The 57,308-nt window shown below is 71.4% G+C and carries 51 protein-coding genes and 1 tRNA gene (1 of these 52 running past the window's edge); 22 read left to right on the top strand and 30 right to left on the bottom strand.

Annotated features, from left to right (window positions below; all coding sequences use genetic code 11):
- Positions 1–2,274, top strand: the 3' portion of a protein-coding gene (locus tag A6A27_RS00265) for an AfsR/SARP family transcriptional regulator (protein WP_143193804.1). The gene continues 504 nt to the left of window position 1, outside the view; the window shows 2,274 of its 2,778 coding nt (coding positions 505–2,778); its start codon lies off the left edge, out of view; it ends in the stop codon at positions 2,272–2,274.
- A gap of 59 nt (positions 2,275–2,333) precedes the next feature.
- On the opposite strand, the gene A6A27_RS47050 is transcribed toward A6A27_RS00265, so the two are convergent.
- Positions 2,334–2,582 (bottom strand): hypothetical protein, encoded by a 249-nt coding sequence (locus tag A6A27_RS47050; RefSeq protein ID WP_073832292.1) that lies wholly within the window; start codon positions 2,580–2,582, stop codon positions 2,334–2,336.
- A gap of 158 nt (positions 2,583–2,740) precedes the next feature.
- The gene (locus A6A27_RS00255) at positions 2,741–3,418 is read right to left on the bottom strand and encodes a DUF998 domain-containing protein (RefSeq protein WP_158073923.1); all 678 of its coding nucleotides are present in this window, start codon (positions 3,416–3,418) and stop codon (positions 2,741–2,743) included.
- Between the two features lie 53 nt (positions 3,419–3,471).
- Between A6A27_RS00255 and A6A27_RS00250 the strand changes: the two genes are divergently transcribed.
- Positions 3,472–4,065, top strand: coding sequence for a PadR family transcriptional regulator (locus A6A27_RS00250; RefSeq protein WP_241825012.1), 594 nt, complete (start codon positions 3,472–3,474; stop codon positions 4,063–4,065).
- Between the two features lie 51 nt (positions 4,066–4,116).
- Here the strand turns inward: A6A27_RS00250 and A6A27_RS00245 are convergent, their stop codons facing one another.
- The 5 genes from A6A27_RS00245 to A6A27_RS00225 all read right to left on the bottom strand — a co-directional run bounded on the left by A6A27_RS00245 (position 4,117) and on the right by A6A27_RS00225 (position 7,557).
- A complete protein-coding gene (locus A6A27_RS00245) occupies positions 4,117–4,521 on the bottom strand; it encodes a hypothetical protein (protein ID WP_073832290.1) in 405 nt (134 codons plus the stop codon).
- Complete coding sequence (locus A6A27_RS00240) at positions 4,518–4,778, bottom strand: hypothetical protein (protein WP_073832289.1); 261 nt, start codon at positions 4,776–4,778, stop codon at positions 4,518–4,520. The genes A6A27_RS00245 and A6A27_RS00240 overlap by 4 nt, the downstream gene beginning before the upstream one ends.
- A 13-nt stretch (positions 4,779–4,791) precedes the next feature.
- Complete coding sequence (locus A6A27_RS00235; protein WP_073832673.1) at positions 4,792–5,499, bottom strand: hypothetical protein; 708 nt, start codon at positions 5,497–5,499, stop codon at positions 4,792–4,794.
- A gap of 136 nt (positions 5,500–5,635) precedes the next feature.
- Positions 5,636–6,904, bottom strand: a complete 1,269-nt coding sequence (locus A6A27_RS00230; protein WP_073832288.1) for a sensor histidine kinase — start codon at positions 6,902–6,904, stop codon at positions 5,636–5,638.
- Positions 6,901–7,557, bottom strand: coding sequence for a response regulator transcription factor (locus A6A27_RS00225; protein WP_198940137.1), 657 nt, complete (start codon positions 7,555–7,557; stop codon positions 6,901–6,903). Before A6A27_RS00225 ends, A6A27_RS00230 begins: the two co-directional genes overlap by 4 nt.
- Positions 7,558–7,688: 131 nt before the next feature.
- On the opposite strand from A6A27_RS00225, the gene A6A27_RS00220 reads away from it, so the two are divergent.
- The 5 genes from A6A27_RS00220 to A6A27_RS00200 all read left to right on the top strand — a co-directional run bounded on the left by A6A27_RS00220 (position 7,689) and on the right by A6A27_RS00200 (position 12,031).
- Entirely contained in the window at positions 7,689–8,243 is a 555-nt protein-coding gene (locus A6A27_RS00220; RefSeq protein WP_073832286.1) for a hypothetical protein, read from the top strand.
- Positions 8,244–8,407: 164 nt separating this feature from the next.
- Entirely contained in the window at positions 8,408–9,460 is a 1,053-nt protein-coding gene (locus A6A27_RS00215; RefSeq protein WP_073832672.1) for an efflux RND transporter periplasmic adaptor subunit, read from the top strand.
- 11 nt (positions 9,461–9,471) lie between these two features.
- Complete coding sequence (locus tag A6A27_RS00210; protein WP_198940149.1) at positions 9,472–10,152, top strand: ABC transporter ATP-binding protein; 681 nt, start codon at positions 9,472–9,474, stop codon at positions 10,150–10,152.
- The gene (locus A6A27_RS00205; RefSeq protein WP_073832284.1) at positions 10,149–11,357 is read left to right on the top strand and encodes an ABC transporter permease; all 1,209 of its coding nucleotides are present in this window, start codon (positions 10,149–10,151) and stop codon (positions 11,355–11,357) included. Before A6A27_RS00210 ends, A6A27_RS00205 begins: the two co-directional genes overlap by 4 nt.
- 140 nt (positions 11,358–11,497) lie before the next feature.
- Entirely contained in the window at positions 11,498–12,031 is a 534-nt protein-coding gene (locus tag A6A27_RS00200; RefSeq protein ID WP_241825010.1) for a VOC family protein, read from the top strand.
- Between the two features lie 126 nt (positions 12,032–12,157).
- Here A6A27_RS00200 and A6A27_RS00195 read toward each other — a convergent pair whose 3' ends face one another.
- The 7 genes from A6A27_RS00195 to A6A27_RS00165 all read right to left on the bottom strand — a co-directional run bounded on the left by A6A27_RS00195 (position 12,158) and on the right by A6A27_RS00165 (position 20,078).
- A complete protein-coding gene (locus tag A6A27_RS00195) occupies positions 12,158–12,769 on the bottom strand; it encodes a GTP-binding protein (protein WP_073832282.1) in 612 nt (203 codons plus the stop codon).
- Positions 12,750–13,127 (bottom strand): DUF742 domain-containing protein, encoded by a 378-nt coding sequence (locus A6A27_RS00190; protein ID WP_073832281.1) that lies wholly within the window; start codon positions 13,125–13,127, stop codon positions 12,750–12,752. Before A6A27_RS00190 ends, A6A27_RS00195 begins: the two co-directional genes overlap by 20 nt.
- 8 nt (positions 13,128–13,135) lie before the next feature.
- A complete protein-coding gene (locus A6A27_RS00185; RefSeq protein WP_073832280.1) occupies positions 13,136–13,555 on the bottom strand; it encodes a roadblock/LC7 domain-containing protein in 420 nt (139 codons plus the stop codon).
- A 16-nt stretch (positions 13,556–13,571) separates the two neighbouring features.
- Positions 13,572–16,010 carry a sensor histidine kinase gene (locus tag A6A27_RS00180; RefSeq protein WP_073832279.1) on the bottom strand — a complete coding sequence of 813 codons (2,439 nt, stop codon included), beginning with the start codon at positions 16,008–16,010 and terminating at the stop codon, positions 13,572–13,574.
- Positions 16,011–16,132: 122 nt separating this feature from the next.
- Positions 16,133–17,794: a prenyltransferase/squalene oxidase repeat-containing protein gene (locus tag A6A27_RS00175; protein ID WP_241825009.1), complete on the bottom strand. Its 1,662-nt coding sequence runs from the start codon at positions 17,792–17,794 to the stop codon at positions 16,133–16,135.
- A complete protein-coding gene (locus tag A6A27_RS00170) occupies positions 17,791–18,711 on the bottom strand; it encodes a terpene synthase family protein (RefSeq protein ID WP_083672349.1) in 921 nt (306 codons plus the stop codon). The genes A6A27_RS00175 and A6A27_RS00170 overlap by 4 nt, the downstream gene beginning before the upstream one ends.
- Positions 18,708–20,078 carry a cytochrome P450 gene (locus tag A6A27_RS00165; protein WP_073832669.1) on the bottom strand — a complete coding sequence of 457 codons (1,371 nt, stop codon included), beginning with the start codon at positions 20,076–20,078 and terminating at the stop codon, positions 18,708–18,710. Before A6A27_RS00165 ends, A6A27_RS00170 begins: the two co-directional genes overlap by 4 nt.
- A 419-nt stretch (positions 20,079–20,497) precedes the next feature.
- Here A6A27_RS00165 and A6A27_RS00160 point away from each other — a divergent pair, with 419 nt between their 5' ends.
- Positions 20,498–21,475: a helix-turn-helix domain-containing protein gene (locus A6A27_RS00160; protein WP_158073922.1), complete on the top strand. Its 978-nt coding sequence runs from the start codon at positions 20,498–20,500 to the stop codon at positions 21,473–21,475.
- A 29-nt stretch (positions 21,476–21,504) separates the two neighbouring features.
- Here the strand turns inward: A6A27_RS00160 and A6A27_RS00155 are convergent, their stop codons facing one another.
- On the bottom strand, positions 21,505–24,195 hold the full coding sequence (locus tag A6A27_RS00155) for a helix-turn-helix transcriptional regulator (protein WP_073832278.1): 2,691 nt from the start codon (positions 24,193–24,195) through the stop codon (positions 21,505–21,507).
- Positions 24,196–24,286: 91 nt separating this feature from the next.
- Between A6A27_RS00155 and A6A27_RS00150 the strand changes: the two genes are divergently transcribed.
- Positions 24,287–24,697: a hypothetical protein gene (locus A6A27_RS00150; protein WP_073832277.1), complete on the top strand. Its 411-nt coding sequence runs from the start codon at positions 24,287–24,289 to the stop codon at positions 24,695–24,697.
- Between the two features lie 265 nt (positions 24,698–24,962).
- Here the strand turns inward: A6A27_RS00150 and A6A27_RS00140 are convergent, their stop codons facing one another.
- Positions 24,963–25,325: a TSCPD domain-containing protein gene (locus A6A27_RS00140; protein ID WP_143193803.1), complete on the bottom strand. Its 363-nt coding sequence runs from the start codon at positions 25,323–25,325 to the stop codon at positions 24,963–24,965.
- 261 nt (positions 25,326–25,586) lie between these two features.
- Here A6A27_RS00140 and A6A27_RS00135 point away from each other — a divergent pair, with 261 nt between their 5' ends.
- Complete coding sequence (locus A6A27_RS00135) at positions 25,587–25,976, top strand: hypothetical protein (RefSeq protein WP_073832274.1); 390 nt, start codon at positions 25,587–25,589, stop codon at positions 25,974–25,976.
- Positions 25,977–26,566: 590 nt separating this feature from the next.
- Here the strand turns inward: A6A27_RS00135 and A6A27_RS00130 are convergent.
- Positions 26,567–27,526 carry a DMT family transporter gene (locus A6A27_RS00130; RefSeq protein ID WP_083672347.1) on the bottom strand — a complete coding sequence of 320 codons (960 nt, stop codon included), beginning with the start codon at positions 27,524–27,526 and terminating at the stop codon, positions 26,567–26,569.
- 291 nt (positions 27,527–27,817) lie between these two features.
- On the opposite strand from A6A27_RS00130, the gene A6A27_RS00125 reads away from it, so the two are divergent.
- The 3 genes from A6A27_RS00125 to A6A27_RS00115 all read left to right on the top strand — a co-directional run bounded on the left by A6A27_RS00125 (position 27,818) and on the right by A6A27_RS00115 (position 29,473).
- Positions 27,818–28,228: a VOC family protein gene (locus A6A27_RS00125; protein WP_073832666.1), complete on the top strand. Its 411-nt coding sequence runs from the start codon at positions 27,818–27,820 to the stop codon at positions 28,226–28,228.
- 142 nt (positions 28,229–28,370) lie between these two features.
- On the top strand, positions 28,371–28,841 hold the full coding sequence (locus A6A27_RS00120; protein WP_073832273.1) for a helix-turn-helix transcriptional regulator: 471 nt from the start codon (positions 28,371–28,373) through the stop codon (positions 28,839–28,841).
- A 5-nt stretch (positions 28,842–28,846) separates the two neighbouring features.
- Positions 28,847–29,473: a glyoxalase gene (locus tag A6A27_RS00115; RefSeq protein WP_073832665.1), complete on the top strand. Its 627-nt coding sequence runs from the start codon at positions 28,847–28,849 to the stop codon at positions 29,471–29,473.
- 43 nt (positions 29,474–29,516) lie between these two features.
- Here the strand turns inward: A6A27_RS00115 and A6A27_RS00110 are convergent, their stop codons facing one another.
- Complete coding sequence (locus A6A27_RS00110; protein WP_198940136.1) at positions 29,517–30,032, bottom strand: MmyB family transcriptional regulator; 516 nt, start codon at positions 30,030–30,032, stop codon at positions 29,517–29,519.
- A gap of 126 nt (positions 30,033–30,158) precedes the next feature.
- Between A6A27_RS00110 and A6A27_RS00105 the strand changes: the two genes are divergently transcribed.
- Positions 30,159–31,028 (top strand): endonuclease/exonuclease/phosphatase family protein, encoded by an 870-nt coding sequence (locus A6A27_RS00105; RefSeq protein ID WP_198940135.1) that lies wholly within the window; start codon positions 30,159–30,161, stop codon positions 31,026–31,028.
- Between the two features lie 67 nt (positions 31,029–31,095).
- Here A6A27_RS00105 and A6A27_RS00100 read toward each other — a convergent pair whose 3' ends face one another.
- The 9 genes from A6A27_RS00100 to A6A27_RS00060 all read right to left on the bottom strand — a co-directional run bounded on the left by A6A27_RS00100 (position 31,096) and on the right by A6A27_RS00060 (position 42,498).
- A complete protein-coding gene (locus A6A27_RS00100) occupies positions 31,096–32,418 on the bottom strand; it encodes an AAA domain-containing protein (protein ID WP_073832271.1) in 1,323 nt (440 codons plus the stop codon).
- 279 nt (positions 32,419–32,697) lie between these two features.
- The gene (locus A6A27_RS00095) at positions 32,698–33,003 is read right to left on the bottom strand and encodes a helix-turn-helix domain-containing protein (protein WP_073832270.1); all 306 of its coding nucleotides are present in this window, start codon (positions 33,001–33,003) and stop codon (positions 32,698–32,700) included.
- Between the two features lie 291 nt (positions 33,004–33,294).
- Positions 33,295–35,676, bottom strand: coding sequence for an acylase (locus A6A27_RS00090; RefSeq protein WP_073832269.1), 2,382 nt, complete (start codon positions 35,674–35,676; stop codon positions 33,295–33,297).
- Positions 35,677–35,864: 188 nt separating this feature from the next.
- Complete coding sequence (locus A6A27_RS00085) at positions 35,865–37,043, bottom strand: MFS transporter (protein ID WP_073832268.1); 1,179 nt, start codon at positions 37,041–37,043, stop codon at positions 35,865–35,867.
- Positions 37,044–37,045: 2 nt separating this feature from the next.
- Complete coding sequence (locus tag A6A27_RS00080; protein WP_073832267.1) at positions 37,046–38,470, bottom strand: bifunctional 2-methylcitrate dehydratase/aconitate hydratase; 1,425 nt, start codon at positions 38,468–38,470, stop codon at positions 37,046–37,048.
- A 21-nt stretch (positions 38,471–38,491) separates the two neighbouring features.
- The gene (locus A6A27_RS00075; RefSeq protein WP_073832266.1) at positions 38,492–40,027 is read right to left on the bottom strand and encodes a tripartite tricarboxylate transporter permease; all 1,536 of its coding nucleotides are present in this window, start codon (positions 40,025–40,027) and stop codon (positions 38,492–38,494) included.
- Entirely contained in the window at positions 40,027–40,599 is a 573-nt protein-coding gene (locus tag A6A27_RS00070) for a tripartite tricarboxylate transporter TctB family protein (protein WP_198940134.1), read from the bottom strand. The genes A6A27_RS00075 and A6A27_RS00070 overlap by 1 nt, the downstream gene beginning before the upstream one ends.
- A complete protein-coding gene (locus A6A27_RS00065; protein ID WP_073832265.1) occupies positions 40,596–41,600 on the bottom strand; it encodes a Bug family tripartite tricarboxylate transporter substrate binding protein in 1,005 nt (334 codons plus the stop codon). Before A6A27_RS00065 ends, A6A27_RS00070 begins: the two co-directional genes overlap by 4 nt.
- A 40-nt stretch (positions 41,601–41,640) precedes the next feature.
- Positions 41,641–42,498 (bottom strand): isocitrate lyase/PEP mutase family protein, encoded by an 858-nt coding sequence (locus A6A27_RS00060; protein WP_073832264.1) that lies wholly within the window; start codon positions 42,496–42,498, stop codon positions 41,641–41,643.
- Positions 42,499–42,625: 127 nt separating this feature from the next.
- On the opposite strand from A6A27_RS00060, the gene A6A27_RS00055 reads away from it, so the two are divergent.
- Complete coding sequence (locus A6A27_RS00055) at positions 42,626–43,291, top strand: GntR family transcriptional regulator (RefSeq protein WP_158073921.1); 666 nt, start codon at positions 42,626–42,628, stop codon at positions 43,289–43,291.
- Positions 43,292–43,367: 76 nt separating this feature from the next.
- On the opposite strand, the gene A6A27_RS00050 is transcribed toward A6A27_RS00055, so the two are convergent.
- The 3 genes from A6A27_RS00050 to A6A27_RS00040 form a co-directional block, all read right to left on the bottom strand.
- Positions 43,368–47,555: a LamG-like jellyroll fold domain-containing protein gene (locus tag A6A27_RS00050; RefSeq protein ID WP_143193802.1), complete on the bottom strand. Its 4,188-nt coding sequence runs from the start codon at positions 47,553–47,555 to the stop codon at positions 43,368–43,370.
- Positions 47,556–47,624: 69 nt separating this feature from the next.
- Positions 47,625–48,488, bottom strand: a complete 864-nt coding sequence (locus A6A27_RS00045) for a HoxN/HupN/NixA family nickel/cobalt transporter (RefSeq protein ID WP_083672345.1) — start codon at positions 48,486–48,488, stop codon at positions 47,625–47,627.
- A gap of 3 nt (positions 48,489–48,491) precedes the next feature.
- Positions 48,492–49,208, bottom strand: coding sequence for a hypothetical protein (locus A6A27_RS00040; protein ID WP_073832262.1), 717 nt, complete (start codon positions 49,206–49,208; stop codon positions 48,492–48,494).
- A 293-nt stretch (positions 49,209–49,501) separates the two neighbouring features.
- Between A6A27_RS00040 and A6A27_RS00035 the strand changes: the two genes are divergently transcribed.
- The 7 genes from A6A27_RS00035 to A6A27_RS00005 all read left to right on the top strand — a co-directional run bounded on the left by A6A27_RS00035 (position 49,502) and on the right by A6A27_RS00005 (position 57,252).
- Positions 49,502–50,128 carry a PadR family transcriptional regulator gene (locus A6A27_RS00035; RefSeq protein WP_073832261.1) on the top strand — a complete coding sequence of 209 codons (627 nt, stop codon included), beginning with the start codon at positions 49,502–49,504 and terminating at the stop codon, positions 50,126–50,128.
- Positions 50,125–50,847, top strand: coding sequence for an ABC transporter ATP-binding protein (locus A6A27_RS00030; RefSeq protein ID WP_073832260.1), 723 nt, complete (start codon positions 50,125–50,127; stop codon positions 50,845–50,847). The genes A6A27_RS00035 and A6A27_RS00030 overlap by 4 nt, the downstream gene beginning before the upstream one ends.
- A complete protein-coding gene (locus A6A27_RS00025) occupies positions 50,844–53,324 on the top strand; it encodes an ABC transporter permease (protein WP_073832259.1) in 2,481 nt (826 codons plus the stop codon). Before A6A27_RS00030 ends, A6A27_RS00025 begins: the two co-directional genes overlap by 4 nt.
- A 53-nt stretch (positions 53,325–53,377) precedes the next feature.
- A tRNA-Tyr gene (locus A6A27_RS00020) sits at positions 53,378–53,459 on the top strand.
- Between the two features lie 311 nt (positions 53,460–53,770).
- Entirely contained in the window at positions 53,771–55,150 is a 1,380-nt protein-coding gene (locus A6A27_RS00015) for a DUF7482 domain-containing protein (RefSeq protein WP_143193801.1), read from the top strand.
- A 673-nt stretch (positions 55,151–55,823) separates the two neighbouring features.
- Positions 55,824–56,216 carry a hypothetical protein gene (locus A6A27_RS00010; protein ID WP_073832257.1) on the top strand — a complete coding sequence of 131 codons (393 nt, stop codon included), beginning with the start codon at positions 55,824–55,826 and terminating at the stop codon, positions 56,214–56,216.
- A 670-nt stretch (positions 56,217–56,886) separates the two neighbouring features.
- Positions 56,887–57,252: a hypothetical protein gene (locus A6A27_RS00005; RefSeq protein ID WP_198940133.1), complete on the top strand. Its 366-nt coding sequence runs from the start codon at positions 56,887–56,889 to the stop codon at positions 57,250–57,252.
- Positions 57,253–57,308 lie beyond the last annotated feature (56 nt).

Here is a 57,308-nt window from a genome sequence, read left to right as displayed (position 1 = left end):
GACGCGCGCCGTGGCTACGCGGAGGCGCTCACCGCCCTCGGTCGGCACGCCGAGGCGATCCCCCAGCTCTCCGGTGCGGTGGTCGACGACCCCTACGACGAGGGCGTCCGGCGGCTGCTCGCCCTGGCGCTCTACGCCGAGCAGCGGGTGGACGAGGCGGCCGAGGTCTGCCGCGCGGGCGTGCATCTGTTGCGCGACCGCGGGCTTGACGCCCCCGAGCTGCAGGAACTCCAGCGGGACATCCTGCAGCGGCGGCTGCCGCCGGGCCTGTTGCCGGCGGACCGCGGCAAGCCACTGCGCCCCTGCCTGCTGCCACCGGACCCACCGCAGTTCGTCGGCCGGGTCGACGAGCTGGCGACCGGCCGTGACCTGCTGTCCGCCGGGTCGGGCGGGCCGCCGCTCGTGCTGGTCGGCGGGCCGGCCGGCATCGGCAAGTCCCTGTTCGTGCTGCGGCTGGCGCACACGGTGCTGGGTCACTTCCCGGACGGGCAGCTGTTCGTCAACATGCGCGGGTTCGATCCGACCGGCGCACCGATGGCGGCGGGTGAGGCACTGCTGGGCTTCCTCGACGCGCTCGGCGTACCACCCGAGCGGTTGCCGGCCACGGTGGAGGCACAGGCCGGGCTCTATCGCGACCTGCTGCGCGACCGGCGGATCCTGGTGGTGCTCGACAACGTCCGGGACGCCGAGCAGGTCCGGCCGCTGCTGCCCGGCGCGCCCGGCTGCGCCACGGTGGTCGCCAGCCGCAACCAGCTGCCCGGCCTGGTGGTGGCCGAGGACGCCCGCCCGCTGCGGCTCGATCTGCTCAGTCGCGGCGAGTCGCGGGAGCTGATCGTGCGCCGGGTGGGCGACGGCCGGCTGGCCGGTGAGCTGGCGGCGGTGGACCGGATCATCGACTCGTGCGGTCGGCTTCCGCTGGCCCTGGCCATCGTGGCCGCCCGCGCCGCCGCCCACCCCGAGTTCCCGCTCGACGCGCTCGTCGAGGAGCTGCGCCCGGGGCTGGACGCGTTCGCGGGCGGCGACGCCAGCACCGACGTACGGGATGTCTTCTCCTGGTCGTACCGGAATCTGAACCCGGCGGCGGCCCGGCTGTTCCGGCTGCTGGCGGCGCACCCAGGCCCGGACCTCACCGCCGCCGCGGCGGCCAGTCTCGCCGGCCTGCCCGCCGACCGGGTCCGCCCCGCGTTGCGGGAACTCGTCACGGCGCAGCTGGTCGGGGAGCATCGCCCCGGCCGGTACGCGCTGCACGACCTGCTCCGCCTGTACGCCGCCGAGCTGGGCCGCGGCGACGAGCTGTCGGCGGCGCAGCAGCGGCTCCTGGACCACTATCTGCACACCGCGCTGGCCGCCGACGGGCTGCTGTGGCCGCACCGGGATCCGCTGGCGGCGCCACCGGTCGCCGCCGGGGTGACCGCCGAGGTGTTCGAGGACGGGCCGTCGGCGCTGGCGTGGTTCACCGCGGAGCATGCGGTCCTGCTCGCCGCGGTGGACCAGGCGGCGCGCGGCGGGTTCGACGGGCACGTGTGGCGGTTGGCGTGGGCGGCCACGAATTTCTTCGCCCGGCGCGGGCACTGGCCGGACTGGGTGCGCACGGGCCGGGCCGCGGTCGCCGCCGCGCGGCGGCAGGGCGACCGGGCCGCCGAGGCGGAGGCGCACCGGATTCTGGGTGGCGCGCACGTGCGGCTGCGCCAGTTCGCCGTCGCCCGGGAGCACTACGGGCGGGCGCTGGAGTTGTTCGGCGTCCTCGGCGACCTGGTCGGGCAGGGTTTCACGTGCCGCAGCCTCGGCTGGCTGTGCGAGCAGCAGGGCGACATCGGTGCGGCGCTGCGCCACGACCAGCGGGCGCTGGAGCTGTTCCACCGCGCCGGCCACGAGCGGGGCGAGGCGAACACGCTCAACTCGGTGGGCTGGTGTCACGCCCTGCTCGGCGACCACGAGCAGGCGATCGTGCACTGCCGGCGGTCGCTGGCCCTGCTGGAGCGCCTCGGTGATCCGGTCGGGATGGCCGGCGCGTGGGACAGCCTCGGCTACGCGTATCGGCATGTGGACCTCGCCGAGGCGATCTCCTGCTATCGGCAGGCGCTGCTGCTGTACCAGAGGCTCGGGGACCGGCCGAACGAGGCGGTGACGCTTCGCCATCTCGGCGAGAGCCAGCACGCGTACGGTGACGCCGATGCGGCCCGGCGGTCCTGGCGGCAGGCGTTGGACATCCTCACCGAGATCGAGCACCCGGACGCCGGGCGGGTCCGGGCGCTGCTCGCCGCGGACGGGTAGACCGTGGCGGTGCCGTACCCCCCGTCATCGGTATGGCACCGCCACGGTGGATCGCATGGTCACCCTCGGTCGGCGACCTCGTCGTCGGTCTCGTCCGAGGTCGCGGCGACGCCCGTCTGCGGGTCGTGGCGCAGGCTTTCGCGGTGGTGCGAGTCGAACGGCCGCTGGAACGGTGTGCTGAGCAGGTGGTCGCGCAGCGACAGGAGGTTCTCCTCGTGGTGGTGCAGCGCCCGGTAGGGCAGGTTGTGGCTGGCGGTGTGGAGGGTCGATTCGCTGCCCTGGCGGATGGTCAGGAACTTGTCGTGCATGGAATTCCCCGCGCCCGGATGGAAGTCTGCTGGTGCCAACTGTGGCAGCCGTCTGTGGAAGCGCTGTGGAAGAAGCGTGAAAGCTGCTGCTGGGCCCTCGTCGTCGCCGGTCGACCGGTCCGGCGTGGCCGTCTCTGGTGGCGCGTGGTGGCGCAGTCTCACTCACCGGCCGGAGCGTGCCGGTAGGCCAGCCAGCCCATGGCCACGAACCAGGCGTGCACCTGCAGCACCAGAAGCCGCTGCACGAGTCCCGCGACGCCGTGTTCGGCGCCGTCGGCGGTTGGCTGGAACGTCGCGAAGAAGGCGACCAGGAGCACCAGGGTCAGCGGGCTGCCGAGCAGCAGCAGGGTGCCGAATCGCCGCCACCCGGGGACGCCGCGGAGGTAGCGCCCGGCGACGAGGAAGGCGGCGATCGGGGTCCCGACGGCAAGGGCGAAGCCGAGCGAGTGCGGCATCGCGGCTTCGAGGTTGAAGATCCCGCACACGACCTGACCGATCCCGGTGCAGGCGAGCAGCGCGGCCGACCAGCGCCGCAGGGCCGGCCGGGTGGGCGGCAGGGCACGGAACACGCCGACCACGCCGACGGCCAGGACCAGCCCGGTGACGACGAAGGCGATGTTCATGTACGGGGCGGTCACGCCGAGGCCCAGCCCGCTGATCGGCTGGCTGATCGGCGAGTAGTCGGTGAACCGGTGACCGAAGAAGGTGTATCCGGGGCTCAGGATGCCGAGGACGAGCCAGGCGAGGGTGAACAGCACTGGCCCGACAACGGCTCCGAGGGCGAGCCGTCGAGTCGAGCGGGCGGTGTGGTGGCGGGGGAGCGTCGTCGTAGCCATGGAATGACTATACATTTTATGACTATAGAAGTGTCGAGCGTTAAGCTCGGCCGGTGACCTCACCACGCCGCTCCGTGCTCGCGCTGGCCGTGCTGTCGATGCTCACCGAGGAGCCGATGCACGCGTACCGGATGCAGCAACTGATCAAGGAACGGCGCAAGGACGACGTGGTCAACGTCAGCCAGCGCAACAGCGTCTACCAGACGATCCAGCGGCTGGTCCGGGACGGCCTGGTGGCGGTGGAGTCCACCGAACGCGCCGAGAATCGGCCGGAACGCACGACGTACCGCATCACCGACGCCGGACGGGCGACCCTGGGTGAGTGGCTGCGCTCCATGCTCTCCACCCCGGCCCCGGAGTACCCCGAGTTCCCGGCTGCCCTGTCCTTCCTGCCGAACCTCGCCCCGGCCGACGCCCTCGCCGCGCTGAACACCCGCGCCGCTCGGCTGGCGGAGCGGCTGGCCGCGCTCGACGAGGAGATCACCGAGGTCGGCCGGTTCCTGGCCCGACTGTTCGCGATCGAGTCGGAATACCAACGCCAGGTCATCGCCGCGGAGCTGGCGTACGTCCGCACCCTGATCGAGGACCTGCGCGCCGAGCGGATCACCTGGCCGTTCGTCGACGGTGCGCCGGTCTGGCCGGGCTGAGCGAGGGCCCGGTCGCCGGATGGGCCGGCTGTGGCTAGGGAGCTGCTCCGGTCAGCGGGTGTCGGTGACGACGTGCGAGCAGGCCGGGCAGGCCGCCGGCCCCTGCTCGGCGAACCATCGGCAGGTACGCCGGATCGCGCACTTCGGCAGCTCCACCTCGGTCGGGCCGACGGCCTCCTGATATGACGCGGCCAGCCGGGCGCCCAGGCCGCAGTGGTCACCGGTCCAGAACCCGCAGGACGAGGTGACGCAGGGCCCGGCGAGCCGGTAGCGGGACTCGACCGGGGTGTCGGCGTCGCCGGCCGCGGCGAGGGCGACCTCGGCCGGGGTCGCCGGCGTGACGTAGGCGACCCGACCCGCCGGAGTGATCATGCCGAGGAAGACCGTGGCGTTGGCCGCGGGCGTACTCGGGCACATCCGCTCCGGCGGGTCAGGACATACGGCGGGATCGGTCACCGCTCGATCCAGAACCCGATGTCGTTGATCTTCTGGCCCAGCTCGTCGGCGTTGATCCCGTCGAGCACCCAGAGGCCGCGCCACTCGGGGCGGAGCTTGATGTTGGCGTGGCCGACGGTGAGCGGGTTGGTCAGCTTGGCGTTGGCGGCGGAGAGGGCGGCCAGCCCCGCCTTCTGGATCTCGCGGGAGATGAGGGTCTGCTGCTCGGTGGTCAGGTCGACGCCGTCGACCACGAACCGGAACTCGCTGCGGGACATGTACTACCTCCGGTCATTCGTACGATTCGGTGCCCAGCCCGCGCCGCAGACTGGTCCGGGTGAAGGCCGCCCAGCCGGCGCGGGAGGCGACGTCGGCCTGCTGCCCGGCGCGGCTGAGCACCCGGTTGGCGTGCTCCCGCCAGCCGACAGCGGTCGCCGCGCGGTCGCCCCACAGCTCGCGGCAGGCCGCGACCGCGAAGGCGAGCTGCCCGGCGCTGCCGGTGAAGCCGGCGACCCCGTCGCCGACCTGGACCGCGCCGCCGGGCAGCGGAGCCACGATCGGGAAGTGGTGGTGCAGGCTCGCCAGGGTCGCCCAGTGACTGCCGTCCACCCGGCCGGCGGCGAAGCCGTCGTGCAGGTCGTCGGCGCGCCGATAGCGGACGGCGTGCAGGGTGAACGCGTCGCCGGACCGGTCGACCCGGCCGACGACCTGGACCGGGGCGCTCCAGGCGGCGGGTGAGTTCGCCGACCAGAAGGCGAGCCAGGCGGCGAGCCGGTCGTGGAAATCGGCCTGGAAGCGCGCCACGGCCGGGCCGCCGCCCGGGGTGTGGAGCAGGGCCGACCCGATCCGGTCGCGGGTGACCAGTGGGGTGGCGGCGTGGGTGGGGCTCGCCGCGGCGGCGGTCGGGGCGGTGGCCACGCCGGTCACGGTGACCGCCGAGGCAACCGCGGCGCCGGCGAGGAGCCGCCGGCGCGAGAACGGGTGTCCATTGTGGTTCATCGTCGGCCTTTCGTCGTCGGCCAGTGCCACGACGCTATCGATCGAAGGCGATCAGATGAACACCTCCCGTGACGGGAGCCCGACAGGAACGCCGCAGATCAACGGCGGCGTGAACCGGTGTTCCTGTGGCACGAATTCACGCCTGACCCCCATGCGTCACGGTGGGCAGCGTCCGCGCCGGTTGGGCGGGGACGATCGCGCCCAGCGGTGGCAGGGTGACCGTCACGACCAGCCCGCCACCGTTTCGGGGGTACGCGTGTACCACGCCGCCGTGCGCCTGGGCCACCGCCCGCACGATCGACAGGCCGAGCCCGAACCCGCGTCCCGCGCCGGCCCGGTCGTCGGCGCCGCGCCGACCGGCGCTCCCCCTCGGGCCGGCCAGGCGGTCGTGGCGCAGCCGCCGGAACGGCTGGAAGATGGTTTCGATCTCGTAGCTGGGCACCACGGGGCCGGTGTTGACGACCACCAGGGTGACCCAGCCGTTGACCAGGCCGGTGCTCACGTCGACCTCGCCGCCGGCCGGCAGGTTGTGCCGGACCGCGTTCTCCACCAGGTTCTGCGTGAGCCGCTCCAGCAGCACCGGGTCACCGGCCGTGGCGGCGGACGCGAGCTGGCGGCGTACGGTCAGCTCCGGCGTGCCGGCGGCCTGGTCGAGGACGTGCCGGGCGATCTCGGCGAGGTCCACCGGGGTGCGGTCGACGACCTGCTGCTCCGAGTCGGCCAGGGTGAGCAGCCCGTCGATGAGGCGTTCGTGGCGTTCGTTGATCGCCAACAGCGTCTCGCCGAGCTGCCGCAGCTCGGCGGAGGCGCCCGGCCGGGACATCGCCACCTCCAGCAGCGACCGGTTGAGCGCGAGCGGGGTACGTAGCTCGTGCGACGCGTTCGCCACGAACCGCCGCTGGCCGTCGAAGGACCGGTCGAGCCGCTCCAGCATCAGGTCGAACGTGTCGGCCAGTTCCTGCACCTCGTCCTGGGGACCCCGCAACGCGATCCGCTCGTGCAGGCCCCGCCCGACCGCGCCGGCGGCGGCGATCCGGCGGGCGGTGCCAGTGATCTGGTGCAGCGGCTGCAACGCCCGCCCGGCGATCAACCAGCCGAAGCCGAGGGCGATCGCCGAGATCAGCAACAGCGCCACCCCGCCCTGGGTGAGCAGCGATTCCAGCGCGGTCCGTTTCGCCTCGTCCTGAGCCTCCTGGATCAGGACCCGCACCTGGTCGGCCCCGCCCGGGCCGGGCAGCTTGCCGAACGGGTTGGCCGTGGTGATCTGGGTCTTGACGCCGGCCAGCGGCTGGCGCATGCGCTGGTCGACCAGCACGTACGTGACGCCGAGCAGGACCACGCCGGCGAGCAGCAGGAGGCCGCCGTGCACCAGGGTCAGGCGGGCCCGGATGGTCAGTCGCTTCACCGGATCTGATACCCCACTCCCGGCACCGTCTCGACCACCTGCGGGTCGCCGAGCTTGCGGCGCAGCTTCATCACGGTCACCCGTACTACGTTGGTGAACGGGTCGATGTGCTCGTCCCAGGCCCGCTCCAGCAGCTCCTCGGCGGAGACCACCGCCCCGCCGGCCCGGACCAGTTCGGCCAGCACCGCGAACTCCTTGCGGGACAGCGCGACGTACCGGCCGTCGCGGTAGACCTCACGCCGGGCCGGGTCGACCACGATGCCGGCCCGGCTCAGCTTCGGCGGGGCGGCCGGACGGGCCCGCCGGGCCAGCGCGTGCACCCGGGCGGAGAGTTCGACCAGCGCGAACGGTTTGACCAGATAGTCGTCGGCGCCGAGGGCCAGGCCGGCCACCCGCTCCCGGACGGCCGCGGCGGCGGTCAGCATCAGCACCCGCGTCTCGCCGCCGCTGTCCACCACCGCCCGGCAGACGTCGTCGCCGTGCACCACCGGCAGGTCCCGGTCGAGCACCACCACGTCGTAGTCGGTGACACCGAGCCGTTCCAACGCCGCGTCCCCGTCGTAGGCGACGTCCACCGCGAACGCTTCCCGGCGCAGCCACTCCGCGATGGAGTCGGCCAGCAGCGTCTCGTCCTCGACCACAAGCACTCGCACCGTCCCATGGTGACGCGGCCACGGATAACCACGGCGTTAACACCGACGGTTACGCCCGGGATACCGCCGCTGCGGTCGACTCGTCCGTATCGGCCGGCGATCCGCGCCGGCCCGGTGGAAGGAGTTGTGCCATGCGCCGACGAATGTCGGGCACACTGCTCATCCTGCCCCTGCTGCTCGGGCTCGCGGTCGCCGGCTGCGCGAAGACCGGTTCGGACGGGGAGCAGGTGGCCACGGCCGGCGGCGGTGCCGCCAGTGCCTCGCCGAGCGCCAGCGTCGTCCCGGTCAGCGACGAGGACCGGCAGCGCGAGTTCGCCAAGTGCATGCGGGATAACGGGCTGCCGGACTTTCCCGACCCGGAAACCGGCGACGGCGGCGGATTCCGCGTCCGCATCCCCGCCGGGCAGGACAAGGAGAAGGTGCAGGCGGCCATGGAGAAGTGCCGCAGCCTGATGCCCAATGGCGGCAAGGAGATCAAGCTCGACCCGGAGCAGGTGGAAAAGGTGCGGCAGCTCGCCCGGTGCATGCGCGAGAACGGGGTGCCGGACTTTCCGGACCCGGGGGCGGACGGCGCCATCGAACTCAAGGGCGGCGGCAGCTTCGACCCGGACAGCCCGACGGTACGGGCCGCGATGGAGAAGTGCCGGCAGGGTGACGCACCGCTGCTGATGAAGAGGACCCAGTGAGCGCGAGGAGTGAGCCGGGTTTGCGAGCCCCGCAGTCGCAAGCGGAGATTGTCCCGCTGAGCGCCGGTGCCACGACCGCGCTGGCCGAGACGGCGACCACCGCCACCGCGCCGGCCGCCGCACCCGCCGGGGGCGGCCGTCGCCGCCGCCGCGCGCGTACCCCGATCGTGGTCGCCTCCGCAGTGGTGGTCGCCGCCGCGGCGGGCGTCGCGGCCGCCGTCGGGGCCGAGGGCCGCACCGGGGGTACGCCGGCCAGCGGCGGGCTGCCGCCGGCGACCGCCCAGGTCACCCGGCAGACCCTGGTGGACTCGGAGAGCTTCGACGGGGAACTCGGCTACGGCGCCAGCCACACCGCGACGCTGCGCACCGGCGGCACGATCACCTCGCTGGCCGCCACCGGCAGCCAGGTCAGCCGGGGCAAGCCGCTGTTCGCGGTCGACAACGCCAAGGTGCTGCTGCTGTACGGGCGGCTGCCGGCGTACCGGACGCTCGGGCCCGGCGTGTCCGGCGCCGACGTGCGGCAGTTCGAGGAGAACCTCAAGGCGCTCGGCTACTCCGGGTTCACCGTCGACGACGACTACACCTCGGCAACGGCGGACGCGGTGCGGCGGTGGCAGGACGACCTGGGCCTGCCCGAGACCGGCCGGGTCGAGCTGGGCCGGGTTGTCTACGCCGACGGCGAGGTCCGGGTGGACGGCCACGAGGCGGACCTCGGCGACCCGGCCCAGCCCGGCCAGGCGGTGCTGACCTACACCGGCACCGCCCGGGTGGTGACGGTGTCCCTCGACGTCGACGACGAGCGGCTGGCGAAGCGGGGCACCAAGGTGAGCGTCACCCTGCCCAACGGCAAGGACGTCACCGGCACGGTCGCGGCCACGGAGACGGTGATCGACACCGGCACCGGCGGCGGGGCGGGCGGCCAGGGCGACCCGGAGACCAAGATCGAGGTCACCGTGACCGTGGCCGACCCGAAGGCGCTGACCGGTTTCGAGCAGGCCTCGGCGAAGGTGGCGTTCATCGCCGCCGAGCGCCGGGATGTGCTGACGGTGCCGGTCGCCGCGCTGCTGGCGCTGGCCGAGGGCGGCTACGGCGTGCAACTGGTCGAGGGCTCCACCACGCGGATCGTCGCCGTGGAGACCGGGTTGTTCGCGTCCGGCCGAGTGGAGGTCTCCGGCGCGGGGCTCGCCGAGGGGGCGACCGTGGGGATGCCGACGTGACCGGCGACGCGGTGGTGGAGCTGGCCGAGGTGACCAAGGTGTACCCGGGCGGCGTACGGGCCCTCGACGGGGTGTCACTGACCATCCGGTACGGCGAACTGGTGGCCATCGTCGGCCCCTCCGGGTCGGGCAAGTCCACCATGCTGCACCTGATCGGCACCCTGGACCGCCCCTCCACCGGACGGGTCCGCATCGACGGGTACGACGTGGCCGCCCTCGCCGACCGGCAGCTCTCCGCCCTCCGGTCGTCCCGGATCGGCTTCGTCTTCCAGCAGTTCCACCTGGCCCCGAACGTGCCGGTGCGGGACAACGTCGCCGACGGGCTGCTCTACGCGGGCGTACCCCTGCGGGAGCGGCGGCGGCGCGCGGAGGCCGCGCTGGACCGGGTGGGGCTGGGGCACCGGCTCGACCACCGGCCGCACGAGCTGTCCGGCGGCGAGCGGCAGCGGGTGGCGATCGCCCGCGCGGTGGTGGGTGCGCCCGCGCTGCTGCTCGCGGACGAACCGACCGGCAACCTGGACTCCGCGTCCGGCGCCGGGGTGCTGGCGCTGCTGCGCGACCTGCACGCGGCCGGGACCACCATCGTGGTGATCACCCACGACCTGGAGATCGCGGCCGGCCTGCCGCGCCGGGTGCAGATGCGCGACGGTCGGATCGTCGCCGACCACCGTCCCGTGGCGGTGCCGGCATGAGCGAACGCGTACGGCTGACGCCCGCCCGGCTGCGCCCACGGGATGTTCTGCGGGTCGGCGGGGTCGGGCTGCGCACCCGGCCGCTGCGGGCCTTCCTGTCCGCGCTGGGCATCGCGATCGGGATCGCCGCCATGGTCGCGGTTGTCGGGATCTCCGCGTCGTCCCGGGCGGAGCTGGACCGCACGCTCGCCCAGCTCGGCACCAACCTGCTCACCGTCAGCCCGGGCAACACCCTCTTCGGCGACGACGCCCAGCTGCCGACCGAGTCGGTGGCGATGATCGGGCGGATCGGGCCGGTACGGGCGGTGGCCGCCACCGCGCTGCTGTCCGACGCGAAGGTGTACCGGTCGGACCTGATCGCTCGGGGCGAGAGCGGCGGGATCGCCACTCGGGCGGCCAGCCTGGAGCTGCGGGACACGGTCGGGCTGGCGGTGGCGAGCGGCACCTGGCTGAACGCCGCCACCGCCCGCTATCCGGCGGTGGTGCTCGGCGCCACCACGGCGCGGCGGCTCGGGATCGGCGCCGCCGGACCGGACGTGCAGGTCCAGCTCGGTGGGCGCTGGTTCACCGTGGTGGGCATTCTGGCGCCCGCTCCCCTGGCCCCGGAGCTGGACCTGTCCGCGCTGATCGGCTGGGACGCGGCGAAGTCCTATCTCGACTTCGACGGGCACCCGACCACCGTCTACACCCGCACCACGGACACCGCCGTCGAGGCGGTACGCGCGGTGCTCGGCGCCACCGCGAACCCGGAGGCGCCGAACGAGGTGAAGGTAGCGCGGCCGTCCGACGCGCTCGCCGCGAAGCAGGCCACCGACGAGGCGTTCACCGGGCTGCTGCTCGGACTCGGCGCGGTCGCCCTGCTGGTGGGCGGCGTCGGGGTGGCGAACACGATGGTCATCTCGGTGCTGGAACGGCGCCCGGAGATCGGCCTGCGCCGTTCGCTCGGCGCCACCCGCGGCCAGGTACGCACCCAGTTCCTGGCCGAATCGCTGCTGTTGTCCGCCCTCGGCGGGGTCGGCGGGGTGCTGCTGGGCGCCGGGGTCACCGCCGGTTACGCCCTCTCCCAGGCGTGGCCGACGGTGGTGCCGATCTGGGCGGCGGCCGGCGGGGTCGGCGCCACCCTGCTGATCGGCGCCCTCGCCGGGCTGTACCCGGCGATCCGCGCCGCCCGGCTCGCCCCGACCGAGGCGCTAGCCACCCCGTAACGGCGATAACGGAGGAGTCCTGGCGGGTTGTGGTCGACGTCGGCCGCAACCCGCCAGGATCGTGCTCGTCGCCCACACCCTTGTCGCCGACTCGTCCGCTGGGCCCGGGAGGAATTCTGTACACCTCTGAGGTAGCTGTAGTGGATTTCTCCCGCATGGCGACCGGCGGCAATGCCTCAGCAGTTGGCCACGATGTCGGTCTGGGCCGTGGCCGGCGGGCGACGCTGCTGCAGGTCCGCCTCGTCCTCGGCCAATCTTCTTGTACCGGCGGTGGTGGCGGTCGCCGCGATCGGCCTGTGCGCCTCCCCCGGCGCCGTTATGGTCGACAGGTGATCAATGGTGCTCATGTGATCATTTACAGCCGCGATGCGGAGGCGGACCGGGCCTTCTTCCGGGACACGCTCGGCTATCACCATGTCGACGCTGGCCACGGTTGGCTCATCTTCCGGCTGCCGCCGGCGGAGCTCGCCGTGCACCCGACCGAGGGCGAGCCGGCCCACGAGCTGTTTCTCATGTGCGACGACGTCGAGGCGACCATGGCCGAACTGACGGCGAAGGGCGTCGAGTTCACGATCCCGATCACCGAGGAGCGATGGGGGCTGCGCACCGCGCTGCGGCTGCCCGGCGGTGGCGAACTCGGCCTCTACGAGCCGCGCCACCCGGTGACAATCTGAGGCCCCGGCATCCGCGCGGCGGCGGGTGCGGCGCCGTGCAGCAGCGACCGCACCCGTGCTCACGGAGCCCACGCACAGGCTGTGCAGCCGGTCAACCATGTCGCCGACGGTGGTGGGCACCGACCGTCAGGACCCCACGGTCTCGGGCTTGCGGGTCAGACCCCGCCCTTTCATGACGTGCTGGAGCAGGGTGATGAGGACCTCCTTGCTGGACTCCCGCTTGCGGGCGTCGCACAGCATGACCGGCACGTCCGGGTCGAGGTTCAACGCCATCTGCACCTCTTCGAGGCTGTACTGCCGAGCGCCGTCGAAGCAGTTCACGGCGACGATGAACGGCAGGCCCTGGCCCTCGAAGTAGTCGATGGACGGGAAGCAGTCGGCCAGGCGGCGGGTGTCGGCGAGCACCACCGCGCCGAGGGCGCCGAGGGCCAACTCGTCCCAGAGGAACCAGAAGCGGTCCTGCCCGGGGGTGCCGAACAGGTAGAGCACGAGGTCTTCGCCGAAGGTGATTCGGCCGAAGTCCATTGCCACGGTGGTGGTGGACTTCGCCTCGACCCCGGTGAGGTCGTCGACGCCGACGCCCCGCTCGGAGAGCACCTCCTCGGTGCGCAGCGGCTGGGTTTCGCTGACCGCTGCGACGAGGGTGGTCTTGCCGACGCCGAAGCCCCCCGCAATGAGGATCTTGAGGGCGGTGGGCAGGATCGTCCGATCCTCCCTGTCAGAGTTCTCGTAGTCCATGAATGAGCGCCTCGAATACGCTGTCGTCGGGAAGAGTGGCGGGCGGACGGGGTTCGGAGACCTGCACAAGCTGGCGGGCGACCAGGTCGTCGAGCAGGACGCGGACCGTGCCGAGCGGCAGGTGGAGGTGCGCGGCTACCTCCGCCAACGCGAGGGGCCGCTGGCACAGCTCGATGATCCGGGCGTGCTCCGGCACCAGTCCGACGTCGATGGGCGGTGCCGCCCGGGTTGCGGTCACGAGTGAGATGACGTTGAAGCCGTTCCTCGGTCTGGCTCGCCCGCGGGTCATGGCGTAGGGCCGGACCACCGGTCCGGCCTCGTCATCGACCCACAGCGGCTCGGCGTCAGGCCTCGTCATGGGCGCCTCTACTTCCCGGACAGCTGGACGGTGGCTCGGGCGGGGGAGGCCAGGAACTTGCCGGCCCTCTGAACGATCATGGCCATCTCGTAGGCGACGAGACCGACGTCGGCGTCCTCGGCCGCGAGGACGGCCAGGCACGCGCCGTGACCGGCCGCCGTGACGAACAGGAACGATGACTGCATCTCGATGACGGTCTGCCGCACCGGCCCGCCGCCGAAACGGCGTCCGGCACCCTTGGCGAGGCTCTGGATTCCGGAGGCGATCGCGGCCAGTTGCTCCGCGTCGTCCCGGCTGAGTCCGGCGGAGGACGCCATCAGCAGGCCGTCCACCGAGAGCACGACGGCATGCTGGGTCTGCTTGACACGTCCGACCAGGTCGTCGAGCAGCCAGGCCAGATCGGACCTCGAAGAGTTCTGATGCTGCACGTGCTGGTTCCTCTTTCTACCGATCGGTCCCGGCCGCCGGTGAATCGTCGGCGGCTGGGGGCTGTTCGTCTTCGTCGCCGAGCAGACGCGCGTCGTCGCGTCCACGGCGGGTGCCGCTCTGGTAGCGGCTCATCAGTTGGCGGATCTGTTCCGGCGACCTGCCCGGGTCCGCCTCGGCGGGCGCCTCGACGGCCGGGTCGGCGTCGGCCCGCAACTGCGGTGCGAGGCTCGCCTGCCGGACCCGCACCGGCAGGCCTTGCGGGGTCCGATCCGCGGCGGGCCGCTGACGCGGCACGAGCGGGGTGCCCGCGCTGCCCGGCTCGGCAACGGGCGCGGCGTCCGCGACGGGCGCGGCCTTCTCAACAGGCGTGGCGTCCTCAGCGGCCGGGCGCACCGGTGCCCGCATGCCGACGGCCGGCAGCTCCAGGGTGGGCTGGCGGGCCGGCGGAGCCTCGGTCAGCGCGACGGACCCCCGTCGTTCCACGGCGGCGGGCAGGCCGTCGTGGAGGGACGCGGTGGGCTCGCCGGCGGACGGACCGCCGGCCTGGCCGGCCGCGGCGGTGAGGGCTTCGGCGCTGGTCACCAGCTCCATCGGGATGAGCACAACGGCGGTGGTGCCACCGTACGGCGAGGTTTTGAGGTTGACGCTGAGGTCGTGCCGCTGGGCGAGGTGGCTCACCACGAACAGGCCCAGCTGGTTGGCATTGGCCAGGTTGAACTCGGTCGGGTTGGCGATGCGGTCGTTGGCTGCGGCGAGTTCTTCCTCGCTCATGCCCAGACCGCGGTCCTCGACCTCGATGACGAAGCCGCGCGCCACCAGCTGTCCCCGCACCTCCACCTCGGTGTTCGGCGGGGAGAAGGACAGCGCGTTCTCGACGAGCTCGGCGAGCAGGTGGATGATGTCACCGGCGGCCCGGCCGGTCAGGCCCACGGAGCCGAACGGCAGCACGTTCACCCGCGTGTAGTCCTCCACCTCCTGGGTCGCCGCGCGGGCCACGTCGATCATGGGCACGTCCCGGCGCCAGGCGCGGCCGGGCGCCGCGCCGGACAGGACGATGAGGTTTTCCGCGTTGCGCCGCATGCGGGTGGCGAGGTGGTCGACGCGGAACAGGTCCTCGAGGTCGTCGGCGTCGTGCTCGCGGCGCTCCATCGCGTCGAGCAGGGTCACCTGGCGGTGGACGAGGCCCTGCGTACGCCGGGCGAGGCTGAGGAAGACGTCGCGCACGTTGCGCCGTAGCTCCGCCTGCTCCACGGCGGTGCGGATGGCCGTCTCCTGGACCCGGTTGAATGCCTCGCCGACCTGCCCGATCTCGTCGGAGCCGAAGGCCAGTGGCGGTGCTTCGACGGCGACGTCCACCTGCTCACCGTGGCCGAGCCGTTCGACCACATTGGGTAGCCGCTCGTCGGCGAGGTCGTGGGCGGCCTTTCGCAGCCGCTCCAGCTGGGCCACCAGGGCGCGGGCGGTCGTGATCGAGAGGATGATCGAGGCGATAACGGCGAGCGTGCCGAGGCCGGCCGCGAGGAGAAGCCGGACGATGACCATGATGGCCACGCCCGTGGCGCCGCTCACGATCCCGTTGCCACCGGCAGTCACGACGCTTTGCAGCTCGCCCTGGGCGTCGTCCACCGCGCGGCGCCATTGGGCCGCCTCGGCCGGAGCCTTGGAGCGCGTGTTGGCGCTCTGGACGACCTGGTCTTCGATTGACCGGAGGCGGCTGAACGCGTCGCCGGCGAGCAGCTGTTCGTATCGGAGGCGGTCGTCGGCTGACAGCTTGGTCGAGGTCTCGGCTCCGGCGAATCGCTGGGCGCCGACGAGCTGTGCAAACTGCGCGTATTCGGCGCTGGTGAGCCGACCGCTGGCGAGGATGCCGCTCATCAGGGCGTCCTCTTGTGAGATCAGTTCCGACATCCGGTTGAGCTGGATGAGCGCTGCGGCGTAGCCCGCGATTTCCTTGTCGTCGAGGCTCGCCATGGCGTGGTAGATGCTGAAGATGGAGTCGATTGCGTCGGCGAAAGACCGTCCGGCGCTGGTGCGGTCGATCGTCCGTGCGTTGACCGACTCGCGGGTAGCGGCGAGACCATCCAGGCTGGCGTAGGTGGCGTCGAGCCGTTGGCCCAGCTTGTCGCTACCGGCGAGGTCGGCCTGCCAGCTCTGTGCGGACTCCTTGAAGCTCGCCGCGAGCTGCTCGGACTCTCGTCGTTGGGCCTCCAGGGCCGCTCGCGCCTGGCTGTCGTTCCCCGGTCCGCCCAGGTAGGCCAGGGTGAGTCGGCGCTCGTTCTGCAGTGCCGACAGCAGCGGTGCGCTCGGCTCATAGACGGTGCTGTTCAGCGTATTCACCCAGAGCAGGTTCAGGCCGTCCCGCAGGGTCACCCACGCCGCGAACGCCCACAGGGCGGTTAGCGACACGAGCATCGCGACCACTTTGGTGCGTACATTGGTACTGCGAGAACGCATTACACCGTCCCAGTCAGCCGTTGAAGCATCTGGCATACAGCTTGGTGAATTTGAGGTACCTGGGTGCGTGCGAGCCGTCGGCGCGCGACAACGGGGCACGCTAGCAGTGCCCGAACAATCCCTCAAGCGTCCCTGATCACCGTCTTGCCGGCAGCCTGTCCGGGTTTGGACGCGATTGCACTAGCCTCCACTGTGGTCAGACCCGGGTGCTGCCGCGCGAGATGCAGTGCGGCGAGCACCGCGGCCCGGACGATCGCCCTCGGGTGGTAGAGCTCTTTGCCGTACCAGAGGGGAGGATCAGCGCCGCGGCCGGCGGCGTGGCGCAGGTACGAGTAGCCGCGCCGCACGACCGTGCCAACTCCAGCAGCCTGCGGGCGCGTGGACAGCAGCACCTGCAGCGCGTACGCGGTCTCCTCAGCGGTGCTGTCCCACCGTCCCCACGATCCGTCGGACCGTTGGGTCGACAGCACCCAGTCGACGGCCTTGGCCACCGACTCGGCTGTGGACCCGCGGCCGAAGTCGTTGAGCGCCCGGGTGCAGCACGCGGTGGCGTAGTACGGCGAGGCGTGCCACCGGTCGTGCCACTGTCCATCAGGCTGCTGGTGTTCTCGCAGAACGGCCGTCAGCCGAGCAGTGGCCGTGGCGTAGCGGGGTGCCGGATCGGTGCTGTGCAGATACTGGCCGAAGGCGTCCAGGACGTGTGCGTTGGTGGTGACCGAGAAGCCGTCCTCACCCGGCCAGGTGCAGAACCCGTCCGCGGTCTCGTACGTCCACAAACCAGCGGGTTCTACCGGGTGGCCGAGCTTTCCGAGCGCGTACAGGGCGACCGCTGTGGTGTCCGCGTCAGCAGGAAGCCCTGGCCCGGTGGGGGTGCCCACCGGTCCCATCGCGGCACCCAGGCTTGCCACGATTTCTGGGGGCACCGCGAACTGCATGCCGGCGCGTGCAAGTCCGCTCACCACCCACGCCTGTTCGAAGACTGTGATGGGGAGCGGACAGGGTACCGTTCCGCGCCCCGCCACTGCCGTCAGGTGAGCCCGGGCCGGGTGGGCGGGGGCGAGGGTGTCGGGGTCGCCGATCCAGGCAGCGGTCGCCGCCGGCGAGGCGCCGACCGTGCCTGGCGGCATGGGGTGGATGCCGGCGGCGCGGCGGGCAGCAGGGCCCAGGACCTCCAGGAAGTGCAGCAGCTTACCGGGCAACGCGGCACCGGCCGCCAGAGCGTGTCGAACCTTGGCGAGGCGGCTGTTGTCCATTCCCGCCGGCAGGGCCAAGCGCACCCCGTGCCAGGACCCGAGGCAGGGGTTCGGCGGGTCCTCAAGTCGTTCCAGGTGCTGATTGATCGCTGTCACCAGGGACGGCACGATGATGTCCGCTGCCGGCGTGTCCGGCACCACCAGATCCGCGCGTAGCCACCTGGTGAGCGCCTGCAGGCCGCGGGCGGCCGCGCTGACCAGCTGCGCTTCCCCGTGGTCCCGCTGCGCTCCGGGTCCATCGGTGCGGAGGGTCGCGAGCAGCGCCTCGGTGGCGCTCAGCGTGGGCACCAGCGCGTAACCCTGTGGCGGGCCCCAACCTCCGTCCGCCCGCTGGCTTCGCAACAGGAAGGTGATGCGCTCGGTGTGCCCCTCGAGCCATGGGGCCAGCGTCACGAGCCGCCCGGTCTCGTAGACGGAGGGGGCGACTTGACCCCACGGCTTCGCCGTCAAACCGGCGATCAGATCACGAACGGCGAAGCCGATGTCGCCGTCCGTGGCGCTGTCGGCCGTGGGGGCGCCTTGGCTACTCACAGGCTGCCCCAAAAGTCTGACACCTGGTAGAAACCGCTGGTGAACGTGACTTGGCGCTTCAGGAAAGCGGCCTGCTGGGGGCAGGTTGTTTCCAGTGGCCGGATCAGGTCGTGGCAGCCCTCGATGACCGTTGCGAGCCTGGCGGTCACCTCGGTCGAGTCACTCACGAGCGTGAGCGCGTTCAGATCTCCCCATTGGAGGTCGCGCGGATATGTGGCCAGATCGTTGATCAGCCGGATTGCGCGCTGCACCTCGCGGCTGGCGGCTCTCAGATCGTCAAGGTGGTCGTGGCTGTCCGGATCATCGAGGTGGGCCCAGTGCGTCACGCTGACCAGCACGCCGGCGACATTGTCGGCGTTGGCGAGGTACTCGTCGAGGGTGGGAGCCGCACGTCGGGAAGCTGGTGCCGCCTCGTGCGCGTTCTTCCACCTCAACTCCTGCGCCATCGCCGCGAACATGCGCCCGAGCTCTTCTCGCCACACCGGCTGCATAGCCGCGAACGCCGGCGTCGCAGCCAGTTCGTCGTGGATCTCGGCCAACAGCCGGGCGAGGGGGTGCGGATCGGGGGGTGGGCTTCCGTCCGCGACTGCGAGGCAGCCAGCGACGAGTGCCCGCACGTCGTCTGCCGTTCGCGCCAGATAATCGATCTGCCAGTCCGCCGCAAACACCCACAGCACAGTCCGAGCCGTCGGCCGTAGTTGCTGGGCTGTGTACTCGGGGGCGGTGAAGGCGATCGACATCGCGATGCTGCTGACCAGGGTCGGGTCGAAGGGCCGCGCGGTGAACAGATCCTGGTGGCGGGACACGACCTCGTGTAGATCACGTTCGAGCATGGCGGCCAACCCGCAGATCCGTCCGTGCTCTGCCACGGTGAGCAGGTCGGCTGCGGTGAGCGGTACGTGCGGGCCCGAAGTCACGAGACCGAGGCGCGTTCGCGCGGTAGCAGAGTGACCGTGTTCGGCCGGGGCCGCAGCGAGGCGCCGAGCCGCGGCTTGAGATCGGCCGGCTGCCCGAGCCGGAATCGGAACCGGCTCAGGAGCGTGGCCATGATGATGGGGGCCTCGAGCAGGAAAAGGTATTGGCCGATGCACTGATGCGGGCCGCCCCCGAAGGGGAAGTAGCTGTAGCGGTACCGCCGCTTCGGCCGGTCGGGGGCGAACCGTTCCGGGTCGAAGACCTCCGGGCGATCCCAGAACGCCTCCATCCGCTGCGTCGCGTACGGGCTCACCAGGATCGTCGCCCCGGCCTCGATCCGGACGCCGCCCAGGACCTGCTCCCCTACCGCCGTACGCGGGATGGTCCAGCCCGCCGGCCAGAGCCGCAGCATCTCGTCCAGGACCATCCGGGTGTAGCGCAGTTCCGGGATGTGCGTCCGCTGCACCGGCCCGTGCCCGACCACCTCGTCGATCTCGGCATAGAGCCGGGAGGCCACCTCGGGATGCGTCTCGAGGACCGGCCACAGCCAGGACAGGACGCCGATCGTGGTCTCGTTGGCCGTGGAGAACATGGCGACCACATCGCTGCGGATCTGCTCCTCGCTGGCCTGGAACCCGTCAGCCCGTGGACGGCACAGCGTCGCGATGATGTCGTCGCCGTCGCCCGGGTCCGCCCGCTCCTTGCGGATGATCGGCAGAACCAACGAGTCGATGCCTGCCACGGCGTTACGGAAGGCGCGGTCGCCTGGCAGTGGAATCCAGTAGGGCAACCCGGGGGCGAGCAGACGAGACACCATCGTCCGCGTGATCGTGTCCAGGTGGGCGTAGATCTGGAGCGCATCTGGCACCGGGATCTTCTTGCCGAAGAGCACCCGCGTGGTGGCCTGGCATACGACCCGCGACATCAGGGTGATGGCGTCGACGGCCTGGCCCGCTCGTGCGGGCTCATCCAGAGCGTCGACCGCCTCGGCGATCGCCACCGCCATCCGGTCGATCAGCATCTCGGCACGCTTGGCGGTGAACAACGGTTGCAGGGTGTCCCGGCTGGACTCCCACAACTCGCCCTCGGTGACGAGGACCGCGTCACCGACCACCCGCCGGACCCCCCGCCAGAGCATGCTCTCGGGGTCGCGGATGTAGTTGGTCCTGTCGCGCAGGATCTGCTGCAGGTGCTCTGGGTGAGTGACCAGGTATGGGCGGAAGGTGCCGAGGTTGAGCCGTACGACCTCGCCGCCGGCCTGGTTGCCGAAGTGGACAAGCGCTCCCAACGGGTCCCGGACCAGGTGCGGCAGTGCGCGGCGCAGGGGAACGGACCTGGCCTGGCCGGCGACGACCTGCGCCTCGGACATGAGCACCTCCACGATCTGTCGTGCAACCGGGCCTATGGCGACTGCGGCCAGGTAGGTCTCGTGAAAGCAAGGCCCTTGATGATCATCGCACGCATCGCCCCGCAACGCCAGATATGTCCACCGTCCTCACCGGACCTTCGGGCGATGGGGTGTGTCCATCAGGTTGACTGAGCGGTCAACCCGTGGGGTGGCATGTTGACTGAGCGCTCAACCCGTGCGTGGGCACGGACGCATCCGCGCCGGAGCCGGTCACCCACGCTCCGCCGGCACGGTCACCCGATCCTTCGACCAGGCGTTCCCGCCTGGCCGAGTCGAGGCGCCGCAGCGGACATCACCTTGCCGTTACCACTCATGTCGCTGGAAGCCCCTCATATGTAACATCCCTCGACCGGACCGATGGCAGGGTGGAGGTGACCCGGGTGCTCCCTACCGAGATTCTCGATACGTCTCTACTTCCACCAGCGGACCGCTTTGCCTGTTGGTATGAGATCGTCTCGCAGGAGGCCGCGCCGACCCACGTCAGATGCCCGCACATCGACAACTTCACGGCCCTGGCAAAGCGGGTGGACCTGGGCAGTGTCCGGCTGGCGGAGCTGCACTACCCAACCCTGGAAACCATCCGATCGCCGCGCCTGGTGCGCAAATCGCAACCCGACACGTACCAGTTGGTGCTGATGACAACCGGGTCGAGCGTCGCTATCCAGGACCGCACAGAGTCGCCCCTGGAGCCGTCGTCGTTCACCCTGCTTGACAACAGCCGGCCGTTCACCGGCTCGCACTTCTCGGACGGGCCGGTGCTCGCGGGCTCCATCTCCCTTCTCATCTCGCGTCAGTCGTTGCCCCTGCATCCCGACCGGGTACGCCGGTTGCTCGCCACCTCGATCCCCTCGGATACAGGTATGGCGGCCCTGCTCGCTCAGTTCGTTCAGCGCCTGGTGACGTACCCCGAGCAGTTTGCCGCGAGTGATGCGCCGAGGCTCGGCATGATGGCGCTGGACCTCGCCGCCGGCGCCCTGGCGCAGCGCCTGGAGGTTCAAGAGACACTCCCGGTCGACCTCCGGGAACGTGCGCTGCGTGCGGAGATCCGGGCCTTCATCGAGAAGAACCTTGGCGACAGTGAACTCAACCCCAGCTCGGTCGCCGCGGCCCACCACATCTCGCTGCGCACCCTGCACCGCCTCTTCGAGCAGGAGGACCACACCGTGGCGGGATTGATCCGCCAACGACGCCTGGACCGGTGCCAGCGGGATCTGATCAATCCCCGGTTGGCCCACCAAGCGATCCAGAGAATTGCCGCCCGCTGGGGGTTCGCCGACAAAGCGCACTTCAGTCGGCTCTTCAAGGCGTGTTACGGCATGTCGCCACAGGAGTACCGCGATCAGCACCGCCAGCCTTGAACTCCCGTTGGCGCTCCTGGGCCCGGCCGTCAGCTGTGCGTCGAGGAGGACCGGGCGATGGCGGCCAGTTGGGCTCGGGAGGTGACACCGAGTTTGGGGAACGCCTTGTAGAGGTGGTAGCCGACGGTGCGCGGGCTGAGGAAGAGCTGCGCGGCGATGTCGCGGTTGGAGGCGCCGCCGGCCGCCAGCCGTACGACCTGGCGTTCCTGGGGAGTGAGCACGCTGAGCGGATCGCCCGCCTTGCGCGGCGCCGCCGGCACGGTCCCGGTCGCGCGCAGCTCAGCGCGTGCGCGGTCGGCCCACAGCTCCGCACCGAGTCGGTCGAAGATCTCCAGCGCGCCGCGCAACTGTGCGCGGGCGTCCGACCGCCGCCGCGCCCGGCGCAGCCACTCGCCGTAGGCGAGCCGCGTCCTCGCCAGCTCGTATGGCTGGGCGTCGTCATGGAGCTGCACGGCCCGCGCGAAGGCCGCTTCGTTCTCCTCGACGAGCGCCCGGCAGCGCATCGCGATCGCTTCGGCCGACGGCTGACGGACGTGCCCCGCCCAGGCTAGGTAGCGGGCGAGTGGCTCCGCCGCCTGCCCCGGCTGGCCGCTGCGGACAGCTGCCTCGACCTGGTCCGGGGCGGACAGAACGGCGATGCTGCTGACGGGGATGGCCTGCAGCTGCCGGAGGGCGGCGTCCGGGCGGCCCAGGCCGAGGTCGAGCAGGCCCAGGGCCCACCGCCCGATGGCCGCCGCGAGCACCATGCCCTGCTGGTCGGCTCGCGCCACGCCTGCTTCGGCCTTCGCCCGGCACTCCTGCGCGTCGGCGAGGTGCGCGAGCACCCAGGCGAGCGAGCACGTGAGGTGGCTGACCCGGTGCTCGTGGCCCAGGTCCGTCGCCAGCCGCAACCCCGCGTTGAGGGTCGCGGTGGCCTCGCCGTACCGGCCGCGCCACCCCTGCGCGAGTCCGTGGTCGAGGAGCGCGTTGGCGAGCCAGCCGATCATCCCGTTCCGCTGGCAGTCCGCCACGACTCCGGCGGTGATCTCCTCGCCGAGGGCGGCTCGGCCCAGCGCGAAACACAGCGAGGCGGTGAAGGTCAGTCCGGGCACGGCCAGCCCGGCGCGGTGGTGTTCGTCCACCGCTTCACCCATGAGCGTGATCCCACCGCCGATGTCACCGCCCATCAGCCGGGCCAGCCCGAGCGCACCGCTGACCAGCGGCGAGTCGATCGCGGGGAGCGCGCGGAGGCTGGCGGCGGCCTCCTCCGCCAGCTGGGTGTCGCCGGCGAACCACGCACAGCGGATGGCCTCCACCAGCAGCCAGGTGGCCCGCTCGGTGGACCGGGATGCCAGGCGCGGGACGCCGGCCATGATGATCCGGCCCGCCGCGAGCGGTGCGCCCAGCTCGAATTCGCGATGGGCGCGTACCTGGATCAGCGCAGCGATCATGTCCGGGTCGTCCACGTCGGGTGTGGCGCGGTCGGCGAGGGCGGCGGCCCGATCCATCAGTCCGGCGTCACTCGCCGCCAGCGCGGCGGCGGCGAGTCGTCCGGATCGTCGTACCGGATCGGCGGTGAGTTCGGCGGCCCGCTCGTAGGCCGCGGCGATCGCGGCGTGGCCGCCGCGGGTCCGTGCCCGTTCCGCGGCTTCCGCCAACTCCCGGGCGATGTCCTCGTCGGGACCGAGCGCGGCGGCGGCCAGGTGCCACGCCCGCCGGTCGGCCGCGTCGACGGCCGGCGAGCGGGTGAGGGCGTCGGCAAGGGCACGGTGTACGGCGAGGCGGCGGGTGGCCGGTGCGCCCTGGTAGGCGGCAGTCCGGATCAGGGGGTGGCGGAAACCGACGACGGTCCCCTTGACCTCGATCAGCCGGCTCCGCTCGGCCGCGCCCAGCGCGTCGAGGGTGGCGCCCGCGGCTACCAGCGTCTCCAGCTCACCGGAGCCGTCCGCCGCCGCGATCAGCAGCGCGGTTCGCGCGGGCTCGGGCAGCGCGGCTATCTGTGCCTGGAACGCCTCCTGGACCCGATCGGCGACGGGCATCGCACCCACCGGTGAGAGTCGTCCCGCCCGCTGCTCGGTGCTGAGTGCGGCGGGCAGTTCGATGAGCGCCAGCGGATTGCCGTCCGATTCGTCGATGAGGCGCTGTCGTACCTGCGGTGGGAGGTCGGCCGGGAGCAGGGCGGCGGCGGCTGCCCGGTCCAGCCCGCCGAGCCGGAGCTCGGGCAGCCCCACGGCGGGAAAGCCCGCGCGGGCGGCGAAGAGCATGACGACGCCTTCCGCCTCGAGGCGGCGGGCGGCGAACATCAGTGCGTCGATGGAGGCCTGGTCGAACCACTGCGCGTCGTCGACGAGGCAGAGCAGTGCGCCGTCCCCGGCCAGTTCGGTGAGCAGGGTCAGCGTGGCCAGCCCGACCAGGAACCGGCTCTCCGGAGCGGTGTCGCCCAGCCCCAGAGCGGCGTTGAGCGCGGTGGCCTGCGCGGCGGGCAGCGTGTGGATCTGGTCGAGCCCGGTGCGCAGGAGCAGGTGGAGTGCGGCGAACGGCAACATCGCCTCGGACTCGACACCGACGCCGCGCAACACCCGCATGCCCTCGGCCCGCCCGGCGGCGTGCTCCAGGAGCGCGGACTTGCCGATCCCCGCCGGGCCTTGGATGACCAGGCTTCCGCTCCGGCCGCTCCGGGCCGCCGCCAGGAGCCGCTCGATCGTCGCCTGCTCCCCCACTCGTCCGTGCAGCACGGTCACCGAAGCTACCGTCACGATGACTGATTCGGTGTGGCCTGGACCTCCGTAGCTTCGTGATCATCCGCACGACGTACTACGAAGGGACCCCGGGATGACCACCGTCGCCAGCACCGTCCACCCCGCCGCCGACGCCAAGCTGCTCCGCTTCGCCCTGAAGCAGGACGCGTTGGGCTCGGGCGCCAACGGAGTCGTCTACGTCGTCGTCGCGGCGATCTTCGGTGAGCTGTTCGGCCTGCCCGCCGCCCTCCTCTACCCGATCGGTGTCTTCCTGGTCGCGTGGGCCGCCGCGCTGTTTTTCCTCGCCGCGCGGCCGACGGTGAGCCGGGCCGCGGTGGGTGTGGTGATGGCGGTCAACGTCGTCTGGGTGGTCGCGAGCGTCGAGTTGCTCGTCGCCGGTTGGTTCCCGTTGACCGGCCTCGGCACCGCACTGGTGATCGTCCAGGCGGTGGCGGTCGCCGGTTTCACCGTTCTGCAGTTCGCTGGCCTCCGCAAGGGCAGGTGAGCCGCTAGCCCTCGGCGCCCGCCCCGGCCGGGGCGGGCGCCGCCGGGCGTTGAGCTCGAACGGTGAGCCAGCGACCGGAGGAGTCACCCACCACCAGTGATCCTTCGGAGAACGGATCCGAGCGGTCCAGGCTCAGCTGGACCGACGCCGCCCGGCCGTGGCGCGCCACCGCCCGTGCCGGCACGATCTACAGGCAACGCCGCGTGGAGGATCCTCGCAGCAGCGATCGCATGGCGGCGTAGTTGTTGGACCGCTACACGCCGCCCTACTGCATATCCCGGCCGGTGCAGGTGAGCCGGCGTGCGAGGTAGTCGCCGAGCGACGTGGCTTCCGGCACCTCGGGGTCGCCGGTCGGGCCAGCGGGGGCGTAGCGGGTGTGCCGCAGTTCCGCCACGAACTCGGACACGGGCGCGCCAGCGTGCAGCCCGGTGGTGATCGCGGTCGACAGGGCGTCGGTCAGGCCGGCCAGAGTGGAGCCGTGCTTGCCGACGTGCAGCTCGACGTGGGTGAGCCGGTCGGCTGCGGCAGCGGTGACGAGGCGACCGGGGGTGCCATCCAGGACGAACTCATTCGTGGTGCCTGCCGTCCGGCGGGGTGCCGGTATGCGAGTTCGCCCCAGGTCGGTCATCGTCGGGTGCTCCTTCACGTTCGCGCCTCGCCCCGTGCCGTCGAGGACCTCGACACGGTAGGCAGCCGGGCGGGCCGGCACCAGCGCGACACGCTACCCATTCGCACAGGTGAACGAAGACGAGCTCAGGAAGGCAGGCAGCACTGCGTAAGCCGGTGTTGTCCGGTCCACGGGAGTGGCCAGCGTCCAGTTCGGAGGTGACCAGGCGCGGTGCCCGCTACGGGGTCGCGTGTATCGCGTATCGGGTGATAAGCACTCTTCATGACCTGGTCCAAGGCGCGGTCAACCCACCCGTCGGCCGCAACCTCGCACGTCATCACCGGCACCGCTGTCATGCTGGCGTGGTTCGCTGCTGCCGTGGCCGCGACGGTCTATTGGGTGGCGCACCAGTCGACCAGGGCAGGCGCCTGCGACAGCTTCTGCGTGTCGGACCGGGTCGGGGCCTTCGTCGTGGCGTTCTTCGTCGGCATCCCAGTCGGCGTTGTCGGCCTGTTCGCCGGTGCGGTCCTCCTCGCGTTACTCGGACGGCGGATCCGTTCAGGGTGGCTCGTTGGCAGTCTCGCCGGCGTTGGTGGCCTGGTCACCGGCCTGGTCGTCGTGGTCGGCGGGCTGCTGGTCTGGACCCGGGTCACCGAGGCCGCCGGATGGTGACGGGTCGGGCACGGAACGGCGAGCCACGAGCGTGCCCACCATGCTGGCTGTAACGCCGGGCAACGGATCGACGCTCACCTACCAGGGACGGCCGCAAAGCATGGCCAGACCCTTCGCCGGGCGGGATGTCGGCCCACACCTCCCCCGCAGTCCCGTCCGGCCTCCACAGTCCGACCCGTAACAGCGACCCCTGACGCTGCCGGAGGCCCCGTGATCGTCGAATCAACCACCCGCACACCGCCGCCCCGTTGGCCAGCCATGAACAGCCGGCCAGCGCCCGACGCGCGGAATCAGCCAACGCAGCCGGTACCGGAGCCGCGCGACTGGTTGCCCTACGTGGCGTTGGCCGTCACGACCGTGATGATCGGATGCTTGGCCACGGTCGTGGTCGTGCTGGCTCGTTAGCCGGCCCTGCCTGAGCTGAACCGCGTGCGCCCCCGCCGCCTCGCGTGGGGGAGGTTCAGCGCAAGCCTGGCGTGAGTGGCGTGGCCGGGTGCGGCTTGGTAAGGCGCACCCGGCCACGGCATTTCCCCGCTGAACTGTCGCTGCCGTCCGTCACGACGAAGCCGGCGGACTGCCCGGGCGGCGGCTCATCGTCCTCGGCTACCAGCACCTCCGGGGACGGTCAGCAGGACCAGGCCCAGGGCGAGGACGACCATTCCGGACCACGATGCGGCCGGCAGGCGTTCATCGAGGACGGCGACACCCAGGACCGCTGCCACGGCAGGTTCGGCCAGGGTCAGCGACGTGGCCACCGACGCGGGGGTACGGCGCAGTCCGTGCCCGAAGAGCCGGTAGGCCAGGTAGACGGTGAACAGGGCAAGGTACAGCGCCACCGCCGCGCCGCGGATGGTGGCGAGCCACTGCGGGTTGGTGAACAGCACGAGCGGCAGGGCGAGCAGCCCGGCGGCGCCGAACAGCACGCCCATCACCGCATCGGAAGGGTGTTCGCGGGTGATCAGTTTCCCGCCGATCAGCGAGTAGGCGGCGTACGACAGGCCGGCGCATCCGGCGAGCGCGACGCCCGTCAGGTCGATGGGCGCGGCATGTCCGGTGAGTTCGGGGCCGAGCACCAGGAGGATGCAGCCCAGCACGGCGGCCGCGGTGGCGCCGCTCCAGCGTGCGGTCGGCCGGGCCTGCGAGGTGATCCAGGACAGCAGGCCGGCGAAGACCGGCGCGCTGCCCAGGGCAACCACGGTGGCTACCGCCACGCCGGTCCGGGCCACGGCGGGGTAGAAGGTGACCGGATAACCGGCCACCGCCAGCGCGCCCAGGGCGAGCAGCCACCGCTCGGGTCGGGTGCAGCTGGCGGGCAGCGAGCGGGCGCGGCGTGAGGTGAGGAACAGCAGGGTGCCGCCGAGGGTGAGACCGGCGCCGCCGATCGCCGCTGCCGGTGCACCGGCGGGTGCCAGGGAGCTTGCGGTCCCGGTCGTACCCCACAGAACGGCTGCGGTGAGGATGGGTACGGGGCCGCCCAGGGAACCGGTGCGGGAGGGGCGTTGGCCGGTGGCCGGGTAGGTGGGAGCTTGAGGTGAAATGCGGTTCGGCACAGTCGTGGTCTTCCGTCGTCGAATGCGTCTGGGACTGGATCCGAAACGGGCGCACCACAGGAACCTGACCGCCCCGTGGTCGACGGGGGTCAGGGGTTCACACCATCAGTGTCTGCGCCCGATCAGGCGCAGAGCGGCGGCAGAACGACGTGCCAGTAGGAGTTCACGCCGCGATCGTAGCTGCCGGGACCGGTGGCTGAGGAAAGGCCTGTCCCGGCTGAGGGTGAAGTGGCCAAGATCGATCAGGAATCAAGAAGTGCAGGCCATGGAGCCGCGCCTAGCATGATCGTCATGGACATCACCATTCACACGAGCGTCCTTCCGCATGTCGACCCGGACGCGTCCGTGGCCTTCTACCGCGACGTCCTCGGCTTCGAGGTCCGCACCGATGTCGGACAGGGCAAGATGCGTTGGATCACGGTCGGCCCTGTCAACCAGCCCGACACGTCCATCCTCCTGGCGCCGCCGGCCGCCGACCCTGGGATCACCGAGGACGAACGCCGCACCATCGCCGAAATGATGGCCAAGGGCACCTACGGCTGGATCCTGCTGGCCACCCGGGACCTCAACGGCACCTTCGAGAAGCTGCAGGCCGGCGACGCCGAGGTCGTCCAGGAGCCGACCGAGCAGCCGTACGGCATCCGCGACTGCGCCTTCCGCGATCCCGCCGGCAACCTGGTCCGCATCCAGGAGCTTCGCTGAACCTCCGGTCACTTGGCCATGCTGGCCGGTGCCACGACCACCTGCGGGAACGCGGCGGCCGGCCCTTCCCGGCCGGCGCCCTCGCTCACACCCCTCGGCGGGCCGCTCCATGCTCGCGGGCATCGATGGAAGGAGCTCACTCATGTGTCACCCCTCGTGGGGGCGCGCGCTCACCGCGGCGCACCGCCTCACCGACCTCGCTCGACTGCGCCGGGTCCGCGACCGGATCGACCGGGAGTACGCGCAGCCGCTGAACGTCGAGGCGCTCGCGCGCGGCGTGAACATGTCGGCTGGGCACCTCAGCCGCCAGTTCCGGCTGGCCTACGGCGAGTCGCCGTACGCGTACCTGATGACGCGGCGCATCGAGCGGGCGGCGGCGCTGCTGCTGCTGCGGTGTGGCGATCTCACCGTCACCGAGGTCTGCTTCGCGGTCGGGTGCTCCTCGCTGGGCACCTTCAGCACCCGCTTCACCGAGCTGGTCGGCATGTCGCCCAGCGCCTACCGGCGCCGCGCGACGGGTGCCACGGCGGGGATGCCGTCGTGTGTGGCGAAGCAGGTGACCAGACCGGTCAGGAATCAAGAAGCCCTGGTCGCCGAGCCGCAACTAGCGTGATTGCCATGCCATCCATCGAATCCGTCACCCTCGAGGTGGCCGACCCCGCGGCCGCCAGCCGCTTCTACACCGCCGCCTTCGGTCTGGACGCACAGATTCGCCTGCGGGCCTCGGAGGCACCGACGACCGGTTTCCGTGGGTTCACGCTGGCGCTCACGGTGTCCCAGCCGGCCACCGTCAACGGCTTCATCGGTGCCGCCCTGGACGCTGGCGCCACGACGCTGAAGCCGGCCGCGAAGTCGCTCTGGGGCTACGGCGGTGTCGTGCAGGCCCCGGACGGGACGATCTGGAAGGTTGCGACCTCGGCGAAGAAGGACACCGGCCCGGCGACCCGGCAGATCGACGAGTTGGTGCTCCTGCTGGGTGTCGCGGACGTGGCAGCGAGCAAGCGGTTCTACATCGAGCGCGGCCTAGCCGTGGCGAAGAGCTTCGGCCGCATGTACGTCGAGTTCGCTTCTGGGTCGAGTCCGGTCAAGCTGGCACTGTACCGGCGCCGTGCCCTTGCCAAGGACGTCGGCGTCGCTCCCGAGGGCACCGGATCGCACCGGCTCATGATCGGCGGCGATGCCGGGGCTTTCACCGATCCGGACGGGTTTGGCTGGGAGGCCGCCTCGCTGGCACCCACGCCCTGATTCAGGGGGGCTCGCTCGGCCCTTTGCCCGGCGAGCCCCGTCACTAGATCGGCGTCGGGTCGGCAGGGAACTGCTCGTGTCCCAGCACGGCGAGCAGTTGCAGCTTCTCGTAACCCTCGCTGCGCGGTGGCGCGGTGAGCACGAGCAGCGCCTGGGACTGGTCCTCGGTGATCAATGCCTGGCAGTCCAGTTCGATCGCACCGAGCTGGGGATGGATGAGCGTCTTGTGGTCCTCGAAGCGCTTGGCCACCTCATGTCGTTCCCACAGCTCGGCTAACTCCGCGCTCGCCTTCTGCGGGGCCCGCACGACCTCGCCGGCCCGTGACTGCGGGCCCATCGACCCGTACGCGGCGCGCAGGTTGGCGACCTGGGCGCGGCTCTGCCGGTCGCGGTCCTCCTCGGGGTAGCGCAGCCGCTCTGCGGGCTCGGTGAACCACCGGTAGATCTCGCTGCGGGCGAGGGCACCGAGTGGCTCCCAGCTGGTTGCGCTGCACTGTCGCCTCGACGGTCGCCATCGACGCGCTACCGGCTGGTCATACCGGCTTCGGCCAGAGATCATCGACGGCTTCACGAGCGGCGCTTAGGGTCATTTGCGCCCCCTACCGGGCGAACTGTGCGCCGTTCTCGAACCGGAGGAAACGCCTCTTCGGCTGGCCTTTCCACCGTCTGATCTCGGGAGGACCCGTTGAGACTGAGCATTCGTCGCCGTATGCTGCTCGGCACCGCGCTCGCCGCCGCGCTGGCACCGCTGTCGCTGGCCGCGCCGGCCGGCGCGATCGAGCCCGCGGGAGCGGCCGCGCCGCCCGTGGCGCTGCGCGTGGCCACCTACAACATCCACGCCGGGGCCGGCGAGGACAACGTCTTCGACCTCGACCGGACCGCCGAGGCGATCCGGGCGCTGAACGCCGACGTGGTCGGCCTGCAGGAGGTCGATGTCCACTGGGGTGACCGCAGCGACTTCATCGACGAGGCCCAGGAGCTCGCCGATCGGCTGGGCATGTGGGCCTTCTTCGCGCCGATCTACGACTTCGACCCGCTGACCGCCGGCGCGCCCCGCCGGCAGTACGGGGTCGCGGTGCTCAGCCGCTATCCGATCCTTGATGCGGTGAACAACGAGATCACCCGGCTGTCCACCCAGGTGCCCAACCCGGTGCCGGCCCCGGCGCCGGGCTTCGCCGAGGTGACGATCAACGTGCGGGGTGCGCACGTGCACGTGTACTCCACGCACCTCGACTACCGGGGAGACCCGACCGTGCGGCGCATGCAGGTCGCGGACACGCTGAACATCCTGGCCGCCGATTACGGGCCGAAGGTGCTGGTCGGCGACCTCAACGCGGAGCCGGGGGCGCACGAGCTGGCCGCCCTGTGGCAGGACCTGCGTGATGCCGCCCCGACGGGCGCCAAGACGTACCCGGCGATCAACCCGGTGAAGCGGATCGACGTCATCAGTGTCTCGCCGGACATCACCGTGGTGGGCACGGACGCCGTAGCGACGGCGGCGTCGGACCATCGGCCGGTGGTCGCTGACCTCCTGCTGCACCAGCGCGGCAACTGATCCGGGCGGCAGCCGACGCGGCGGTGCTCCGGCTCCGGGACCGGAGCGCCACCGCCACGGTCCCCGGTCAGCGGGCGTGGTGCGCGGCGAGGTGGGTCAGCATCGTCTGGTTGGCTTCCCAGCCGTCCGGGAACTTCACCGGTACGTCCAGGTGCACCCGCTCGGTCGACGGGTGGGCGTCGAGCAGTTCGGCGATCCCGGCCCGGGCCACCACGAGGCATGCGTGCCGGTGCCGGGAGGCCAGCACGCACAGCCGCCCCGACTCCAGGTGGAACGCGGTGGCGTCCCGCCGCCCGGACAGCGGGTGCAGCACGACCGTCACGTCGTACTCCCGGCCCTGCAGCCGGTTGGCGGTGTCGACGGTGATTCCCGCGCCGGCCTCGCCGAGTTGCGACCGGATGGCGGCCACCTGGTCGCGGTGGGCTGCGCCGATGGCGATCCGGTCCGCGGTCACCGGGGCGCCGTCGGGCGCCTGTTCGGAGATCGCGACCGCACCCCGTGCCAGCACCCGCAGGGCGAGGGCCGCGCAGGCCGTGGCGGCCTCCCCATCGGTACGCAGCGTGTGCCGGGCCGGCAGTTCGTACAGTCCCCAGCCGGTGGCCGCTGCCACGTCCACCGTCGCGTCGTAGGCGTCGCCGGGCCCGGGCTCGGTGAGCGAGAGGGCGCGGTCGGTGGGCCCGGTGCCGGACCGGAACCCGGTGAAGGGGTAGAACGCCGCCGCCACCACCGGCGCGGCGGTGGCGGGCAGCCGCCAGGACACCGGCAGCCGGTGTACGGGCAGGTCCGGGTTGTGCCGCAGCAGGGTGGCCACCGCCGACTGCATCGGATCCCAGGTCAGGCCAGTCCAGCGGGCCGTCTCGACGGTGGAGAACGGGTCGAGCTGCCCGGGATCACCCACGAACAGCGCCCGCTCGAACCGGCCGGCCACGCGCAGCAGGGCATCGGAGCGCATCTGGTACGCCTCGTCGACGATCGCCCACGGCCAGCAACCCTCGGCGACGGTGGCCCACTTGGCGGCCGTACCGATGATGACGGCCGAGGCGGCGAGGTCGGCGACCTTGGCGGCGACCCGGACCCTCTCGTGGCTCTCGACCCGCTCGGTCGGCTTGTAGTCGGTGGCGGAGAGCCGGCCGATGCGCAGCTCGGGTGCCTTGCGGGCGACGCGGTCGATGAGGTCGTCGACCTGCTCGTTGGTCTGCGCGATGATGATCAGCGGCTCGCCGGCGGTGGCCAGCTCGACGGCGGCGCGGACCACGAGGGTGGACTTGCCTGCGCCGGGCGGCGAGTCGACCACCACGCCCCGGTGCTGGCCGGAGCGCAGGCCGGCGAGCACGGCGGTGATGACCCGTTCCGCCTCGACCGTGGGCGGCACCGACAATCCCGCGAGCATCCTTCCCCCTCCCGGCCGCGCCCGAGCGGGCAGCGGGTCCCGTCACCATACGAGTCGGGTGCGGGCCGCTGGCGGACGCCACTGGATCGCGCCCTCCCGCCGGTCAGCTGCGGCGTCCCCACCCGGCGCTACGGTGACCGTCGCATTCAAGTAGGCGCAGCCGCGGGGACGTCGTCTCGGTTCATAGCGAACGCCAGCGTCTTCTCGTTCGCGGAAGAGGGTGGCGCGTAAAGCAGAAGGGGACGTCGATGATGACATCCCCTTCTGCTTTGTCGTCAATCAGCTCAGCGCGAGCCGATCACCATCAAAGTCGGCGACGATCTCCAGCTTGCCGCCGAGGGCGGCGACGTACCGCTCGATGGTGCCGACCTCGGTCGCCGGCACCTCACCCTTCTCGATCGCGGCCACCCGAGGCTGCGAGACGTGCATGCGGTCGGCGACCTCCCGCTGGGTCAGGCCGCGACGCTCACGCATCTCACGCAGCCGAGTGGCGCGGACCTCAGCGAGCATCCGCTCCTTGTGCTCGGCGACCTTGGCCTCGTCCAGGTTCATGCGGGAGCGGGTGTCCCGCCAGCTGCGTGCCATCAGCGTTGTCCTTCCAACGTCCGAAGGTGTTCGGAGAAGAGCCGGTCGGCCTCGAGGATGTTGGTCTCGTACCAACCTTTCCATCGCGAGATCATCCGTTTCCGCAGCTCGATCATCTACCAGCACGTCCGCAACCAGGTCATCGCACCGATACCGGCAAAATGGCGAGCCGTCGACACCAGCTCCGCGATAGCCAACCGAGTCCACCCACGGTCGGTTCACAGCACCAGCAGCGGGTGGGCGGGTGGGCCGGTGGCGGCCACACCGCCACCGGCCCACCCCTGTCACCCCCTACCGGTCAGCGGCGGCGCGCTCCCCCACCCGGTAGGTGACCAGGTTGGGGTCGGCCTTGAGCTGCCGTTCGGTGAACTTGATGGTGTCGAAGCCCTTGCCTGAGTAGAGCCGGGTCTGGTCGGCGTACCAGGGGGAGTTCGGGTTGGCGGACTGTGAGTAGGTGAGGATCTGCCGGCCCGACGGCCCGTTCGGGCCCAGCTCGACGGCCATCAGGAACGACGTGCCGTGCACCACCTTCGGGTAGCCGACGCCGGGTTGCACCAGGTTGATCGTCATGTTGAAGACGCCGGCCTCGGGCCACCCGCCGTGGATCGGGATCCGTTCGGCGCCGCGCGGCTCGGTCTGGATGTCGCCGAGGCGCGCGTTGAGCGGGATGCCGTCGAGCAGCTGAACGGCGTCCGCGAGGGCGGTGCGGATCCGAGGGTCGTCGATGGCGAGCCGGCTTGGGGTGGTGAGCGGGTTGGCGGGGTCGAAGCGGTCGGCGAAGCGCAGGCCGCCGGCGCGGGCGAACTCGGTGAACACGTGCGAGCCGCGGCTGTCCAGGTCGACCCGAAGGTCCCAGCCGCGCAGGGCGGCGCAGGCGGCGCTCAGGTCGACCCGGGTGCCGTCGGAGGCGGTGGCGACCGGGTCGGCCGTACACGATCTCACCAGGTCGTCGCGGACCAGTTCGCCGCCGTAGGCGCGGTTGCCGAGGGTGACCGCCCACAGGTTGCCGGTGGTGAAGCGGGTGCCGGGGAGCCCGTCGGTGCCGGCGAGGCGCTGCCGCACCTGGTGGACGCCGAGCCGGGTACGCAGGCTGCGTTCGGTCCGCTCGTTGCCGATGATGCGCGGGAAGCGTTCCAGGGGCTGCTGCGGGTTGGCGAGCCAGTAGCTGTCGTTGGAGTTGGTCACGTAGTCGTTGCGGACCAGCGTGGGCAGGTGCGCCGGGCCGAAGATGCCCGGTACGGCGGCGTCGGGGTCCCGGCCCAGCTCGCAGGCGGAGCGGGAGCCGTCGAGGACGGCCTCGCCGCTGCCGGCGTAGAGGTCGCGCCAGGCGACGGGGATGCAGGTGGCGGCGAGGTGGTCGGTGACCCGGGGTACGACGGAGTGGTCGGCGTAGAGGGCCTTGCCGTCGCTGTCGGCGGCGATGACGTTGACCCAGGGCAGGGACTGGTGGCGGTCCAGCGCCGCCCGCAGGTCGGCCACCGACCGGGCCCGTCCCATGGCCAGCCAGCCGTCGAGGGCACGGTTGTTGGCCGCGTTGGGGTCGCTGATCGCGTACGCGGTGTCGGCGGTCCAGTCGAAGACGCCGGGCACCACGACGACGGGGCCGAAGTGGGTGTCGTAGAGGGTGCGGCTGACCGGCCCGTCGGGGGTTTGGACGGTGACCGTGCGGGCGGCCATCTTCCGGGGCTTGCCGTCGTAGCGGTAGCTGGTCGGGGCGCCGGGGACGAGGGTCAGCTTGTGCCAGGTGAAGCGGCGGGCGGTGGAGACGGTGTGGCTCCAGGCGACCCGGCCGTTGTGGCCGATCTCGATGAACGGGTCGCCGACCAGGGCGGCGCCCTCGACGTCGTAGCGGCCGGGGATCTTGAGGTGCATCCGGTAGAACCGGTCCGGGCCGTCCCACGGGAAGTGCGGGTTGGCCAGCAGCATGCCCGCCCCGCTGGCGGTGGCGTCGCGTCCGAGCGCGTACGCGTTGCTGCCCACTCCGGCCGGCGCGCCGTCGTGGGCGGCGACGAGGGCCGCCGCCTCGGGGGCGGGGAGCTGGCCGGTGATCTCGCCGGGGCTCGTCGGAGCGCCCTTGCCGGGTGGGGCGGCGGCGACGATGCCGTCGGCGAGGCCGGCGGAGCCGGCGCGGGCCATGCTGGTCCAGTGGGCGCGCCACAGGTCCAGCTCGGTGATCGGCTGCACCCACGGCTTGCCGGCGCAGGCCGGGTCGGTCAGTTTCGCGGCGCCGGTGCGGCGCAGGTAGGCGTTGTAGCCGGCGGCGAAGCCGCGGATCTGGTCGCGTACCTCGTCGGAGGGTGAGTGCAGGCCGTCGCGGGGGCCGGTGAGCAGCCGCTCGGCGACGCGGTCGTCGATGACCTTCTGCTGGAACAGGTCGCTGGTGACGTTGGTCGCCGCTTCGCCGGACGTACCGAACCAGCGGGCGCGTTGGGCGCGGACGGTGGCGACGGTCTCGGCGATGGTGCAGATGTTGTCCTCGGCCTGGACGTAGCCGACACCGTAGCCGAGGCTGGCGAAGTCGTGGGCGGTGATGTGCGGTACGCCGTAGGAGGCGCGCTGGATGAGGGCCGAGTAGTCGCCGGCCTTGGCGGCGGCAGGGCCGGTGGTGGCGGTGAGGCCGGCGGCGACGAGGGCTACGGCGGTGCTGGCGGCGGCGATCCGGCGCGGCCTCATCGGGCGGCTCGCTGCGGGTGTGGCTGGGTCACTCGGAGGTCCTCCCCGTATGTCGAGTGTCTACTCCAGACCCAGGATAGGGACGCCGGCCGGTCCGGCCATCGGGGAAGATCACCCAGGTCGCTCCGGGATTGCCCGGAGGGGAACGGCGGCTGGCGAGCTACGACCTGGCCGACGACGACCCGCGGTCACCGTCCGGGCGAGCCGCGGGCCGTGGATACGGCCACCGCGCCGAGCGCGACCGCGGTGGTCAGCAGGACACCGGCCACCCCGGCGCTGGCGGCCACCAGTCCCACCCCTGCCGGTACGACGAGCTGGCCCAGCCGATTGCCGCTGAGCCGGAGCGCGAGCGCGGTGGCCCGCGCCCCGGGTGGAGCGGCCAGGGTGATCCAGGACATGGTCAGCGGCTGCCCGATGCCCAGCCCGAGACCGGCGGCGACCACCGCGACGCCGAGCGCCCATAGCGGCAGCGGGACCGCCAGCACCGCCACCGCCACGGCGGACGCGGCGATGCTGCCGACCAGCAGCCGCATCCGGCCTGTCCGCTCGACCAGGGCCCCCAGGAACAGCCGCGACACCATCGAGGCGCCGGCCCGTAGCGCCAGGAGTGCGCCAATCACGCGCGCCGCGATGCCCTGCTCGGCGCCGAGGGCCGGCAGGTAGATGACCAGCAGGTCGACGGCGGCCAGCACGGTGAGGCTGGCCAGGATGGCCCGGCCGAGCCCGGGCACCCGCAGCACCGTACCCATCGGGTCGCGCCTACCCGGCCGGCCGGCCGCGGAGGGGCGCGGCCGGGGCCGCAGCAGCAGGCCGGTGGCGAGCAGCGCACCGGCACCGGCGAGCGCGCCGGCGAAGACCCGTTCGGTGTCCGGGACCAGCCCGCCGCCGCCGAGCACGGTGATCAGGACGGGCCCGACCGCCTGGCCCAGCGACACGGCGAACGTGTAACGCCCGAAGGCGATGTCCAGCCCGGCGTCGACCGTGGATCGGGCCACCCACGCCTGTTGCCCGACGACGGAGAGCAGGTGGCCCAGGCCGAGCACCGCGCTCCACAGCACCAGCCCGGTCAGCGAGTCGGCGAACGCGGTCAGGCCGGCGGCGGCGACCAGCACGAGCAGCGCGCCCGCCAGCAGGGCGGGGCGTTCCCCGTGCCGGTCCGTCGCCCGGCCGATCAGCACGGCGGCCAGCAGCGGCAGCACCGCGAAGCTGGCCGAGATGAGCCCCAGCCACGCGGCCGGGACGCCGAGTTCCAGCGCCCGGTACGACGTGGTGGGCCGGAGCAGGAAGGTGACCGACTGCAGGAGCACGGTGTGCAGGAGCAGTGCCCACGGCCAACCGGCGGCCCGTGCCGAGTCGCGTGGGCGCACGGTCAGGGCACGACGAGCAGATCGAGCAGGTCGTCGGCTGGCGTGTCGAGGAGGGCGTCCCGATCGGCGAGGCGCTCGGCCACCAGTTCCGCGCGCTCGTCGGGCAGCGCCGAGCCGAGCCCGCGGCGCAGCTTGTCCCGCACCAGCGGCTCGGCCTCGGGCCGGCGTCGCGGGTGGCCGATCGGGATGCGGATCTCCTGCCAACCGGTGTCGGTGCCGTCGGAGAAGGTGATCCGCAGCGCGTTGGCCACCGCCCGCTCGGCGGGGTCGAGGTAGGCGCGGCTGTACTCCGGGTCCTCGGTGACGATCATCCGCTCCCGTAGCGCGTCCACCCGGGGGTCGGTCGCCGCCTCGTCGGTGTAGTGCTCCTCGTCCAGCCGGCCGTGCAGCAGGGCGATGGCCACCATGTACTGCAGGCAGTGATCCCGATCGGCCGGGTTGGCCAGGGGGCCGGTCTTGTCGATGATCCGGACCGCCGCCTCGTGCGTTCGGATCTCGATCCGGTCGATCTCGGTGACCCGGTCGCCTACCGCCGGGGCGAGCCGGAAGGCGGCTTCTACCGCCGTCTGGCCGTGGTACTCGGCCGGGAACCACGGCTTGAGCAGCACGTTCTCCATCACGTAGCTGGCCAGCGGCTGTGGCAGGGTGACCTGGTGCCCGCCGAGCAGCGAGTCCTGGAAACCCCAGCCCTTCGCAGTTAGCGGGGTACGTGGGCTCTCCGCGCCGCGCAGCGCTAGGTAGGCCAGCCGGACCGCCCGGCTGGCCGCGTCACCGGCCGCCCAGGATTTACGCCAGGTCACGTTCGGCGTGTGCCGGTACGTGCGCAGTGCACCGCCGTCGACCCAGGCGTGCCCGAGAGCCCGCCGCATGTCCTCCTCGGAACCGCCGAGCAGCCGCGTGGCCACCGCGGTCGAGGCGATCCGGACGTACGCGACGTGGTCCAGCCCGTGCCGGTTGAGCGCGGTACCGAGAGCAAGCACACCCTGGATTTCGTGCGCCTGGATCATGGCGACCAGCACGTCGCGCACGGTCGGCGGGGTGCCGCCGGTGGCTCGGGCCCGCTGGGCGAGGTGGTCGGCCAGCGGCAGGATGGCGGCCAGGTTGTCCGACGGGTGGCCCCACTCCAGAGCCAGCCAGGTGTCGTTGAAGTCGAGCCAGCGGATCAGCGTGCCGGTGCTGAACGCCGCCTGCACCGGGTCGGTGGCGTAGCCGGTCGCCAGCACCCGGCTGGGGTGCGGCGCGGCGGTCGGAAACAGCGGCTCCGCGGTCCGCCGGCACTCGGCGTCGGCCAGCCCGAGGAAGGCGCAGGCGGTGGCGTCGAGGAAGGACAGGTGGGCGGTTCGCAGGGCCAGCTCGGATTCGATCCGCTCCGGGTGGGCGGCATACTCGGCTATCTGTACCACGACATCGTCGTAGGCGGCGGACATCAGCTCTCCTATCGGATCGTGCTAGACGGTGGAGGATTCGCGGTCGGGGGTTGGGATGCCCGCGGCCTGCTGGGCTCGCCGGGTCCGTAGCCGCAGCAGCGCCGGGACGCACAGCACGAGCGCCAGGAGGCTGTAGACCGTCACGGTGAACGGGGTGCTGACCAGGGTGGTCAGGTCGCCACCGGCGATGTCCAGCGCCCGGCGCAGTTGCAACTCGGCGAGCGGGCCCAGGATGGCGCCCACGATGAGCGGGGCGATCGGGAAGCCGAAGCGACGCATGAAGTAACCCAGGACACCGACGACCAGCAGCAGGTAGACGTCGAACGACGAGCCGTTGACCGCGTACGCGCCGACCAGGGCGAACAGGCCGATGCCGGCGTACAGGTAGGGCTTGGGGATGTGCAGCATCTTCACCCACAGCCCGACCAGCGGCAGGTTGAGCACGAGCAGGATCGCGTTGCCGATGAACAGGCTGGCGATCAGTCCCCAGACCAACGCCGGCTCGGTGTCCAGGAGTTGCGGGCCGGGCTGGATGCCGTACTGCTGGAAGGCCACCAGGATCACCGCGGCGGTCGCGGAGGTGGGGATGCCCAGGGTGAGCAGCGGGACCAACGCGCCCGCGGCGTTGGCGTTGTTCGCCGCCTCGGGCCCGGCGACGCCCTCGATCGCGCCGTTGCCGAACTCCTCCGGCCGCCTGGACAGCCGACGCTCCAGTGAGTACGACAGGAACGTGGGGACCTCCGAGCCGCCCGCGGGGATGGTGCCGAGCGGGAAGCCGATCGCCGTGCCGCGCAGCCATGGCTTCCATGACCGGCGCCAGTCGTCCCGGGTCATCCAGCGCTGTCCGGCGACCGAGGCGATGCCGAAGGTGCTGGCCTGCTGGTGCGCGGCGACGTAGAGCACCTCACCGATGGCGAACAGCCCGACGATGAGCAGCACGGTGTCGATGCCGTCGAGGAGCCGGACCAGGCCGAAGTCGAGCCGCGCCTGCCCGCTCTGGAAGTCGATGCCGACCAGGCCGATGGCCAGGCCGAGGCCGAGGCTGGCGAAGCCGCGCAGCATCGATCCGCCGAGCAGGGAACCCACGCACATGAAGGCCAGCACCATCAGGGCCAGGTAGTCGGGGGCGCCGAGGCGTACGGCCAGATCGACGATCCTCGGTGCGGCCACGGCCAGCAGGCCGGTGGCGATGGTGCCGGCGAGGAACGAGCCGATCGCGGCGGTGGCCAGGGCGGCAGCGCCCCGGCCGGCCCGGGCCATCTTGTTGCCGTCGATCGCGGTGATGATTGAGCCGGACTCGCCGGGGGTCTTGAGCAGGATGGACGTGGTGGAGCCGCCGTACATCGCGCCGTAGTAGATGCCGGCGAACATGATGAACGCGCCGGCCGGTTCGAGGCCGTAGGTCAGCGGCAGCAGCAGGGCGATGGTGAGTGCCGGCCCGATGCCGGGCAGCACCCCGATCATCGTGCCGACGATCGTGCCGATCAGCGCGTAGCCGAGGTTGGTCAGGGTGAGGGCGACCGCGAAGCCCGCGAGCAGCTCGCTGATTCCGTCCATCAGCCGATCCCTTCCAGTGGGCCCGCAGGCAGGTCGATGCCGAGGCCGTAGGTGAAGCCGAGGTAGACGACCGCCGCCACGGCGAGTGAGATCACCGGGGTACGGACCGGGTGGCGCGCGCCCAGCGCGTACGCGATGCCCCAGAACGCGACGAACGCCGCGACGAGGTAGCCGGCCAGGTCGAGCAGCAGCCCGTGGGCGAGTACCGCGCCGACCACGAGCAGCGCCGGACGGACCTGGGTGCGGGACGGGTCCACGTCACCCTCGCCCTCGTCGGGGGTGCCCCGGTGGCCCCGGAGCACCGCGACGATCAGGGCGGCGGCGACGGCGAGCAGGGCGACCCCGACGATGGCCGGGAAGAACGCCGGGCCGACGCCGGAGGCCGACGTCGAGGCGGGCAGTCCGGCCGCGTCGACCAGCACGGTCACCGCGACTGCCGACAGGAGTCCGCCGAACGCGAGTTCGCCCCACGCGATCCGGCCCCGGGCCGCCCCGGTCGGCGGTACCCCGCCGACCGGGGTCGGACCCTCGACCGGGCCGGCGGTGCCGGGCTGGTCGGTTGGAGAGGTCACTTCACCAGTCCGAGCTCGGTCAGGACGCCCCTAACCCGGGTCTGCTCCTGCCCCAGCCAGGTGCCGAACTCGTCACCGGCCAGGAAGGTGTCCTCCCAGGCCCGCTCCTTCAGCGTGGCCTTCCACGCGTCTGAGGCGTGCATCGCGGTAACCGCGTCCACGTACGCCTTCTTCTGCTCGGCGGTCAGCCCGTTCGGCGCCATGATCGAGCGCCAGTTGTAGAACTCGACCCCCGGGTGACCAACGTCGGCGACGGTCGGCACGCCTGGCATGCTCTCCACCGGCTTCGCGGCGGAGACCACCAGCGCCCGCAGCTTGCCGGCCTTCACCTGCTCCTGGAACTCGCCGGTGCCGGCGACGCCCGCGGCGACCTTGTTGCCCAGCAGCGCGGTGGTGGCCTCGCCACCGCCTGAGAACGGCACATAGTTCACCGTGGCCGGGTCGATTCCGGCCTCCTTTGCCAGCAGGCCGATGAAGATCTGGTCCGCGCTGCCGGCAGAGCCACCGGCGATCGGGACCTTCTTCGGGTCCGCCTTGATCGCGGCGAGCAGGTCGTCGAGCTTCTGGTACGGCGAACTTGCCGGCACCACGATCGTCTCGTACTCGCCGATCAGCCGGGCCACCGGCGTGAGGTCGTCCAGGGTCACGTCCGTGCCGTTGGTGAGGACGCCGCTCATCATGGCCAGCCCGGACATGATGAGCAGGTCCTTCTTGCCCTTCTGCGGCGCCACCTGGGCGAGCGCCACGGTGCCGGAGGCGCCGGGGACGTTGGTCACCTCGACCTGGCGGGCCAGGTCGGCCTTCTGGAGCGAGTCCTGCACCGCCCGGGCGGTCTGGTCCCAGCCGCTGCCCGGCGCGGCCGGGGCGATGATGTTGAGCCGGGCGAGTTGCTTCGCGCCCTGATCGCCGCCGCCCTTGGCGGACCCGCCGCCGCATGCGGAGACGGTCGCGACGAGCGCGGCCAACACGGCCGCGATGGTGCCAGTTCTGGTGATGCGCATGGTGCTTCTCCTTTGGGGGATGAAGGAGTGGCGTGGTTGGTCAGGCGTAGCGAGATTCCAGTTCGCGGTAGCTGGGCAGGCCGATGATGTCGTCACGCTCGGTGAAGGTCGCCATCCGGTCGGCCAGCCGGTCGGTGGAGCCGCTCTCGCGCAACTCCCGGGCGGTGTCCTGCATCGCCCGGATGGCCGCGCGTTGCAGGTCAGACGGCGCGATCATCAGCTTGAAGCCGAGCCGCGCCAGGTCCTGCGCGTTCATCAGGGGGGTCTTCCCGCCGGCGAACATGTTGATCAGCAGGGGTACGGACAGTTCGTCGGCCACCCGCTCGATCTGTGCCACCGAGGTGGGTGCCTCGATGAACAGCATCTCGGCGCCGGCCCCGACGTAGGCGTGCGCGCGGGCGATCGCGGCGTCGAAGCCCTCCGCCGCGATCGCGTCGGTGCGGACGATGAGCAGCGGGCCGTCGTCGCCGCGGGCGTCGGCTGCGGCCCGTACCTTGCCGGTCATCTCGTCGACGGAGATGAGTTGCTTGTCCTCGTAGTGCCCACAGCGTTTCGGGGTGACCTGGTCCTCCAGGTGCAGCGCCGCCACGCCCAGCCGGGCGAATTCCCGTACGGTGCGGCGCACGTTGAGCGCGTTGCCGTACCCGGTGTCGGCGTCCGCGATGACTGGCACGTCGACCGCGTCGACCACCTCGCGCAGCCGGCCCAGCACCTCGGTCATGGTCAGCAGTCCCAGGTCCGGCACGCCGCTGCTCCGGGCCACCGCCCCGCCGCTGACGTACACCGCCTCGAAGCCGGCGAGGGCGGCGATCCGCGCTGACAGCCCGTCGTAGACGCCGGGCGCGACGACGATCCCTGGGCCGGCCAACCGGGCACGCAACTGTTGGGCGGGACTCATGGACAACGACGCTCTCCCTTGCTTGCGGGCCGGACCAGGAACTTCTCCGGCTGAGAACGAGACCGTAACGCCGTGGGTACTTGTATTCAATAGTGCAGCGCGTAGCGAGTCATGGCAGGATGAGACGGTGACTAGAGGGCAGGCCAATCTGCGGCGGCAGTCCGGCGCGCAGGCGGTGTACGAGTTGATGCGCGCCAAGATCATCTCGGGCGAGTTCCGGCCGGGCGCCCGACTCACTGAGCCGGAGCTGGCCAGCACGCTGGGTGTCAGCCGGACGCCGGTACGCGAGGCGCTCCGGCTGCTGATCGCCGAGGGTCTGGTCGACCAGCTGCCCACCGGCGGCTCCCGGGTGACCCCGCTCGACCTGGCCGACATCCGCCGGGTCTACGACATCCGGGCTCGCCTCGAGGGGCTGCTGGCCCGGGACGCCTGCACCCGGATGACCCAGCCGGACCTCGACGCGCTGGCCCGGCTGATCGACCTGATGCACCGGCTACGCGGTGACGAGACCGAGGTGTTGCGCATCGGCCGGGAGTTCCACGCCCGGATCGCCGAGATCGCCGAGAACCGCTGGTGTGACCAGTTGCTGCACCAGATCCGGGGGCACGTCGACCGCTACCGATCGCTGTCCACTCGGGAGCCCGGTCGGCCGGACCTCGCGGTCGCCGAGCACCAGGCCATCTACGAGGCCCTGGCCAGTGGCGATCCCGAACGGGCCGAGCAAGCGATGCGAGTGCACGTCGAGCAGAGCGCCACCTCCGCCGCGCAGGCCGCCGGCGCCGTACCAAGCTAGGCACCGGGAACGAGAAGCGGGGCCGGCCCGATAGGACCGACCCCGCTCCGGGGTGTTCCCCCGTTGAACCCGTCGATCAGCGCTTCTGCTCGACCACCGTCAGGGTGAAGTCGTCGTACGACGCCGCGTGGGTCTTGTCGCCGCCGTAGACCGCGCGCACCTGGTGGGTGCCGGGGTTGGGCAGCATGCGGACGGTGCAGGACGCGGTGCCCTTCTTGACCGGCGCCTCGCAGAGCACGTCCTCACCGATCATGAACTGCACCGGGCCGGTCGCCGTGGTCGGCGTGACGGCCGCGGTCAGCTTCAGGGTCCGGCCCCAGGTGGCCGTCACGTCGTTGGCCCGCACCGAGGTGGGGGTGAGTTCCACGGTCGGGGCCGCGGTGACGGTGACTACCCGGTTGGCGACCGCCTGGTTGCCGTTGGTGTCGGAGACCAGGTAGGACAGCGCGTAGCTGCCCGGGGTGGTGGTGTCGACGGTGCCGATCACCTGGATCCGGTTGGTGACGTCGCCGTCGGTGTTGTCCACCGCGGTGACCCCGGCCAGCGGATCGAAGGCCTGCCCCTGCTTGACCGAGGTCGAGGCCGGGACGGTCAGCACCGGCGCGGTGACGTCGGTGCCGGCGGCGGTGGCGGTGAAGATGCCGCCGAACTGGTCGACCGAGCCGACCTGGGCACCGCTGCCGGTGTGGCTGGTGGTGGTCCAGGCGTAGAGCTCGCCCTGGGTCAGGCCGCTCCACTTGACGGTGGCCGGCCAGCCCGACTTGGCCGTGGCCTGGCCGATGACGGTGTCGGTGGGCGTGACCAGGACGAGGCCGTCGGTGCTGAAGCTGGTCTTCCGCGATGACAGGTCGATCGGCAGCACCATGTTGTCCTCGGCGCCGTTGTAGCGCTTGCGGTCGTCGTACTCGGTGGCGCCGTAGTTGTTGAGCATCGGCGAGTAGGTGTCGATGCTCATCTGGGCCTTGTCGACGTCGATCTGCAGCAGCCGCAGGAAGCTGGCGCCGAACTGCAGCAGGTCGCTCTTCTTGTGGTCGACGGTGCCGTCGCCGTTGAGGTCGAGGTTGCCGTTGGCGTCGACCTTGTCCGGCCACAGTTCGCCCGCGGTCATCTTGTAGAACTGGTAGTCCGCGAGCAGTTCGACCACGTTGTGCTCGACGGTGACGCCGACCCCGGTCTTGAGGTTCGTGCCGACGCCGTGCTCGTGGCCGGCGAGGACCAGGAACACGTTCGGGTTGGCGGCCACGATGCTGGAGAAGGCCCGCGAACCGTCGGTGGAGAAGTTGGCGCCCCGGCCGTCCGGCGCGCCCGACGGGGCGATGTAGGCGTGGGTCAGCAGGATGCCGTTGCGGTCGTGGTAGCGCTGGAAGATCGAGCTGGCCCAGTCGGCCTCGGCCTGGGTGACGCCGTAGGAGAGGCCCACCGCGACGAAGTCCAGACCGCCCGCAGAGAAGAGGACGTAGTTGTTCTGGTTGTCCTTACCGGGGGTGACCACGGCGCCGGAGGCGTCGGTGGTCTCGTCCCAGGCGTGGTATGACGCCTTGTACTCGGCCGGCCACTGCTTGGAACCCTCGTAGTAGCGCTCGGGGCCGTAGTACTTGTTGAACCGTGAGGTCGGGCCGGTCTCGGCACCGCCCTGGTTGTCGTGGTTGCCCGCGACGACCTGGTTGACCAGTCCGGCAGCGTCCAGGGTGCGCTGGGCCTCGGCGGTGAACTGGAACTCCTTGGTCACCTGCTCGTCCAGGCCGGGGCGGAGCAGGTTGCCGTTGGCGTCGGTGGCCAGCGGGTTGGTGTAGTCGTTCTCGATGATGTCACCGGTGTGCGCGGTGTAGGCGATCTTCCGCTTGGCGGCGTTGCCGGCCAGCCACTGGGTGGTGTCCCGGTAGGACTTCTCCCAGAGCGCCTGCTCTTCCATGGTCATCTTGTCGCTGGGCTCGTCGATGCCGTCGAAGTCGTCGTACGTGCCACCGACGGCACCCTCGGCGAGGTACTGGGTGTCGGTGAAGTGGGCCAGCGAGAAGTCGTAGGACGACGGGTCCTCGAAGTGGTCTTTGTTGGCCGGGGTGCCGGCGGTGGCGTCGCGCGCCGCCAGGTCGTCGGCGAACGGGTCCTGGCCGGTGACCAGGACGTGGACCACGCCGTTGTCGACCAGTTCCGGCCGTACGGCGGCCTTCAGCGTGGTCTCACCCTCGGCTTGGCCGCGGGCGGTGGCGAGTTCGGTCCATGCCTGGGTGGTGGCGTTCCACGCGTGCAGGGAGACGGCGCGCGCGGGGTCGACCGTGCCGTTCCACAGGATCTGGCGGCGCTCGGTGGACGCCGGAACCTGGACGTCGTAGCGCTGGAACGGGATGTTGCCGGTGGACGGGCTGTTCGCCATCTTGCCGTCGGGGCGCGGTGCGGTGCCGATCTGGCCGCCGTCGGTGTAGGAGAAGTCCAGCGCGGACGGCATCACCGGGACGACGCCCTGGAAGCCGCCGACCGGCACGCTCGGGGTGGCCTGCTTGAAGGTGGTGGTCACCTCGCCGCCGTCGGGGTTGTTGGCGATCGCCGAGAGCGTCACCCGGCCGCTGCCCTGGCCGACGTCGGTGCCGCCCGTGGTGGGGATGGCGTCGGAGGTGAACGTGACGGTCTTGCTGACGGGCTTGCCGAACACGTCGGTCGCCGAGATAGCCAGGGTGTGGTTGCCGGACTTCATGCCGGCGCCGATCTCCTGGCCGACCTGTACGGGCTCGCCGTCGAGCAGGTAGCGCCAGCCGGTTGCGTTGCCCTGGTTGGCCACGCTCACCTGGAGCTCGGTCGGTCGGCTCAGGTGGTCGCCTTCCCCGGGAAGCGTCGAGGTGATCGCGACACCGGCGTTCCGGACGTCACCGAGGGCGGCGATGTTGAGCGCCTTCACCTCGTCGAGGGTGAGGACGCGGGAGTAGATCCGGGCGTTGCGCACCGTCGCCGGCGCCCAGAACTGGTTGACCGCGTCGGCGCCGACGTAGAAGGAGTTGCGGGCGGCGCCGCCGGGCAGGCCGAGCGGTGCCGGCGCGGCGACGGACGCGGCCAGCTCGCCGTCGACGTACAGGCGGGCGGTGGCGCCGTCCCACGTGCCGAGGGCGTGGTACCAGCGGCCGGAGGAGATCTGGACCTGGGCGTTGCGGTAGGCGCCGCTGGCGTACACGGCGAAGGTCAGCTTGTCGCCGTAGACGACGATCGAGTAGCCGCCGGTCTCCTTCTCGGAGCAGACGGAGTGCTCACCGGAGTTGGGCAGGGTGCCGTTGTCCTTGAAGGTGCACTCGATCGAGACCTGGTTGCGGATCTTCTCCCACTGCGTGTCGCCCATTGCGTAGGCGTAGGCGTCGTTGGCGCCGTCGAAGGTCGCTACCGGCGTCTTCACGGCGGTGTCCTGGGCGATCACCGGCTCGCCGACGGTGGTGACGGCGAGGTTCTGGGCGTCGTCCTTCGGCGTGCCGTCGTCGAAGTCCACGTCGAGGACGTCGGCGGTCGGGACGGGTGCCTTGAGGTCGAAGGCCGACGCCAGCTCGGCGGCCTGGGCGGCGGTCAGCCCCCGGCTCCAGACCTTGCTGGCTGCGAAGGAGGCCGGCGGGGCGACCTGCCCGATGCCGGACGGGGCGGCGTCGGCGCCGATCACGAAGCGGCGCGAGGTGGACGCCGGCGGGGTGAGCGCGCCGGTGGCCGCGGCGGAGCCGGCCAGCTGGCCGTTGAGGTAGAGGCTCAGGGTCTGGCCGTCCCAGACCGAGAGGGCGTGGTACCAGCGGTTGCCGCTGATCGGGGTCAGCACCGACTTGTAGCCGCCGCCGATGTGGGCCATCGTGCCGAGGTTGCCGGCGTTGACGTAGATCGAGAAGCCGCCGGCTTCCTTGTCGGAGCAGAGGTCCTTCTCGCCGCTCACCGGCATGGTGACGTCGACTCGGAAGACGCACTCGATGGCGAAGCCGCTGGAGAACTTGCTCCACTGGTCGGTGAAGTCGAAGGAGACCGCGTCGTCGACCCCGTCCACCTTGAGCAGGTCGTGGCCGAACGCCGCGTCGGTGGTGTAGCTGGGGGCGCCCCAGGTGGTGGGGGTGAGGCCCTGGGTCCGGTCGGTGGTGGCGCCGCCGGTGAAGGCGACGTCGAGCACGTCGGCGGCCGGGACCGTGGCGGCCGAGGTCGGCGCGGCCTGGGCGGGCATCATCAGCGCGCCGCCGGCCATCGCGAGCCCGAGGGCGGCCGCGCTCAGGCGGCGCCACCTCCGGGCGAGCGGATGGAGTCGTGTTGTCACGACATCTCCTTTTTCTGGGGGGTTTCTCTTGGTGTTTGGTGGTGGGTGGTCGGAAATCCGGAAGGAAGGTCAGGTGCCGGGTAGGCCGGCGACGGCGGAGGCGGAGATGCCGACGCCGATGAGGGTGATCCCGCAGGCGGCCAGCACCGGGGCCACCCGCGTGGCCAGCTGCAGGAGGGTGTGGGACCCGGCGGCGCGCGTTACGAGGGAGCGGCCGGTGAGAGCCATGAGGCCGACGGTGAAGAGCACCGCGGCGAGCCCGAGGCCGAAACAGACCACGAGGACGAGAGCGAATCCGGCCCGGCCGGCGAAGATGCCGGTCACGAGCACGAGGAAGGCCGCCGGCGACGGCGTCAGGCCGCCGGACATGCCGAGGAGGAGGAGACCCGGGCGGGACGGGCTAGGGTGGCCATGCCCGTGGTCGTGGCTGTGGTCGTGGTCGTGGCTGTGGCTGTGGCTGTGGCTGTGGCTGTGGCTGTGAGCATGACCGCGCCGACGCAGGTGGCGGCGCAGCAGCCAGAGCCCGACGGCGACGACGGTCAGGCCAGCCGCCAGCTGCAGTCCGGTGGTCAGGCGCTCGAGGCTGACCAGGTCGGAGAGGGAGAAGAAGGTCCAGGCGACCGCGATGGCCAGCACCGAGACGGTGTGCATCGCGGCCACCGAGAAGCCCAGCCAGGCGGCGTCGCGGACCCGGCCGCGGGAGCCGATCAGGTACGCCGCCGCGAGACTCTTGCCGTGGCCGGGTGCGAGTCCGTGCGCCGCCCCCGCCGCGAAGGCGATCACCAGCGCCACCGGCGCGAAACCCGGCGACTGCACCGTCTCGATGAGCCGATCGCCGAACCCGGCGGCGCCGAAGAGATCGACGGCGAGGATGGCCGTGGGGCCGGAGCCGAGGGGTGCGGCCGCACTGCCGAGGCTGGTGATCGCGTGCATGGTTCAGGCCTTTCGTCCGCGCCGGCGGTACCAGAACGCTCCGGCTGCGACGACGGCCAGCAGGACGCCCCCGACGACCGAAAGTTGCACGGCGCTGCTGCTTGCGGGTGTCGCGGCGACGGACCGGGTTGACGCGGGGTGGGAGTCCGTGCCGTTGTCGTCGCTGATGGTCCAGTCCGCCGACTCGTGTGTGGCGTCGTACACCGCCTTCTGCCCGCGGGGGCCTCTGGCGAGGGTCCGGTAGGCCTCGTGCAGGTCGGTGAGCATCCGGGACGTGACGGTCACTGTGTTCACCGGTTCGGGGCAGGTGAACAGCACCTCGGCGCCGTCGGCCGCCAGGTCGTCGGCCACGCTGGCCTCGCCCTGGCAGGCGCGCCCGTCCTGGTTCACGGTGATCCGCTCGGTCAGGTAGTTGGCGAACGCGGGAGCCTCAGCCAGCGCCACGGCGTCGGCGGGCTCGTAGATCACCGCGCCGTCCAGCAGCACCCGGTCCTGTGGAAGGACGCCGAGGGCGATGCCGAGCTGGGTCAGGTCGTCGGTTCCGCCGACCAGCCAGCGGACCCGCACGTGATCGCCCTCGCCCGCGACGTTGAGCTGCTGTGGGGCGCCGAAGGGATGCGCCGAGGCCGGGGCCGGAGCCAGCGCCCCGGTCAGCACCAGGGCGAGTACGGCCCAGGAGCAACGCCAGGCGTGGCGTAGGGCACGGCGCAGGGCAGGCACAGCAGGCTCTCATCCGCTCGGTGGGCGCAAACGCGATGACTGTTCCGGCCGCAGGTGACGAGCAAGATCACGGAAACCGAGCGAACTATTACGGGGAGGTTGCCGGACCAGGAAATGAGCCTGGTCATCGCGGGTGCCGGGCGGCTTTGTCCATTCCCGACCGGCGCTGGTGACGCCGGAAGCGGGCACGCAGCCGGCTCGCCGGCGCCGTACCAACTGATCTGCGGAAGCGGCTGGACCGCGCGATAATACTGAGTATTATACCCAGTATATCGACGGCTGGGTGGTGGACCATGAGCATTCGACATGCACTGCTGGCGTTGCTGGCGGAAGGATCCAAGTACGGCCTGCAACTGCGGCAGGAGTTCGAGGCACGCACCGGTGAGGTCTGGCCGCTCAACGTCGGGCAGGTCTACACCACGCTGCAACGCCTCGAGCGTGAAGGGCACGTGGAATCGGACGAGACCGAGCGTGACGGGGCGCAGCGACGGTACCGGATCACCGTCGGCGGCGAGCGCGAACTGGACCGGTGGTTGCGGACCCCGCCCGGCGCCACGCCTCCCCCGCGCGACGAACTCGTCATCAAGGTGCAGGTGGCGGTGCGCCTGCCCGGCGTCGACGTACGGGAGATCCTGCAGGTCCACCGCCGGCGCCTCGTCGAGGAAATGCAGCGGTACACCCACCTCAAGGCCGAGGCGGACCCCGACGACATCGCGCTCGGCCTCGTCGTCGACGCGGAGCTGTTCCGGCTCGAGGCGGTGGTCCGCTGGCTCGACGCGGCCGACGCCCGGCTGCGCCGCCTACCCGCCACGCCCCCCGTGGCCGTCGAGGCGGCGCCGAGCGACCCGGCCCGACCGTCCGGCCCCGCCGACCGGGAACCGACCGAATCCACCCCGGCACGCGAGGGGGCCCGTCGATGAGTGCAGTGCTGAGCCTGCGTCAGGTGTCCAAGGTGTACGGCGCGGGCAACGCCGCCGTACACGCGCTGCGGCAGGTGGACCTCACCGTGGACGGCGGCGAGCTGGTGGCCGTCATGGGTCCGAGCGGCTCCGGCAAGAGCACCCTGCTGACGATCGCCGGAAGCCTTGAGGAGCCGACCGACGGTGAGGTGCTGGTCTGCGGTGACGACGTGTCGACCATGTCCACCGACGCGCAGGCCAGGATGCGTCGCCGGGCCATCGGCTTCGTCTTCCAGGACCTGAATCTGCTCGCCGGGCTGTCCGCCGTCGAGAACGTGGCACTGCCGCTCGAACTCGACGGCGTGGGCGCTCGTGCCGCACGGGCCGCCGGTATGCGCGTACTGGAGGAGTTGGGGCTGGCCGAACGCGCCGCCGCGTTCCCCGACGACCTGTCCGGCGGCGAACGCCAGCGGGTCGCGATCGCCCGCGCCGTGGTCGGCGACCGGCGGCTGCTGCTCGCCGACGAGCCCACCGGTGCGCTGGACTCGGCCAACGGCGAAGCGGTCATGCGGATGCTGCGCGCGGCCTGCAAGCGCGGGATCGCCGGGGTCATGGTGACCCACGACGCGCAGCTCGCCTCCTGGGCCGACCGGGTGGTGTTCCTCCGCGACGGCCGGATCGTCGACCAGACTGCGTCGACCGGTCCGGACGCCATGCTCGCCGGGGACGTGGCCCCGTGACGGCGACCACCGCCACCCCGCCGAGCACCGACCGGCCGGCGCCCCGCCGCGCCCCGGGCGGCGGCCTGCCGGCCCGCAGGGCCGTGATCCGGTGGGCGGTACGGCTGTTCCGCCGCGAGTGGCGCCAGCAGGTGCTCACCCTCACGCTGCTCACCATCGCCGTCATCGGGGCCACCTTCGCCGTCTCGGCGACCTACAACATGGCCTCGTCGAGCGACGCGACGTTCGGGCGCGCCGACCACCTCCTGCGCCTCGACGGCGGCGACCCGGCCGTCCTCGACTCCCGGCTCGCCGCCGCACGGGCGTGGTTCGGCACGATCGACGCGATCGGCCACCACTACGTGGCGGTGCCGGGTCTGTTCGACCCGGTCGACGTCCGCGCGCAGAACCCTGACGGCGCGTACGGCGCACCGATGCTGGCGCTGCGGCAGGGGCGGTACCCGGCCGGCGCGGGCGAGATCGCGATCACCGACGGGGTAGCGCGTACCCTGCGGACCGGGCTCGGCCGGCGGGTCAGCCTCGACGGCCACGACCGGCTGGTCGTCGGGGTGGTGGAGAACCCCAAGGACCTGGCCGACGAGTTCGCTCTCGTCGACGTGGCGCACGCCGACCCGCCGCAGACCGTCACCGTCCTCGTCGCCGGAGACCAGGCCTCCCTGGAGGCGTTCCGCAACACCATCGACGGTCCGCTGGTACGCGAGTCGCGGCCCGCCATGACCCGCACGGTGATCGCCGCCGTCACGCTGGCGCTGGCCACCGTCGGCCTGCTGCTGGTGTCGCTGGTCGCCGCGGCCGGGTTCATCGTGGTGGCGCAGCGCCGGCTGCGCCAGCTCGGCATGCTCGCCGCGATGGGCGCCACCCGGCGACACCTGCGGCTGGTGATGCTGGCCAACGGCACCGTCGTCGGAGCGGTCGCCGCGGTGCTCGGCACCACCATCGGCGTCGCCGCCTGGCTGCTCGTCGCCGAGCGGGTGGAGACGGCCGCCGGGCACCGCATCGACCGGTTCGACCTGCCCTGGGCGACACTCGGCGCGGAGATGGTGCTGGCCGTGGCGACCGCCACCGCCGCCGCGTGGTGGCCGGCGCGCGCCATCGCCCGTACCCCGATCATGCGCGCGCTGTCGGCCCGGCCGCCGCGGCCCCGACCGGCCCGGCGCACCGCGCTGGCCGGCGCGGGCCTACTCGCCGCCGGCGTCACCTGCCTCGTGCTGTCCGGCGGAACCAGGCCGCTGCTGATCAGCGCGGGCACTCTCAGCACGGCCGTCGGTGTGCTCTGCATCGGCCCGGCGGCGATCCGGCTGCTGGCCGCGGCCCGCGGCCGGATGCCGGTGGCCGTACGCCTGGCGCTGACCGACCTGGTCCGCTACCAGGCCCGGGCCGGCGCGGCACTCGCCGCGATCAGTCTCGCCGTGGGCATCTCGGTGGCAATCGTCGCCGGATCCGCCGCAGCCGAGGCACACACCAGGCGCACGGCCGGCCTGGGCAATCTGGCAGACAGCACACTCCTGGTCCGCATCGGTCGACCCAACAACCCGGTGATCCCGGAACACACCCCGGCGCAACTCGCCAGCCTGCAGGCCCAGATCGATCAGATCGCGCACAACCTCGGCACACCAGCCGTGACTCCGCTCGACATGGCGGTGGTCGCCTCGTACACCGACCCGGGCCAGAACGGCAGCAGCCAACCCGGTCATCCAGCCGTCGAAATCGGCACCCCGCTCGCCGACGGCCAGACGATGACGTCGTACCCCCTCTACGCGGCCACCCCGGAACTGCTTCACCGCTACGGCCTCGACGGAGCGGCCGTCGCGCCCGACACCGACGTACTCACCATCCACACCGGCCCACTCGAACTGGGAAACATCCCCGAACGCAACGTCCACCCGAAAACCCAGGCCCTCCCGGACACCGGTTACTCCTCGATGCCGAACTCGCTGGTCACCGCGAACATGATGGCCCGCCACGGCTGGCAGCCCGCCCGGGTCGCCTGGCTGATCGAGGCGGACCACCCGCTCACCGGGCAGGAGCTGGCCACCGCGCGGGACCTCGCCGCGAGCGCCGGCCTCACCGTCGAGTCCCACCGAGAGCAGGCCTCCCTCACGACGCTGCGGACCGGTGCCGTCGCCGCCGGCGCGCTGCTCGCCCTCGGCATCCTCGCCATGACTGTCGGCCTCATCCGCGGCGAAGCGGCCGGCGACCTCCGCACCCTGACCGCGACCGGCGCCCCGCGACGCGTACGGCGCACCCTGACCGCCACGACCTCCGGTGCGCTCGCCCTGCTCGGCGCCGTCCTCGGCCTGGCCGGCGCGTACCTCGCGCTGGTCAGCGTCCTGCACCGCGACCTCGACGCGCTCACCGACGTACCCGTCGCCCACCTAGCCGCGACAACCGTCGGTCTGCCGATGCTCGCCGCGATCGCCGGATGGCTACTCGCCGGCCGCGAACCATCCTCGTTGAGCCGCCGCAGGCTCGACTGACAGCAGGGCTCGCGCGAGCTCGTCGTACGGCCGAACTGCTCAGGCGTGCAGATGGCGTTGCCCGAGCGGCCAATGGGAGCGGACTGTAAATCCGTCGCGAAAGCTACAGAGGTTCGAATCCTCTACCCGCCACCAGGTGCGAGGACGGCCCCTGACCAGCAGGAATGCGGTCGGGGGCCGATCTTGTCTGGTCCCACCTAGTCCAGCCACCACCCGTCGTCGCTCAGAGTCTGGGGGGCGCATCGGGGGGACGATCGAGACTGGCTGCAATCCCTCGAAGCCGTCCGGACTCCCTCGCATCATCCGTGCCGCTGGAATGGGTTTTCGCGCACCACCACCTATTCCGGTGCACTGGCCGCTTCTCAGGGCAAACCTAACGTTTCTTCGCATAGCCTCCGGATCGGAGGATTTCTCGCTTAGCCGCCATAGGCTGTGGAAGGAGTATCATGCGAAGGAAACGGATTGTCGGGCTGGCCGTGTTAGCGGCTGCTGCCGTGCTGGCCGCCGCTGGACCACCCATCCTTGAGCCTGTCTTCGCCGATGACGGGCCCCGGCATGACGGGGACCACGGCCCGCCGCCCACCCATGGCCGGGCAGGTGCAGCGGAGGGCCTGGGGCAGCTGAGCGGGCTGCTGCCCCGGGACAAGCTGACCTTGGGGAGCGCGATCCAGGTCGATCTGAGCAAGGAGTCGGTGCGGCTACCGCTGTACCCGGGCAGAGGCCCCGACGGCGAAACGGTGTGGTTCATTTTGATGGACGCCTCCGATGAGGGGTTGGCTAATGACCTGGGCGTGAACTTCGCGCCCAAGCTGGCCAACCTCGCCATTGGCTGCAGGGAGTGCGTGCAGACGGTGACCCTCGACGCGCCCACACCGCAGGAGAATCGGTTCGGACCCGCGGTGGTCAACTTCCAGGGTGTGCCGGACTTCAGCCCGACCCGCGTCGCGGAGCCGGGGCCCAACGGCTTCCCGCTCGCCGAGTTCCAGCCCGGGGCGGTGGCCAACGAAGGGTACAGCCCGTTCATCCGGATCAAGGGATCCAACGTCGTCTACAACGCCCCGATCGTGGCCACCGGCGACGGCCCCGACTTCGACGTCAAGCACCACACCGACACGGGCGACCGGGTCCTGGGCGTGCACATCGCGCCCCCCTCGCCGCCCGGCCAGTTCAACGAGTCGTGGGTCGACATGCTGTTCGTCAAGGGCTTCGACGCCGGCCAGCCGATCCTCTACCTCAGCACCGACGCCGGTCAGCCGCTGACCGCGGTGCTGGAGCGCTCGACCTTCGTACCTGCGCTGGACAGGGCGTCCTTCAACGGGGGTGACGATTTCCTCGGCTCCGCCCGCGAGCGGCTGTTCGGCTTTATCAACGGCCAGACCGGCGCCGACAACCCCGAGGCGCAAGGCTTCGTCCACCTGGCCGAAGACGGGCACATCTCCCAGGACGCCCGCGCCGACAACGAGCGCCTGATCAACGCGCTACGCAACGGCGGTGACCTGCTCAACGTGTTCGGCGACTTCCCGACCCTGGCCGACCCGCGTCATTCCCACGCCTACAGCCCGCTATGGGACGCGCAGCTCGGGCTGTGGACCGAGAAGGCCGTCGAGCAGGGGCTCAACACCCGCCAAACCGATGAGGTCGAGGTCTTCAACCTGGCAGCCGCCCGACCCGACCTGCTGACCGGCGTCGACCCGGCCACCGGCGAGCCCGCACCCTACGGCTCGGTCGGCGTCGACATCAACTGCGCTGTCATCGGCTTCACCGCCGAGGCACCCACCGCCAACCTCGCAGAACCGGCCCGCAAATCGCAGTTCCCACCCAGATAACCGGCACACCACCAGCCGCCACGGCGGGCCCCCTCCGGGGCCCGCCGTGCACTTCGCCACGTGTACGGCGCTGCGGTGACCGGACTCGCAAACCGACGACTTCTCGCTTACAAGAGGAACATGCCGCTGGCGCGCCACCCCGGCTGCCTGGAAGTGGCCGATACACGTCCATTTCGGCGCGTGCCTGCGCTACTTCCGTCTGATCTCAGTGCAGGTCGTCCGGGGGCGTCTGTCCGCGTTCCCGACCTCGGGCGATCGTCCGCACGCCTCCGCCAGCGGGCGTCGTCGTCTCGGCCGGTTGCTGTCAGCGCTGCTGTCGATCGGCGAGAGGCTGAGCAGGTGCGACCCCCGTCGGGGGGAGCCTGGTCGGCGCTGCCGGCCAGCGTCAGCGGGTGTCGTCCCCTATGGTCCTACCTTCCGTGTCATGCCGGCTGTGACCATTGGAGTCGGTCGCGCAGCACTGCGTTCGCTGACTTTCTGCTGACGCGGCACCTGTGGTCCGTAGCTCATGGCAAAGCGGCTGCTCGGGGGTTGCGTGGGACGTCAACTGGCACAGTTCGGGCTCGCATCGCCTGCTGCGGCCCTGTTTCCGCGCACTCCATTGCTCTTGCCACCCTGTCCCAACTGTGGAAGCCCGCCTGAATGCATCCGATTTGTCGGTAAGGTTCCAGAGGTGGAGAGCGACGCGAGCACGCGGCTTGAGCGGATCCTCGGTGTACCGCTCGCCGAGGATGTGGTACGCCAGTGGCCGCAGTCCGGTGAGCTGATCCGCGGCCGAGCACGGATAGCGGAGGTGGAGTCGCACTTCGTCGGCCTGCGGCTCGCCGTCGGGCGGCGACACGCCTGCCGAAACATGCTGGTCGTCGAGTGGAGCAACGACTACGGCGACGGCCGGGTCTACCGCAACGTCTCGATCGCTGAGCTGCGCGACGGCGAGGCGGTCCGGGTTACCGACTACTGGGGCGAGCCGTTCACCCCGCCCGAGTGGCGGCAAGCGCTCGGGGAACAGCTGGAAATGCCAGCCGGCGGCGTGTGGCCAACATCCGACGCTCTCACCGTCTACTGACCCCGACATCCCTCTGTGGAACCTCGATCACCTCAGATCGGACGGATTAACCCGGTGAACTGGACGGCGTCTGTCGTTTCCTTCTCGGGCACTCGTGACGTCTCGTTTACAAGCTCTGTGCGTCGCGTCCGCACCCGTCCGGCAACGGCTGCACGCTCGGAGTTCCGTCCGTGCTGGCGCTTGTCAGCGTGCCGCCGTCCGGCGGCGTTGCTGTCAGCGTTGCTGTCAGCGTTGCTGTCGCCAGCCGCGCCGCCGGCGACCCAGGCCGACCCCCGCTGTGGGAGTCGTCGTGGTCCGGTCCCCACGCACGTAAGTCGTCGCGCAGGTGAGCCGAACATGGGTGTGCAACGATGATCGGCATGTCGACTCCACGAAAGGGCAATGCCGCGTAGGCGCCCCGCACAACTGCGTGCCGACTCCATCTACCGGCGACCGCTTGACGGGTCAACCTCCGTCATCCCCGGGCTTTCGGCCCGCGGCTTGAGAGCCATCGCCTACCTCGAACGCACCCGCCTCTGGAACCAGGCCGTGTCTGATGCACTGCGGACCTGGTCATGGTGTCGGTCAGGGCTGCGTCCTCGCGAGTCCAGCCTTCGAGCGGATCGCGCACCCCACCGTTGATCCGGCGGGTGGCAGGACCCCAGCCCTGCGGTTCGGCGATCCTCGGGTCATGGCCCTGACCGGCGCCCTCTGCCACACGCTGCTCGCCGCAACCGGCTTCACCAACAAGAACCTTCGTGTCTTGATCGCCGGGCTGCTCGGCAGCGACTACCGCCCCAACCAGATGACCTACGACCTACGCCGGCTCCGACTCAACGGCCTCATCCGCCGGCTGCCCCGCTCCAACCGCTACATGCTCACCGACGACGGCATCCGCATCGCCATCTTCTACACCAAGATCTACAACCGTCTCCTGGTCCCGCTCACCGCCGCCGACCAGCCCCAAGCCCCACCAGACCTACGAACCGCGCTGACCACCATCACCCGCCACGTCGACGACTACGCAACCCGCGCCCGACTTCCCCACGCCGCGTGAAAACTTGACACAAGTGTGAAGAACCTAGCCTCCGTCTTTCGCTAAGCCCGTCAGTC

It is taken from the genome of Micromonospora sp. CB01531, from assembly GCF_001905095.1.
GTDB lineage: Bacteria > Actinomycetota > Actinomycetes > Mycobacteriales > Micromonosporaceae > Micromonospora.
Note: the sequence above shows the minus strand (reverse complement) of the source record. Positions and strands in the feature narration are given on the sequence as shown.

Bases quoted from the DNA above. Each gene is read 5' to 3' on its own strand.
- A6A27_RS00005 (WP_198940133.1), top strand. From the start codon at position 56,887: ATGGCCCTGACCGGCGCCCTCTGCCACACGCTGCTCGCCGCAACCGGC.
- A6A27_RS00240 (WP_073832289.1), bottom strand. From the start codon at position 4,778: ATGTCCCGCAGCGAGTTCCGGTTCGTGGTCGACGGCGTCGACCTGACC.
- A6A27_RS00190 (WP_073832281.1), bottom strand. From the start codon at position 13,127: ATGACGAGGCCTGACGCCGAGCCGCTGTGGGTCGATGACGAGGCCGGA.
- A6A27_RS00195 (WP_073832282.1), bottom strand. From the start codon at position 12,769: ATGGACTACGAGAACTCTGACAGGGAGGATCGGACGATCCTGCCCACC.
- A6A27_RS47050 (WP_073832292.1), bottom strand. From the start codon at position 2,582: ATGCACGACAAGTTCCTGACCATCCGCCAGGGCAGCGAATCGACCCTC.
- A6A27_RS00075 (WP_073832266.1), bottom strand. From the start codon at position 40,027: ATGGACGGAATCAGCGAGCTGCTCGCGGGCTTCGCGGTCGCCCTCACC.
- A6A27_RS00115 (WP_073832665.1), top strand. From the start codon at position 28,847: ATGCCATCCATCGAATCCGTCACCCTCGAGGTGGCCGACCCCGCGGCC.
- A6A27_RS00140 (WP_143193803.1), bottom strand. From the start codon at position 25,325: ATGACCGACCTGGGGCGAACTCGCATACCGGCACCCCGCCGGACGGCA.
- A6A27_RS00065 (WP_073832265.1), bottom strand. From the start codon at position 41,600: ATGCGCATCACCAGAACTGGCACCATCGCGGCCGTGTTGGCCGCGCTC.
- A6A27_RS00235 (WP_073832673.1), bottom strand. From the start codon at position 5,499: ATGAACCACAATGGACACCCGTTCTCGCGCCGGCGGCTCCTCGCCGGC.
- A6A27_RS00165 (WP_073832669.1), bottom strand. From the start codon at position 20,078: ATGTCCGAGGCGCAGGTCGTCGCCGGCCAGGCCAGGTCCGTTCCCCTG.
- A6A27_RS00045 (WP_083672345.1), bottom strand. From the start codon at position 48,488: ATGCACGCGATCACCAGCCTCGGCAGTGCGGCCGCACCCCTCGGCTCC.
- A6A27_RS00220 (WP_073832286.1), top strand. From the start codon at position 7,689: ATGCGCCGACGAATGTCGGGCACACTGCTCATCCTGCCCCTGCTGCTC.
- A6A27_RS00035 (WP_073832261.1), top strand. From the start codon at position 49,502: ATGAGCATTCGACATGCACTGCTGGCGTTGCTGGCGGAAGGATCCAAG.
- A6A27_RS00205 (WP_073832284.1), top strand. From the start codon at position 10,149: ATGAGCGAACGCGTACGGCTGACGCCCGCCCGGCTGCGCCCACGGGAT.
- A6A27_RS00060 (WP_073832264.1), bottom strand. From the start codon at position 42,498: ATGAGTCCCGCCCAACAGTTGCGTGCCCGGTTGGCCGGCCCAGGGATC.
- A6A27_RS00095 (WP_073832270.1), bottom strand. From the start codon at position 33,003: ATGGCACGCAGCTGGCGGGACACCCGCTCCCGCATGAACCTGGACGAG.
- A6A27_RS00100 (WP_073832271.1), bottom strand. From the start codon at position 32,418: ATGCTCGCGGGATTGTCGGTGCCGCCCACGGTCGAGGCGGAACGGGTC.
- A6A27_RS00150 (WP_073832277.1), top strand. From the start codon at position 24,287: ATGACCACCGTCGCCAGCACCGTCCACCCCGCCGCCGACGCCAAGCTG.
- A6A27_RS00125 (WP_073832666.1), top strand. From the start codon at position 27,818: ATGGACATCACCATTCACACGAGCGTCCTTCCGCATGTCGACCCGGAC.
- A6A27_RS00255 (WP_158073923.1), bottom strand. From the start codon at position 3,418: ATGGCTACGACGACGCTCCCCCGCCACCACACCGCCCGCTCGACTCGA.
- A6A27_RS00080 (WP_073832267.1), bottom strand. From the start codon at position 38,470: ATGTCCGCCGCCTACGACGATGTCGTGGTACAGATAGCCGAGTATGCC.
- A6A27_RS00090 (WP_073832269.1), bottom strand. From the start codon at position 35,676: ATGAGGCCGCGCCGGATCGCCGCCGCCAGCACCGCCGTAGCCCTCGTC.
- A6A27_RS00015 (WP_143193801.1), top strand. From the start codon at position 53,771: ATGCGAAGGAAACGGATTGTCGGGCTGGCCGTGTTAGCGGCTGCTGCC.
- A6A27_RS00120 (WP_073832273.1), top strand. From the start codon at position 28,371: ATGTGTCACCCCTCGTGGGGGCGCGCGCTCACCGCGGCGCACCGCCTC.
- A6A27_RS00030 (WP_073832260.1), top strand. From the start codon at position 50,125: ATGAGTGCAGTGCTGAGCCTGCGTCAGGTGTCCAAGGTGTACGGCGCG.
- A6A27_RS00110 (WP_198940136.1), bottom strand. From the start codon at position 30,032: ATGATCTCTGGCCGAAGCCGGTATGACCAGCCGGTAGCGCGTCGATGG.
- A6A27_RS00180 (WP_073832279.1), bottom strand. From the start codon at position 16,010: ATGCGTTCTCGCAGTACCAATGTACGCACCAAAGTGGTCGCGATGCTC.
- A6A27_RS00135 (WP_073832274.1), top strand. From the start codon at position 25,587: ATGACCTGGTCCAAGGCGCGGTCAACCCACCCGTCGGCCGCAACCTCG.